We start from the raw sequence: 55790 nt of genomic DNA on the forward strand, positions 1-55790 counted from the left end.
CTTCAACATCAGTTACGTCGAGTACAAATACGATGTGCCTTACGATCGCGGTACCGCCTTTATCAACGGTAAACCGGTCGATATTCCTTACAACCGTCGCCTCGATGACAGTGCCAACCATGCGTGGGGCAAAAACAAACGTCTCAACGTCAGCTATGGCTACAACCTCGATGATACGTGGGACACCCACCTGAACTATGGCTGGATGCAGCGCCGTTACGACAGTAACGAAGTGCGCGCCACGGCGATTAATACCACCACCGGCATTGTGTCACGCCGTGCGGATGCCAACCGTGGCTTCAACCATCAGACCGAGTACGTTTCCTGGGATGTCAGCGGCTCACCGGTGATCGCCGGGATGCAGCATGACCTGCTGCTGGGCGTTGATTATGAGCAAAATGAAACCTATAAGGCACGTTCTTATCGCGGCACCGTTTCCCGAACTTTTAACATGTACGATCCGGTGTATGGCGAGGAGCCGGTGCTCAGCGACAGCACTTACAATGACGCGCTGAGTAATCTGCGTACCAACCTGTACAGTCGTTCGCTGTTTGCCAAAGACAACATCCATCTGACGGATAAGTGGATCGCGGTACTGGGTGGACGCTTCCAGCGTTATACGCAAACCTCCAGCAACGGTTTTATCAACCCGGAAACCACCCTGAACGATCGCGGCAACGCCTTCCTGCCGCAGCTGGGCGTGGTGTATAAAGTGTTGCCGGATGTCTCGCTGTACGGCAGCTACAGCAAGTCCTTCACCCCGTCCACGCAGACCGACGATAACGGTGATGTCGCCTCCACCGAGAAAGGCACCACCTGGGAAGTGGGTTCGAAATGGCAGGTCGCACCGAATCTGGCCGCCACGCTGGCGCTGTACCGTATTGATGAAAGCGATATGTCGATCTTTATCAACGGTGTGACGCGCAACATTCCCAAGGCCCGCTCGACCGGGGCGGAACTGGAAGTTAACGGTGAAATCGCGCCGGACTGGAATCTGATCGCCAACTACAGCTACGACAAGACGGAAATCGTCGAAGATAACGTTAACCCGGATAACGTCGGCAACCGTCTGGTCAACGCCCCCACCAATATGGGCAGCCTGTATCTGAGCCATACCCTGCGCTTCTCCTGGCTGCCGGGTGAGTTGCGTGTTGGTGGTGGCGGGCGCTATGTCGGCACCCGTGCGGGCGATCCGGAAAACAGCTTTGTCATGCCTGCCTATACCGTGGCCGATGCCTTTATCGCCTGGGATAGCCAGCTGGTGGGTAAACATACCCAGCTGAAGTTGAACGTGAAAAACCTGTTTAACCGGGAATATTACGAATCCAGCGCCGGTAACCTGCGCGTGATCGAGGGTGAGCCGCGCGTGATGTACCTGCAGGCATCAGTGGATTTCTAACCTGATTCGCTCCGCCTTAATGGGCGGAGCCACAAGAGAAGCTATGCATGAAACGATTTCTCGCGGCATTGTGCCTGCTGTTGCCGTTTGTGGTGCAGGCCAAAACCCTCACCGATAGCCTGCAACGTCAGGTGGAGGTGCCGGATAATCCGCAACGTATCGTGATTGGCGAGAGCCGGATGATTTATACGCTGGCACTGGTTGAAGACGGCAACCCGGCGAAGCGTGTGGTGGGCTGGCCCGCAGATCTGCGCAATCTCGACAAACAAACCTGGCAGCGCTATGTCAAAGCATTCCCGGCCATCGCCAATATCGAGCAGATCGGCAACTCCAACTTTTCCCAGCTCAATGTTGAGAAGATTATTGCCCTGCGCCCTGACCTGGTGATTTTGCCGGTCTATGCCCGCACCCCGCCTAACAACTCCCTGTTTATGCAGCAACTGGCTGCGTCAAAGATCCCGGTGCTGTTCCTCGATTTTCGCGTCGATCCGCTGGCGAATACCGTTGCCAGCCTGCGCACCCTCGGAGAAGCACTCAATGACCAGGCGAAAAGCGAGCGTTTTATTGCCTTCTATCAGCAGCATATGCAGCTTATCCGCGATCGGCTGGCGGGCTGGAAGGGATCGCGTCCTAAAGTCATGCTGCAACTGCATCTGGGGAAAAAGGCCGAATGCTGCACCACCGTGGCTCACGGTAATCTCGCCGATCTGATTGCCTTTGCCGGAGGTGACAATATTGCCGCCGGACGTTTCCCGGCGGTGTTTGGGCAACTCAACCCTGAGGCAGTGCTGGCCGCCAACCCGGATATTTATATCGCCACCGGCTCGGCAGGCCCGGAAGATAAAGCTTTCCTGCAACTGGGACCACAGGTAAACGCAGCCAGCGCGCAGGCCACCTTTATCAGGGCGCTGGCGCAGGATGGTACGGTATCGGTGCTTAACGCCGTGCGGCAGCAAAAGGCGTTCGCTTTCTGGCAGAACTTTTATATGAGCCCGTGGCATCTGCTGGTAGCGGAGTTCTTTGCCAAAACCTTCCATCCGGACTTATTCCACGATTTATCCCCGGATGAAACCCTGCGTGAAATGAATCAGCAGTTCCTGCCGATTCCCGAAACCGGCACCTACTGGACCCATAATTGAGCATCCGGCGGCTACCATTTTCGCTAGCCGCCTCTTTCATCTATCCCACTGATTAGCCGCAAAAAAACCCAGTCATCAAAATTTCCTATGGCGACAAATTAAGCAATGCGTTGACAACTTCACCTCACATATCCAATGATGCGTACACGGCGTTAACATTGTTGACAATCTACTATTTAGCCTTAACAAAATTGTCGATAATCAGCCTTTCATTTTTCAGCATCATGCGGGGAAACCATTGTGAATAACCAGGTTCGGGATAACTTTCGTCACTGTATGCGGCGGCTGACCGCCACGGTTTGCGTCATCACCTGTCAGCATGACGGCATGCGCTACGGCATTACCGCCACCGCGGTGACATCACTCTGTTTTGATCCGGTGTCGATCCTGGCGTGCATCAACAGCTCCTCCAGCCTGCTGCAACCGCTACTCGCCAGCGGCAAATATTGCATCAACCTGCTGAGCAACCAGCACACCGCCGTGTCACAACGTTTCAGTACCCCGCTTTCCGCCGACGAGCGCTTCTCGGCGGGAAAATGGTGCAGCAATGCGCAGGGCGTACCTTACCTGGCCGATGCACAGGCCACTCTGTTTTGCGAGCTGGATCAGACGCTGCCCTACGCCACCCATCACATCGTGATTGGTCAGGTGAGCGACTGCCAGTTCAGCGAGGCAATTGCACCCTTGCTGTATCAGAACGGTGCGTATGTCACCTCCGCTCCTTTAACCACCCCCGTTGCGGGCTAAGCAACGCGATTTTTTCTTACCGCAGGAGAACAGAATGCAGCTTGGATTATTCAGCCTGATGACTTTGCGCGATCATCCGCAGGGCGTAAAAGGCGTGATGAATGACACGCAAACCATGGTCAAAACCGCCGAAGAAGTGGGTTTTGATATTGCCTGGTTTGCCGAACACCACTTCGCAAACTATTCCAGCAGCCCCTCGCCGCTGATGATGGTCGCCAATGCGGCGGGCTGGACATCAAAAATCAAACTCGCCCCCGGCGTGCTGGTGCTGCCGCTGTACCATCCACTGCGGCTCGCGCAGGAGATTGCCGCTGTCGATGCTATGACCGATGGTCGCCTGGTGGTGGGGATGGGAACCGGTTATCAGCAATACGAGTTTGACCGTTACCATGTGGAGCTGGAGAAAAAGGTCGATATTTTCCTGGAGTACTGGGATGTGATGGAACAGGCGCTGGTGACCGGCGAAGTAGAATATCGCGGTGAACATCTGTCTATACCGCAGACTACCTTTGCTATCAAATCGTATCAGACGCCGCTGCCGCTACTTTTCGTGACAACGTCACACCCACGACTGCTGGATCGCCTGAAAAAATGGCAGGTGACACCGTTCCATGCCGCCAGTACCCTCGGCTCACCGGTGCTGTACAAAATGGTGGATGGCCTTAACCAAAGCTGGGAAACCCTCGGTGAAAATCCGGCCACCAAGCCACTGGCCATCATGCAATACGTGCATGTCACCGACAGCAAAGCCGAAGCGCTGGAAGCCGCCGAACGCGCCCGTTATGTTGGCCGCATGGCGAATCATCTGCGTAAACCGGTACTGCCGCTGGATGATAACGGCTATATCCGCAATGAACCTTTTGACGGGGAATATACGCTGGAACAATACGCCAGCAATATGGTGGTGGGTGATCCCTATATCGTGGCGGAAAAAATGATCGCCGATATTAAACGCCTCGACCCGATTAATTACACCTGTAATTTCCAGTTTGGTTGTATGCCACTCGAACGTGCACAACGTTCACTGTATCGTTTTACCAAAGAAGTGCTGCCATTAGTGGAAAAAGAAGTGGGACCGATTGCCAATATCGGCCTGAAATAAATTTACCTGCTCGTAGTTGCCTTACCTTGTCTGTAAAGAAGTAAACAGCTTTATATGGAGCGTTGTTACTATTTCAAACCATCGCGGGGAAGTCATTATGTTTAACAAGACGACAAAGTCAGTCCTTTTTATTGCCCTTTCTTCATTGTTTTATCTTCATGCTGCACAGGCGGAATCTACGCTGGATGCCGTCATTAAAGCTAAAAAATTACGCTGTGCAGTAGTATTAGATTCGCCACCGTCGGGTTTTCTGACGCCAGATAATAAACCCGACGGTTACGATGTGGCCTATTGTGACGATATGGCGAAATCCCTCGGGGTAACGCCTGAGATCGTGCAGACTCCAGCCTCGGACCGTATCCCGGCGTTGGTTTCCAAACGTGTCGATATTGTGGTGGGTTCCACTACCATCACTCCGGAACGCGCCATGACTGTGGCCTTCACCCAGCCGTATGTTAACTACACCATCACGGTGATGACGCGCAAAGATACCGGCATCAAAACTTACGATGATTTGAAGGGTAAAAAACTGGGTGCGGTGACGGGATCCACCTTTGAGCAGTTATTTAACAAGGAGTTACAGGGTCGCTGGAAAGATACCGGCATCACCTATACCGGCTACGGCAGCGATGCTGAGGTGTTTATGGCGCTGCAACAGGGGAAAATCGACGGCATCTTACAGGCGTCATCGGTCTACAACACGCTGGAAAAAAGCGGCCAGTTTCCCACCTTTACTGCTGCGGGTCTGGCACCGCTGTCGGATATGGATGGCCTGGCGGTACGCCGTGGTGACCCGGAATTTCTCAACTGGGCGCGCGTATTTGTCTGGCACCAGGTGGTCTCAGGCCGCTACGCCGAGCTGTATAAAAAATATATGGGCGATGGCCCGCTACCTTCTCTGACCATGGCCGGTGTTGATTTCTAAGCCCCGGTAAACATTGTCCGACTTTCCAGGGTACGCCCATGCAGGATTATCAGTTTTATTGGTCAATCGTTTTTAACGCATTGCCGCAATTATTATCAGGTGCCTGGGTGACATTACAGATCACGCTATTATCGGTGGTTATCGGTATGGTGTTTGCCATACCGATGTCTGTCATCCGCCAGAATGGCAGTGGCTGGCGCTATTATCTCACCAGCGGGTGGGTGGAGTTATCACGTAATACGCCAGTGCTGTTCCAGGTTTATATTATGTATTTCGGGCTTGGTGCGCTGGGGATTAATATCTCCAGTTATCTCGCGGTATTAATTGCCATTGCATTTAACAACGCCGGTTATATGGCGGAGATCTTTCGTGGCGGCTTAAACGCGATCCCGCGCCAGCAAATGTCCACCGCACGATCGCTGGGGATGACACCGCGCCAGGCTTTCCGCCATGTGATATTTCCCCAGGTATTTAAGGTGGTGTTTTTACCGTTCGTCACCCAATGCATCTGGGCGATGCTCAACACCTCGATGGGGATGCTGGTCGGACTGCGCGAGCTATCCGGTGCCACACAATATGCACAATCCATTAGCTTCCGCACTTTTGAGTTTTTCATTGTCACTGCCGGCATTTATTACGCCATCGCCAAATTCATTCAGTTTGGTGCGCAGCTGACCTTCCGTCTGATGTACCGGAGGTAACCATGCAATTCGTTCTCGGTTATCAGCCTTTGCAGTGGTCCGACAGCGGGTATCTGCTACTGGGTGCACTGAATACGCTGGCGATGGCAGGCACTGCCGGGCTACTTGGCACCCTGCTCGGCATCCCACTGGGATGGGCGCGCGCGTCTTCATTTAGCTTTCAGATTCTGAGCGCCCCGCTGGTGGATATCTTCCGTAGCGTACCGATGATCATCATCCTGATTGTGCTAAACAGCCTGTTTTCACTGCTGAATATGCCGCTGTCGCCGTATGTGCTGGGCAGCCTGGCGCTTGGCGTATGGATGGCGTGCGTCACCTCGGAAGTGGCACGTGCCAGCTTTCTGGCGGTGCCGCACACCTTTCGCCGGGGGGCACGCTCGCTGGGCATGAATGGCTGGCAGGAATTACGTCATATTTCGCTGCCGCTGGCGCTGCGTACCGGTCTCAGTGCCTGGGTCAATCTGCTGCTCAGCCTGATCAAAGACAGCGCGCTGGCGAGCGTGGTCGGTTACGTCGAATTTATGCGTGCCACGCAAACGCTGATGAACCGTACCCATGAAACCTGGTTGCTGCTGCTCGGCACCGGCTTGTTTTACTTCCTTATCTGTTACCCGGTTTCCCGTTATAGCCGTTATCTGGAAAAAAAGGTGGCCCTGTGATCGAAATTCGTAACGTGCAAAAAGCTTATGGCCCGGTCAGCGTGCTGAAAGGTATCGACCTCAGCATCGATAAAGGCGAACTGGTGTGCCTGATTGGAGCCAGCGGCTCAGGCAAATCCACTCTGCTGCAATGCATCAATGGGCTGGAGAGCATTCAGGGCGGTGAGATTGTGGTCGACGGTATCAGCGTGCATGCGGCAGGTACCAATATCAACCAGCTGCGCCGCCAGCTCGGCATTGTTTTCCAGCAGTACAACGCCTTTCCCCATCTTAACGCCCAGGAGAACGTGGCGCTGGCCCCGCAGGTGGTGGCAAAGCTGGGGAAACGTGAAGCCCTTACCCTGGCGCAAAAACATCTGGAACACGTCGGGCTGGGCGGTAAAGCGCTGATGATGCCTTCACAACTTTCCGGCGGCCAGCTCCAGCGACTGGCGATTGCCCGCGCGCTGGCGATGAACCCGTCCTACATGCTGTTCGATGAGGTGACGTCCGCGCTGGATCCGGAACTGGTGGGCGAAGTGCTGGCGACCATGCGGCTGCTGAAATCGGAAGGGATGACCATGGTGGTGGTGACGCACGACATCAATTTTGTGCGCGAATCTGCCGACCGCGTGGCCTTTCTGCACCAGGGCAGCGTGTGCGAAATCGGTAGCGCCGCTCAGGTTATCGACCACCCCAACCAGGAACAGACGCGTAAATTTATGCGCCGCGAACGGCGCAGTGAACAGGCGGCCTGAAGTGGCCAATCTCGAGGAGAAACCCAACATGATGACATTCGATTTGCAGGGCAAGACCGCGTTAGTCACCGGTGGTGCCAGCGGCATTGGTTTTGAAGTGGCACGCCTGATGGCGCGCAGCGGTGCGACGGTGGCGATTAACTTTCTGCCGAACGATATTCGTGGCGAACAGGCACTGACAACCCTCCAGGCTGAGGGGCTGGCGGTGATTGGCGCACCGGGCGATTTAGCGGACCCCATTCAGGCAGAAGCAATGGTTAAACAAGCGGTGCTGGCGCTCGGCCATCTCGATCTGCTGGTGAATAACGCCGGTACGCCCGGCGTGACCAAACCGATTCCGATACAGGACCTGGAGAGTGTGACCGAAGAACTGTGGCAGACGCTGCTGAACGTTAACCTGATGAGCGTTTTCCGCTGTGCCAAAGCGGCAGCGGCCAGCCTGAAAGCCAGCCACGGTGCCATCGTCAATACCGCCTCGATTGCCGGTTTTGGTTCGATCGCCAGCACCCTCGCCTACAGTGCGTCCAAGGCGGGCGTGATCAATCTGACCAAAAACCTTGCTCACGCGCTGGCTCCCGAAGTGCGCGTTAACGCCGTGGCCCCCGGTTCGGTGGAGAGTTCATGGGCGATTGAATGGTCGGAAGAACGTCGCCGCAACACGGTAGCCGCCACACCACTGCAACGCTGGTGCACCCCCGACGACGTCGCGGAACTGATTGTCTATCTCGGTTTTGCGGGCCGCATGATTACCGGACAAACGGTGATCATCGACGGCGGTATTTCCATCTGATTTTTAGCCAACCCCAGGGAACATCATGATCGACGAAATCATAAAAGTGAAATCAGGCAGCATTCTGGAAGACCAGGAAAGCTACTCTCGTGTACTGGTGCTGGGCGACTGGATTTTCATGTCGCTCACCGCCGGACGCGACTACAAAACCCGCGCCATGCCAGACACCGCTGTCGCCCAGGCTGAACAGGCTTTTCGTAACGTGGAGGGCGCGCTGGCCTCGGTGGGCGCCTCGCTGGCTGATGTGGTGCGTTCCCGTCTGTTTATTCCGCGTCAGGAAGATGTCAAAGCGGTGATGGCGTTTATCGGCGAGAAGTATCGTGGCATCGATCCCACCAGCTGCGTGACCTGTGCCCCTCTCGGCGGGCCAGAGTATCTGTTCGAAGTGGAAATCACCGCCTATCGCGGCGCAGGCGAGATGCCGCAGCAGCGGCTGGTGATTGCGTTATAGTGTCGTAGCGGCGCGATTTATCGCGCTGTTTACCGCAGTGCCCCAATCAAAGGCGCGCGATAAATCGCGCCGCTACGCCAGGTATATTTATTTCGCTTTTTTAATGCTTTTAGCTGGTTTCTGTTCTTTCTCCAGCAGCGCCATATAACGCGCCACCGCTTTAGCGAATTTGTCTTTCCAGATCGCCAGCGCTTTGTCGATGTCGTGAGCTTTGATTGCCTCCAGCAGAGCCACCACATAATTCTGCGCGTCAGCTTCCCGCTCGGTGTAGACAATGCCGGTCAGGTTGTTGAAGCGCTGCACCTCAACCGTGGTTTCGGCAAAATAACGCGCGCAACGCTCCAGCCCACTGGCAATCACGATGGTTTCCTGAAATTCCAGATCGTTTTGAATGGTGGCCTGCTGATTATCCTGACGCGCCAGTTTCAGTGCTGAAGTGGCCATTTTCTCCAGCGCTTTTATCTCGTCATGCGAGGGCAGCGCCGGATTGTCATGAAACGCCTTCAACGCCAGTTCACCGAGCGCGGAACGAATGGCATAGACTTCAAGAATGCTGGCAGGATCGAGTTTCGCCACTACGGCACCACGATTGGGACGCATCTCCACCAGCCCTTCCTGGCTCAGGCGTCGCAGTGCTTCGCGGATCGGATGGCGTGAGATATTAAGTTGATCGGTCAGGTTTTTTTCAATCAGTCGGTCACCCGGACGGAATAACCCTTTAATAATCGCGGCACGAATCTGATCGGCCGCATGTTCCGAGCTGGCAATGTTGTTCATTGGCACCAGCTGCGCCCGGCTTACGACATCTTTTTTGATCGGCATAGCGGTCAGACATCCCTGAGTTAAGAAAAAAACAGCATAGCGGGTGTCGTCGATGATTGTCGACAATCTTCCACCGTGAAGAAAAAGCCTGAGCACAGGCTCAGGCAGCTTAGAACAAGGGTGAGAACACCATAAATTAATGCCAGGCGATTTTCTTCATAAAATCCTGGGTACGCTGCTGCTTTGGTGCGCCGAAAATCTCTTCGGGGGGACCAAATTCGATGATTTTACCCTGATCCATCATCGCCACCTTATGCGACACCTCGCGCACAAAGCGCATCTCATGTGAGACCAGAATCATGGTGATGCCATCGCGTGATAACTGGCGTACCGTGTTGAGCACCTCACCCACCAGTTCCGGGTCCAGCGCTGAGGTCACTTCATCCAGCAACAGAATTTGCGGCTTCAGTGCCAGCGCGCGACTGATCGCCACACGCTGCTGCTGTCCACCCGACAGATTGGCCGGAAAAGCGTCGGCTTTATGGCGCATACCGACCTTGTCCAGCAGCGCCAGCGCTTCCTCACGCACCACTTTCTGATTGCGCTTCTGCACTTTAACCGGTGTCACCATCACGTTTTGCAGCACGCTCATGTTCTGGAACAGGTTGTACTGCTGAAACACAATGGCGACTTTTTCGCGGATCTCGCGCACGCTTTGCAACGAGTCATAATCCACTTCGTCATTCTGTACACGTACCGCGCCCCCTTCTGGTTTGGTCAGCCCCATAATCACCCGCAACAGCGTGCTTTTCCCGGAACCGGATCCGCCGATCAGGCTGACAATTTCGCCAGGCTTCACTGTCAGGTTGATACCATCCAGCACCCGATGCTCGCCGTAGGAACACTTCAATTCAACAATATCTAACTGCGACATAGCCTCACTCCTGCGCGCTATTACGGCGGCGTTAACGATGAAAGGGATTTTGTGATCGGTGACGGGGTGCGACTGACGACGCTGCCGGGCGCGGCCAAACGGCGCTCCAGCCACTGTCCCAGCAAACTCAGCGGGTAGGACATGGCGAAGTAGATCAGCAGAATCACGCCATAAATCAGAAACTCGGAATAGCCGCGACTGATCAGGATTTTGGCGGAGAACGTCAGTTCAATCACCCCCAGCTGCGACGCCAGCGCCGTGTCCTTAATAAAAGACACCATAAAACTGAAGGCAGGCGGAATCACCACCTTCCATGCCTGTGGCACGATCACGTAAAACACCATCTGGCGATAGCTGAAGTTCAGCGTCTGCGCCGCCTCAAGCTGCGTTTTCGGCACCGACTCGAAGCCAGTACGAAAGATCTCCGCCATATAAGCGCTGGAAATCAGGCACACCGAAATCAGCGCGATGGTATAGAACGACAGGCTGTAGCCGAAACCCTGAAACAGAAAAAATACCAGGAACAGCGTGACCAGAAACGGAATACGGCGCAGCAGTTCAACCGCCACAATCGCCAGCACACGCAGCGGCAGGAAAGCCACGTGACGCGTGTGGCGCAAACAGGCAATGAAAAAGCCCACCAGCAAACCCACCGAACAACCGATCGCCGACAGGCTCAGGGTATTCAGCGCTGCCTGAAGGATAAATTCCAGCGTGAACTGGCTGAACAAATTGGTTAATTGCTGCGATAAGGTAAGCATCAGATAAACCTCGCCCGGACACGGAAACACCAGTAGCCAATGGCATACAGAAAGGCACTGGCGATAAAGGTCAGCACCACATACATCCCGGCAGCGACCACAAACGACTCAATGCTGCGGAAGGTGCTGGAGCTGATCTCAATCACCGCTCCGGTCAGTTCGTTGACGCCGAACAGCCCGCCAATCGAGCTGCCCAGCAGGATCCAGATAAAGAAGTTGGACAGTAGCGGATAGATGGTTTTTGCCAGATGCGGCAGAGTGACAAAACGGAAGCTCTGGAAACGCGACATATTCAGTGTGGCAGCGGCTTCCAGTTCGGTTTGACTCACCGACACCAATCCGCTGCGCATGATATCGGTAAGGTAGGCACCGGCATTCAGCGACAACCCAATCAACACCGCCGTCATCGGCGACAGCACGATGCCAAAATCCGGCAATCCATAAAACAGCACGAAGATCTGAATCAGCGATGGCGTGTTGGTGAAGAACACCACATAAGCGCGCACCAGCCGACGCAGACCGGGGCGCGCGTGCTGCCCGGCTAATGCGCCGAGCAGCCCAATCACGCAGCCAATCCAGAAGGCGAGAAACGCAACCAGCAGCGTAATCAGCGCTCCCGACAGCAGATCAGGCCAGTGTTTTAACACCTCACCAAACTGAAAACTGTAATGCATAGCAATTCACTCCCGGGCAGCTGCGCCCTGACATCAGAAGTACGGTGACGGCACCACTTTCACCAGCATCGGTGCTTTAAACCACTTCTCCCATGTCTGGTTAACGAAGCCGCTGGTGTGCATGTCATACAGGGCGATGTTGAGTACATCGCGCAGCGCGGTGTTGTTCTGTGCCAGACCAATGCCGTCGTAAGCGGTATTCAGCGCTTCCGGTAACACCTTCCATTGCACATTGGGGTAGTTTTTGGTGAAAGGGACATAGAACTCAATGTTCTCCACCAGCGCATCGGCACGGCCCTGCGCCAGCGCGCGAATGGTATCGGCCATGGTATCGACATAGAGGATTTTCGCTTTTGGCAGGTTCTGTTTGAGGAAATCCGCCGTCCAGACACCGCGAATCAGCACCAGGGTGTATTTCTCGTCATTCAACTCTTTCCAGCTGTTGATAGCGAGTTTATTGGTGGTCAGCACTCCCATCGATTCGGTATGCAGCGGCACGGTATAGCTGATGGATTTGGCACGTTCGACGGTACGGGTTAACCCGCCCAGACAAATATCAATGCGGTCAGCAACCAGGAAAGGCACGCGCTGGGCAATTTCGGTCATCACGAATTCGGTTTTCACCCCTAATTCGCTGGCCAGTTTATTTGCCACATCGACATCAAAGCCTTCCAGCTGATTGGTGGCACCGATCGAAGATTGCGGCGGTGAATTAGGTAATACACCGACACGCAGCACCCCACTTTTAATAATTTCATCTAACGTTCTGGCGTTGGCAACATTCACGGCAAGTAATAATACGAGCAAACTGAACAACACTGTTTTCAATTTTTTAAACATAGTGCTTTCTCATCTTGAATGGCGTTATACGTATTTTCCCCTGAACTGCGGATTGATGATTGTCAACAATTTGACTTTTGTCAATCAGTTTCAACATGGTTAAAAAGACGGATAAAATCATTAAAAATCAACAGAAAAAGCAGACTCATGATATTTGCAGGGGTGCATAGCAGCCTGAGCCGCCGCTAACATATTGATCTCATAAAGGTATACAAATTACTTATATTTTTTTAACTTTGCGGCGAGTGAGCGTTATCCATTCAGGTGCAGCCTGCACCATTTACGCGCAATAAAGTCTATTTTTACCAGCCGGTAAAAATTAAAAAAAATATAAAAAGTCCGCGCGGAAAGCGGTTGAACAATATTATTTCGGGGGGCATGGTTTTATTAGCGCAAAGCGATCATCCTGGTGCAACCAGCCGCCAATCCACATCGTGCCAAACCGAAGATGACAAATTTGTCATCTTCCCTTTTCCTTTTTGTTCGGAGCCATTCGATAAACTGGCGCAAATGAGTTTATCGCTTTGAGGCACCATGGATCTTCGACATAAAGGAACGTTATTACTGATCGCCGGTTTGGTGATTGGCTGCGGCAGCTGGTATTTCTGGCCACGACAACAAGCCGATGCGGCGATGAAACCCGCGCACTCCGCGCCGTTAGTCAGCATGGTGACCGCCACGGTCAAGCCATTGCCCATCACCCTGACCACCCAGGGGCATATCATCGCGCTGAATCAGGTCGATATTCAGGCGCAGATTACCGGCACGGTGAAGACGGTGGCTTTCCATGAAGGGGATTTTGTTAAAGCCGGACAACTGCTATTCACCCTCGACAATGCCAGCCAGAGCGCGGCTTACGATCGTGCGGTGGCGGCGTTAGGCGAATCCAAAGCTTTGCTGGTCAAAGCGCAAAATGACCTGCAACGCGGTCGAGCGCTGAAAGCAAAAAACTACATTTCCATGTCTGACTGGGACACGCTGCAAAGTAACGTCCAGCAGTATCAGGCGCAGTACAAAGCGGCGCAGCAGGATGTGCAGACCGCCGACGTGACGCTCGGCTACACCCGTATCGTGGCACCGGTCAACGGAAAAACCGGCGCGCTCAATGTCCATCCGGGCAGTCTGGTGCAGCCCGGCAGCACCCTGCCACTGGTTTCACTGATGCAGTTCGATCCGATTGGCGTGTCCTTTACCTTGCCGGAAAAAGACCTGAAACCCGTGCTGACGGCTCAGGCAAAGGGGCCGGTGACCGTGTGGGTGGAGAATGCCAGCGGCACACCGACTGCCGGTAAGCTGGATTTCATCGATAACAGCGTCAGCACCGCCAGCGGCACCATCACCCTCAAAGCCCAGTTCAGCAACAGCAATACCCTGCTGTGGCCGGGCCTGTTCCAGAATGTAAAAGTGGATGCAGGTGTCACCCCGGACGCCGTGGTGCTGCCACCGCAGGCGGTGCAGAACGGACCGGATGGGCATTTTGTTTATGTTGTCGACAAGCATAATCAGGCGGCGGTTAAACCGGTGACGCTCCTGCGCATTCAGCAGTCGTTAGCGGTGGTTACCGGCATTTCCCAGGGGACCAAAGTCGTGAATGAAGGTGCAAACAATCTGCGCCCTGGCATCACTGTGCAGATCGCCAGCAACATTGATAAGGCGATGATGCAGCCATGAAATTCTCAGAACTCTGTTTGCAGCGGCCCATTGCCGTGCTGCTGTTGTGGATTGCCGTGATGGTGGCGGGTGTGGTGTGCTGGAATAATCTGCCAGTGGCCGCCCTGCCAACCTTCGATACTCCGACCATTAAAGTCAACGCGTCACTTTCCGGTGCCAGCCCGGAAACCATGGCTTCCTCGGTTGCCACGCCGCTGGAGAAAAATCTGGCGACCATTCCCGGTGTGGCGATGATGACCTCGACCAACCTGGAAGGCGCGACCACCATCGTGCTGGAATTCGATCCCTCGGTGAACATTGATTCGGCCTCGGTGGATGTGCAGGCGGCGTTATACCAGTCGTTAAAAAAACTGCCGTCGCAGATGACCACTCCGCCCACCTTTAAAAAGGTAAACCCGGCAGACGCACCGATTGCGCAGATCAGTCTCGACTCCCCGTCCATGACCCTGTCGGACCTTAACCGCTATTCGGACGATCTGATTTCACCCTCGCTGTCGATGATCAAAGGGGTGGCGGAAGTGACGGTGATCGGCCAGAAACGTTATGCGGTGCGGGTCGAAGTCGATCCGGCCAAACTCGCCGCGACGGACATGACGCTGGAAGAACTGCACACCGCCTTGAAGGCCGCCAATGACAATTCCCCGGTGGGTGAACTGGATGGCAAACGGCAGATGATGATGTTGCAGACCAGCGGCGATCTGCGCAATGCCAGCGATTTCAGCAATGTGGTGGTGGCAACGCGCAACGGTCAGCCGGTGCGCCTGTCTGATATCGCCAGCGTACAGGACAGCATCGAAAACACCCTTAGCCACAGTGCAGTCAACAATCACACCGCTATCGTGCTGAGTATCACCCGCCAGCCGGGTGCTAACCTGGTGGCGACGCTGGACAGCATCAAACAGCTGATGCCTAAGTTGCAGCAGCAGATGCCGTCATCGGTGCATATGCAGCTGCTTAATGACCGTTCTATCTCGATTCGTAACGCGATCCACGATGTAAATATCACCCTGCTGCTGACCATCGCACTGGTGATCATGGTGATTCTGCTGTTCCTGCGCCATGTGCGTGCCACGGTGATCCCGGCGCTCAGCGTGCCCATCTCGCTGCTGGGATCCTTTGCCCTGATGTACGCCTTTGGCCTGAGCCTCGACAATATCTCGCTAATGGGGCTGACGATTGCCGTCGGCCTGGTGGTCGATGACGCCATCGTGGTGCTGGAAAACATCATGCGCTATATCGAGGAAGGGATGGAGCCTAAGCAGGCGGCGCTGAAAGGGGTTAAAGAGGTCGGCTTTACGGTGGTCTCGATCTCGCTTTCCCTGGTGGCGGTGTTTATCCCGATCTTCTTTATGCCCGGCACCATGGGCCTGCTGTTTCACGAATTTGCCTGGGTGGTGTCCCTCGCCATTCTGGTTTCTGCTGCGGCGTCACTGACCATCATTCCGTTGTTAGTACCGATGCTGTTTCGCCACGATCCCCATCAGGATAAACCGGAACCGGCCTGGAGCCAGCTGTTTGAACGGATGTTTGAAAACCTGCGGCAGCGCTATGCCCAGGGCCTGAACTGGGCGGTGGATCACCGCACGGTTATGTTGTCGGTGGCAGCACTGACGGTGGCGCTGACTGCCTGGCTGTATGTCAGCGCCCCCAAAGGGTTCTTTCCCCAGGAGGATATCGGCCAGGTGACGGCCAATATCGATACGCCGCAGGATATGTCCTATGACGCACGCAAGAACGTGGCTTTCCAGCTCGGGAACACCCTGCTGAAAGACAGCGCGGTCGAGACCATTGTGACCAAAGTGGACCACGACACCACCCAGCTAAATCTGACCCTGAAGGATCAAAGCCAGCGCCCGGCGATGGCGCAGGTGTTGCAGCAGCTGCGCAGCGAAACCAGCTATCTGCCCGGCATTAAGGTGTACTTCAGCCCGGTGCAGAACTTCAAAGTGGGTGGCCGTTCGGCGAAAAGTACTTACCAGTACACCCTGCAATCTGTCAGTAGCAGCAGTGGCCTGAGCCTGAATGATTACACCAACCAGTTGATGGCGGAGATGAACAAAAGCGGCGTGTTTGTTGGCGTCAACAGCGATGCCCAGCTTAATGGCCTGCAGGCGCAGCTGACCATCGACCGCAACAAAGCCTCGCTACTTGGCGTGGATGTGGACCAGATCCGCAACAATCTGTACGACGCTTTCGGTACCTTGCAGGCTTCCACTATTTATGCCCCGGAAGACAGCTATGAAGTAATCATGGAAGTGCAGCAGCCGTTCCGCCAGGACGAGAGCGATTTGTCACAGATTTACGTCCGATCCTCCTCCAATGACCTGCTGCCGCTCTCCACCTTTACCCATATCAGTCGCGTACAGGGTGTCACGGCGGTGAATCATCAGGGACAGCTGCCTGCAATTACCATCTCCTTTGACCTGGCGCCGGGCAAGTCCCTGTCGGATGCCACCCAGGCCATCACTCAGGCGGAGAATAATATCAATCTGCCGTCCACCGTGTTTGGCAGCTATGCCGGACAGGCGGCGTTGTTCCAACAGTCACAGACCAGCCAGGTCTGGCTGATTGTGCTGGCTCTGGCGGTGATTTATGTGATTCTGGGTATGCTATATGAAAGCTGGATCCATCCGGTGACCATTTTGCTGGGGCTGCCCTCGGCGGCGGTAGGAGCACTGATGGCGCTACGCCTGATGCAGCTGGATCTGACCTTTATCGCCATGATTGGTATTCTGCTGTTGATTGGTATCGTGAAAAAGAACGCCATCATGATGATCGACTTCGCACTGTCAGCGCAGCGGGAACAGGGTATGAGTGCGCATGACGCCATTATTCAGGCCTGCTTACAGCGTTTTCGTCCGATAATGATGACAACCCTGTGCGCCATTATGGGTGCCCTGCCCATCGCCTGCGGCTGGGGTGCCGGTGCCGAGCTGCGTCAGCCAATGGGTGTGGCGGTAGTGGGTGGGCTGGTGTTCTCGCAGTTTATTACTTTATTCATTACGCCTGTGCTGTATCTGCTGTTTGACCGCACGGGTGCCCGTCTGGACGCGCTGACCCATGCGACGGAGGAACCATGAGACTGTTGTTAGTAGAAGATCAAAGTATGGCGGCGGATTACATCGCCAAAGGCTTAAGAGAGAACGATTTTGTGGTGGATGTGGCAGCTAACGGTATCGATGGCCTGCATCTGCTGCTGACCAACGATTATGACCTGGCGATCCTTGATGTGATGCTGCCAGGCATCAATGGCTGGAAGCTACTGGAAATGGCGCGTCAGGCGGGACGCGCCACCCCGGTGATGTTCCTCACCGCGCGTGATGATGTCGAGGATCGCGTCAAAGGGCTGGAGCTGGGTGCAGAAGATTATCTGATCAAACCTTTTTCCTTCAGCGAACTGCTGGCCCGTGCGCGGGTAATCCTGCGCCGCCAGACCAGCAACAATGTGGTGGTCAGTGACGAGTCGCAATTGCAGATTGGCGGGTTGGTGCTCGATTTTGTTAAACACAAAGTGACCCGCGATGGTAACCGTATCGAACTGACACAAAAAGAATTCCTGCTGCTAAGCCTGCTGATGCGGCGCAGCGGCGAAGTATTGTCGCGCACGGTGATAGCTGAGCAGGTGTGGGATATGAACTTCGACCCGGAAACTAACGTGATTGATGTGGCGATACGGCGTCTGCGCGGTAAGATTGATGATAACTATGATGTAAAACTGCTGCACACTATTCGCGGCGCAGGTTATGTGTTGGAAAAACAAGAGCATGCTGATACCCCGTAATGTCCCGATCACCGTTCGTCTGACGTTGTTCTTTTCCGTGGCGATGGCCATTGTGTTGTATAGCGTTTCCGGGTTGCTGTATCAAACCTTACGCGATCAGCTGAATACCAAAGATGTCAATGAACTGCGCAGCACCTTACAGATCCAGAAGGAAATTGCCGGCACCATCAGTGAACGCCAGGGGCCACAGGAGCAGTGGCAAAACGAGCTGTTTGAATTTATCGCCGAGCAGGATCGCCTGTCGCTGCGCATTATCAGTCCCGATGGCAAGATCTGGTCGCAATCGAAGAACATGCGCGTCCCTGAAGCCAATTACCCTGCTCCCACAACCCGCTTTAATTACTCCAGCTGGCGGCATCGTGATGGCGATCATCATGAAAAATATCTGATCACCGCCACCACCTTCACCCTGAAAGACAAAGAACTCTGGACCGTGCAGGCGGCGCTGAATGTTTCCCGCAACAATGAAATCATTGAGAACTACTGGGCGCGGATGCAAATCGCCGCGGCGCTGGCGATCCTGCTATTTGCTGCCTGTGGTTACGGCCTGGCGCGCCGCGGATTGCAGCCATTACGCGTGATCAGCCGTCAGATTGAGAACATCAATGTGGAGGAGCTGCATACCCGTCTTTCCACCGAGCGTTGGCCGTCAGAGCTGGTGGTGCTGGCAACATCATTCGATAGCATGATGACCCGGCTGGAGGCGTCTTTTGCCCAACTGACGCGCTTTTCCTCCGATCTGGCACATGAGCTGCGCGGCCCGATCAATAACCTGATTTCTGCCGCCAGCGTTACCCTCAATCAGCCGCGTAGTCCGGCGGAATATCAGGAAACGCTGGAGGCGATTGTGGAAGAAGGTGAACGGCTGTCGCGCACCATTTCCTCGATGCTGTTTCTGGCGCGCGCCGATAACAGCCGCGAACCGCTGAAGAAAGAGACGCTAAATAGCGAGACCGAATTCAGACGCCTGACGGGTTTTTACGAGATTCTGGCAGAAGAGAAAAATATTACCCTCACCCAACAAGGTGCTTTAACCTTTGCTGCCGATCCGCTGCATTTCCAGCGGGCGATGGCCAACCTGTTATCCAATGCGCTGCATTATACGCCGTCGGGTGGACACATTAGCCTCAACGCACGGCGGGAGAATGGCTGGCTGTATTTCAGCGTGACGGATAATGGTGAAGGGGTCGCATCTGAGCATATTCCGCATTTATTTGAGCGTTTCTATCGCGCGGATGAATCGAGAAGCAGCGCGGAAAATACCGGGCTGGGTTTGGCTATCGTCAAAACCATTGCGGAATTGCACGGCGGCAAAGTCAGTGTCGGAAGTGCTTTAAATAAGGGCAGTACCTTTACCCTGATATTGCCGGATACCCCGATCTGACAAAATTGTCATCTCCCCGTTTCGGCCGGGTCACCACCCGCGTGAGAAAATGATGCTGTAAACAAAACAGTAATCGTTAAACCACGAGGTGACCCTATGAAACAGAAACTCATTGTTATTTTACTTGGTGCATTATCTTTGCTGGCAGTTACGCAGGTAGAAGCCAATACCGGTGTTGAACGCACCGCCAATACCTGGCTATTGACGCCAGCCAGCTGGCATCCCAATCCCAGTAAAACCCATGAAAATTACCCGTTCGATTTGCAGGAAAGCAAAATCAATATGGGTGATGCGGAACCCTTCCACCATTATAATAACGACGATGCATTGCATCCGATGACCGATAAATCCGTGAGTTCACCGGTTTATCATCAGAAAAGTCAGTAATTAAATCCGTAGCGGCGTAATTTATTGCGCGATAAATCGCGCCGCTACAACTCATTAATGTTTTACGCGGGTATTTCGCAGGTAACCAAAAATAGCATCATTCAGTCGATACAGCTGCTTAAACAGCGGAATCAGGATGTATTCGGTTTTTTTCACGCCCCATGAACAGAACCAGGCCACCAGAACTGAGCCCAGCATATCGGCCGGGAAATGCACCCCCATATAAATCCGCCCCCAGGCAATAAACAGGCTTAACAGCAACAGACTGACTCCGGTATAAATCCGTTGCCCTAACAGGAAACTAAAGGCGACGGCACAGGCCAGCGTCATATGGTCACTCGGAAAGGAGGAATCTGCCACATGGCTAATAAAGGTGTGGCCAATCGGCACCATAAATGGCCGGGGATGCGGAAAGAAATCGCCAATGACCAGGTTAACGGATAACGCCAGCAGGGCTGATACCAGCGCCAGTAAAGCCACCTGTTGTTTTTCCGTTTTAAAACTGAACCAGTAAATAAGTAGCGCAAGAGGGAAAATAAAAACCAGCCAGGCGGCACAGGCATTGCCTATTGTCAGCATTAAGGATGATGCGTGTACCGGAGCATTAATCAGCAGAAAAAGGGTGTCGTTAATCTTTCCTGCCGTTTCAGAAGTCAGAAACATCGTGTTCTCCTTGTGGATATTAAGATAATGGCAAAGTAATACTGACTTTTAGCCCGGAAATAGCCTGAGTTGCGTCAGTAAGTTTTACTTCCCCTTTCATGCGCGCCACCATAGCGCTAACGATGGATAAACCCAGCCCAGAGCCCGTTACATCGCTGCCTTCTATACGATAAAATGCATCAAATACTCTTTCCCTTTTATCAATGGGAATACCGGGACCGGAATCCTCCACCTCAATAAAGACGAAAGTTTCATTATTATTAATACCAATATCAATCCGGCCTTCCGCGGGCGTATATAGAATCGCGTTATGGACGATATTGCGTAATACGGTATACAGCGCCGAGGGATGGGCCGCGATTTTTGCCTGACTCTCGCCTACCACCCCGATATCGATTGATTTCTGTTCCGCCAGCGGATGCAAATCGGATATCACCTGCTTCACCACGTCAAACACCGCGATATCGCCCGGTGCAGGAATTTTGCTGATCTCGCCGCCCTGCGCCCGGCTCAGACTGAGTAATTGTTCCACCAGCCAGGCTGCCCGCTTCATCCCTTCGCGCAAACTCGTCAGCCGCTGACGACTTTCGTCTGGCATGGCGGCGGACTCCAGCCGTTCGGCCTGGAGCATCAACGCCGTCAGCGGAGAACGCAGCTCATGGGCGGCATCTGCCACAAAACGACGCTGAAGCTCCACTGATTCAGCCGCACGTTTCAGCAGGCGGTTAATCGCGGTAATAAACGGGGTGATCTCCCGTGGTATTGTTTCGTTACTCAGAGCGATACAGAGATCATCATTTTGCCGGTCCACGTCCTCAGCCAGTTTGCGTATCGGCCTGAAAATTTTCCTGACCAGATCGGCTGCCAGGTACAGCAGCACCGGAAACAAAATGCAGAACGGCACCAGGGTGCGCAGGGCTGACCACAGCGCGACACTTTCGCGCACCGAAGCACGCTGCGCGACCGCCAGCCGGATGCCATCATGCACATCCTCAATCAGCACACGGTAGCTGTGGTGATCAATCGGCAGCGTATAGAACCCCGCAGGCAACTGACGCGGCCAGCCAAAACGATCCGGTGCCTGATCACCTGGCAGGATGAAGTGCACAAGGATGCGCGATGCTTCCTCATCCTGGAGCGGCGGGCTGATAAAACTGCTGCTGCGTGGTGTCAGCATGCCGTCTTTGGCGAGGCTGGCAATTTGCTGCAACGAGGAGTCCTGCAATTCATGCGCCTCATCCCAGGCGGAGAGAAAGCCCAGCACGCCGCTCAGCAGCGCGATTCCACCTATCGCCATGCACAGGACAAAAGACAGGCGAAATTGCACCGAGTCGCTCAGTCGTTTTTTGAGACTTTCCATCCCACGCCCCGGATATTCCTGATGGCATCACTGCCTAATTTCTTGCGCAACGCATGGATAAAATATTCCACCGCGTTGCTTTCCACTTCCTCGCCCCAGCCGTAGATTTTTCCTTCCAGCTCGTTACGAGAGAAGATTTGCCCCGGTTGCATCAGCAACGCCTGCAACAGGGCATATTCCCTGCCGGATAAGCTGTATCTTTGATTGCTGGCAACATGCAGCACTTCACGTGTCGCCGGATCGAGCACGAGGATGCCGTTACTTAATAGCGGGGTGGCATGACCCGCTTTACGCCGCATCACTGCCCTGGCGCGCGCCAGCAGTTCGCTCATTTCGAAGGGTTTTAAAATGTAATCGTCCGCGCCGGAATCCAGGCCCTGCAAACGGTCTTCCAGCGCATCACGCGCGGTGACAATCACCAGCGGCACCGGGTTACCACCCCCGCGCACCTCGCGCAGCACCTCGAAACCGTTACGGCAAGGCAGGCCGAGATCGAGCAGCACCAGATCGTAGTCATGCGTTTCCAGGCTGAGTAACGCCTGCGCACCGTCACGTACCCAGTCCGTAGCGTACGAGGCATCCTTAAGTGCCGCCTCGACCGCAGAGCCAATCATGCGGTCATCTTCGACCAACAATACTCTCATGGCAGATCCTGTGCTGCCGGGCGCAGAAACGCCGACACCACCGGCAACAGCGAGAATGCAACGATCAGTAGCGCCAGCCATTCACGATGGTCGCGTACCCAGGCCAAATCACCGAGAAAATATCCCAGGGTGACAAACCCGCCACACCAGGCAACCGCACCGGCCAGATTCCACAGCAGAAACTTCGTGCGTGGCATTGAAGATAAACCAGCCATAAAAGGCGCGAGGCTGCGAACAATCGGCACAAAGCGACTGATAAAAACCGTCGCGCTGCCATATTTCTCGAAGAATGTTTCTGCTTTTAAACGGTGTTGTTCTTTTACCCATTTGCGGTGAAGAATAAAACGCCCAATGGCACCTTTCCCGATATGGTAATTCAGCGTATTACCGAGGAAAGCGGCACCCATCAACACCAGTATAATCAGCAGTGGCGAAAGATGGGTTGCCGGTAAAAAAGCACCCAAGGTAAATAATAAGGAATCACCCGGCAGGAAAGGTAAAATAACCAACCCGGTTTCACAAAAGATAATGGCAGCAACAATGGCGATCACCATCATCGGGTCGGCATTCACCATATCGACAATATGATTGCCTGAGATAAAGTCCAACAGATGTTGTAGCATATTTTATTCCCGTAAATTCAGGCGTGCGGTGTATTGCGCGATGTCGGATAAGACATGCTGGACACGCTAATTAAAATCACCATGGCAATCAGGAAAATAATATTCACCGGTGTCGTGCCGTAGCCCAGCCCCCCTTCTTTAATCGGTTGCGAGAATAAATCCGCCAGTGACGCACCGAGCGGGCGTGTCAGGACATACACCGTCCAGAAACAGGCCACACTACTGAACACCGCCAGCCGCCACAGAAAGCAACAGATGGCAATCAATACCGCGAACACCAGCGTGGTGGACAAATATCCCAGTCCCAGTTTCTCTGCCAGAGCATCCCCGAGCGCCGTACCAAAAGCAAAGGTGATCATGATAGCTAACCAGTAATACAGCTCCCGGCCAGTGGTATTAATAGTGGCGAATTCCAGCGTGCCTTCGGTGCGATGCCAGAACATCAACACCATGACTAATGCCGAGCCAAACATGGCAACGGAATAAAGTAGTGGAACCTGAAGTTGATCAGTTAAATAGTCGGTAATCAGCGTGCCGGTAATGCTTACCAGTAACACAGTCAGCCAGTAAAGCCAGGGAATATAACGATCTGATTTCAACTGAAACAACAGCGTAACGACAAACAGACCTGCGACAATAATTGAGGTATGGGTCAGTCCAAATCCTAAACCAAAGTTAATCCAGTCAGCCCCGGTTTCCCCCACCGTTGTTGACATCATTTTTAGCACCCAAAACAACAAGGTAACCTGTGGAACTTTAGTTTTTAGTTCGTTTAATGTGTCAGTCATCATGGCACTCCCCATCAGCGTATTGTCGCTATGATGACGAGTGAAACTTAAAACACCCTTAAAGGAGGTTAATTATTGGGGAACAGCTGAAACGGCAGAGAGAGGAAAAAAGTCGCCCTCTGCCGTTGCATATCAGCGTAAAGCGGGTACCGAACCGCGCGATAAATCGCGCCGCTACGGATCCGTGCGGTCATTGACCTGCCGAATAAAGAGTGATTAACGCACCCGCCTGATGCATTTTCGCTGCTTTTTTGCACCAGCACTGTGCTTATGAAAAACACCGAGCCTGACACAAACACATAACTTCATGATTTTTCATCAATATTAAATCTGGCATTCAATTTGCTTAACAAAATCATCGCATAGTCAAACGTTTTCAGACGTCGATCGCTAAGTTATCAGCATACGACCAGGCAAAGATGCCCCATTGTCCTTAACCGGCAATGGGGCTTTTTTTTTCTCAAGGAGCAAGACAATGATTAAAGAGCACCTGTCCGTTGCGGCGATTCAATTTGAACCGCAGCAATTCCGCAAAGAAGAAAATATTCAACGTTTGTGTGCCCTGGTGGAAGAGGCGGCACGTAATGGCGCTCAATTGATTGTCATGCCCGAAATGGGCACCACGGGCTATTGCTGGATGGATCGGGAAGAAGTGGCTGATTTTGTCGAGACCGTACCCGGTACGACTACCGCACGCTTTACGCAACTGACTGCCCACTATGGCTGCTATCTGGTGCTCGGTATGCCGGAAGTGGATAGCGTTACCGACCTGTATTACAACACCGCAGTGCTGATCGGCCCTGAGGGTGTCATCGGTAAACACCGCAAGACCCATCCTTATATCTCAGAACCTAAATGGGCCGCCAATGGCGATCTCGGTCATCAGGTCTTCGCCACGCCGATCGGTAATATCGCCCTGCTGATCTGCATGGACATCCACTTTATCGAAACTGCAAGGCTGGCCTGTGTGCAACAGGCCGATGTGATTTGCCACATCAGCAACTGGCTGGCGGAACGTACCCCGGCACCTTACTGGATCAATCGCGCCTATGAAAATGGCTGCTACCTGATTGAAAGCAACCGCTGGGGTGCCGAACGTGGCGTTCAGTTCAGCGGCGGCAGTTGCATCATCGACCCGGATGGCAACGTTCAGGCATGGCGAGACAGTGGTGATGGCATTGTGTATGGCGAATTATTGCCGGAAGTGATGCTACGCTCGCAGTTAACCCGCCGTCGCCCGGAGTTGTATAAAAGTTTAATGACGCACACCTTTATGTGGAATCCGCTCGATTTCTTCCGGCTTTACGATAAATTCCCGCTGCCGACGGGCAAACGCTCGCGTATCGCCGTGGCGCAGTTTACCCCGGTAAGCAACGTAGCAAGCAATCTGACCACCATCACACACTGGGCCACTGCCGCCGCACAGGCTGGCGTGGAATTGTTAACCCTGCCGGAATACAGCCTGACCGGGCCTTATCTTTCCTCAGAGAGCGCCATTACTCAGCAGCATCCGGCCGTTCATAACCTGATGGCACTGACGGCTCGCCTGCGACTGTATCTGGTGCTGGGAATGGCAGAGAAAGATGACGAAAATAACTGCTACAACAGCGCATTGCTGATCGGCCCTGATGGCCTGGTCGGGCACTATCGGCAGACCCACCTCAGTGATGCCACCCGCCACTGGGCGCGCGCCGGTGATTGCTGGAAAACCTTTGACCTCCCCTGCGGCCGCGTGGGGCTGCTGTTGGGTGAAGACCTGCTGTATCCCGAAGCGGGACGGGTATTATCGATGCAGGGTTGCGATATTATCGCCTGTCCGGCCACGCTGGCGTTGCCGCCTTCGATGCCCCATCCGGGAACCGCAGTACCGCATAATTTTCCGATATCCACGGCGGCCTGCGATTACCACTGGCTGTTACCCCGTGTCAGAGCCGGTGAGAACAATGTTTATCTCAGTTATGCCAATGCCGATGCCAGTGGATTGAGCGGCAATTTTGGCCCGGACACCTTCGCCTGGCCACGACAGGAAACGCTGATTACTGATGCCGAAGGCCTGGCGTTACTCGATATCGATACCAGCAACCTTGCCTCCGGTTATCCCACCAATGTGGTACGCCGTAAAGATCTGGTGGCGATGCGTCAGCCACATTATTACCCCTTGTTGATCACGGTGGCAGAAGCGGATTAATGGAGAGGAGAACGCGCATGTCAGCAAAAGAAGCCCCTTTCGCACCGCGTGAGCGCAGGTGTAAGTCCACCATTCCGGTCGGCATTCTCTACTCGGTGTCCGGGCACTATGGCAGCATTGGCCGCGAGATGCTGAACGGCATTATGCTGGCGATTGAAGAGGTCAACGCCGATGATAGCCTGGACTTTTCCCTCGCACCGATCGTCTGCGATCCCGGCTGCCAGCTGGAGAATTACTATCGCTATTGCCGTGATTTGCTGCACAGCCACGGCGTGAAACATATTGTCGGTTGTTACACCTCGGCGTCGCGCAAACTGATCCTGCCGCTGGTGGAGGGGGCAAACGCCCTGCTGTGGCACACCGCTCGTTACGAGGGATTTGAAAGCAGCGACCATGTGATGTATCTCGGGGCGGCCCCCAATCAGCATGTCCTGCCGATGCTGGATTATGTCTTCGCACATTATCCGCGCGAGGTTTATCACGTCGGGTCTAACTATATTTGGTCCGAAGAGATCGACCGCATTACGCGCGAAACGGTGGAAGCCCGCGGTGGAAAAATGATCGCCAGCGAGTTTCTGCCGCTGGGGGAAACCGATGTGCTGCCAATTATTCAGGACATCCTGGCGCGTCGTCCGCCGGTGATTCTGATCACGCTGGTCGGCATCTCCGCCTATCGCTTCTTCCAGCTGTGGAAAACGATGATGCCGGAACATCCTTTCCTGCGTGAAGCGGCTCCCGCGCGCCTGAGCCTGACCCTGTGTGAGCGTGAAGTGGCGATGATCGGGGCTGAAGCGCTGGAAGGTTGCCTGGTATCAGCGGTCTATTTTCATAGCATCGCCAACGCGCAAAATGAACAGTTTGTCGCCCGATATCACCAGCGTTTCGGTGAACAGGCCACCACGACTGTCGATGCAGAGGCGGCATGGATGAGCGGCCATTTTCTGGCAAGAGGTATCCAGGCCAGTGGTAGCGATGATCCTGCGCTGGTAAAGGAAGCGATTTACGGCTATGAACTGATTGCGCCGAACGGGGTAACCCGGATTAATCGCGAAAACAACCATGCCAGCCTGACGCCACGCCTGGCGCGCATCGGGGCGGATGGTCAGTTTCACCTGCTGTGGCAGGCAGCTTCGCCTGTGACACCGGACCCGTGGTTAACCTGGTCCGATTTGTCCCGTCAGTAACCGGTCGCAAGGGGGTAAGCTGCATATGCAAAAGCAACTGATGGTGGTGAGAGGATTACGCATCGCACTCATTGGCTGTCATACCCGTGACGAAAATGCGTTGCTGCTCCAGTTCCAGCGGCTGGGGATCGCGGGCGACAGTTTTAGCTATTTCCACCCGACTATTTTTGATGCGCCATATGACGGCATGATTTTTGATTCGGATAATCGGGCGCTGATCCAGAGCATGGAACAAAACAGCTGGCCCACACTGGCAAAAATTGCGCTGCTGGGTATGGAAACCCCTTCACGGGTTAAATGGGTGATCGACCAGAACATCAATGGTTATTTACGCAAACCAGTTAAAGCTGAGGGAGTGCTATCGACCCTGATTCTGGCGCGCCATGATTTTCAGCGTCAGAAGCAATTACAGGACCAGTTGCAGCAATTTGAACACCGGCATCAACTGCGACGTTTTTTATTATCAGCGCAATTATTACTGATTAAAGAGTTTAATTTTAGTGAACAATCCGCCTATGCTTTATTACGTCAACTGGCAACCGAACAGCAAAAAACGGTGGAAGAGTTCTGCCTGATAGTACTTGCTAATCCGGAGGCCTGGATCAGGCATATAAAATTATTATCATTGTGATGGCATCGCTATTTCGCACCAGCAGAGTGATGGCGCTGCACTAAAAATGCGCAACAGAAATAATCTTTTATTATGTCCTGATGACTGATGTCAAGGATCATGTATAACATCATGTTTTAAAACATAAAAATGAACTGGATCAAAGATTATTTTTATGGCATATATATTGCTTAGTTAAAGACGTCATGTGATATTCCTGTCACGCTAAATTGGTTTGCTGCTTTTTTAATATTTTCGTTCGCCTGCTTCATAAATAATCTGACAATGGCAAAGATGCCCCTGTAGCTCGCAAGAGCTTAGGGGCTTTTTTTTTGCGAAAAATAATCCCGCGCCAGTGAAATGGTTCACGGATTGCGTTACCAACAGAAAATGAGGAAAGACAATGAGCACTATCACCGAGCCCACAACACCCCCGAATATTCCGACGCTGCGGATTAAGGCAATTCAGTCGTTATTAATTGAGAAGGGCTACATCCAGGCGGACGCCGTCGATGAAATCATTGATATTTTTGAACATCGTTTTGGCCCGAAAAACGGCGCCAAAGTGGTGGCGAAGGCCTGGACTGACCCGGACTATAAACAGCGCCTGCTGACCGATGCCACCGCCGCCATTGCCGAACTCGGTTTCACCGGCCTGGAAGGCGCGCATATGTATGTCGCTGAGAATACCGCGGACGTCCATAACATGGTGGTGTGTACGCTGTGCTCTTGCTATCCGTGGCCCACCCTTGGCCTGCCACCGACCTGGTACAAAGCCCCGCAATACCGCTCCCGCGCCGTGATCGAACCGCGCAGCGTGCTGGCGGAATTTGGTGTCACCCTGCCAGCCAGTGTCGAAATCCGTGTCTGGGATAGCAATGCCGAGATTCGCTATATGGTGCTGCCGCAGCGCCCCAGCGGCAGTGAACATTTAACTGAAGCGGAGCTGGCAGAGCTGGTCACCCGCAACGCCATGATTGGCAGCGATCTTTTACCTGCAGTGCAATCCTGAGGAGATCCTGATGAATTCGATTCATGACGTTGGCGGTATGCATAACCTGGGGCCGATCCAGATCGACCTCAACGAGCCGGTATTCAAAGCGGAATGGGAAAAACAGGTATTTTCCACCATCGGCCTCTATTTTGCCGGTGGACTCTGCCCGATTGATGAGTTTCGTCACGCCATTGAGGTGATGGATCCCAGTGAATACCTCAGCACCCCTTATTACGTGCACTGGTATCACGCCATGGAAACACTCGGTATCGAAAACGGCCTTTTCACGCGGGATGAGCTGGAAGCCAAAGTGAAACAACTCGCCGCTCAGGAGACTCAGGCATGAATATTTTAGAGAAAGAGCAGGTCTATGCGGCAGTAAAAACCAATCCGGTGTATGTGCGTGAAACCACCCTGCCGGTGCGTTTTGCACCCGGTGATAGCGTGCGGGCGAAAAATATCCACCCAATCGGCCACACCCGTTTACCGCGCTATGTCCGTGGACGTAGCGGGACCATCGTGCAATACCACGGTTCGTTCGTATTCCCGGACACCTATGCCCATGGCAAAGGCGAAAAACCGCAGCATCTGTACAGCGTCCGTTTTGAGGCGGAAGAGTTATGGGGAGACGCGGCAACCGAAGGTTCTGCGGTCTACCTCGACCTGTGGGATGACTACATCGAGCCAGTAGCCTGAGGAGCATAGCCATGACGTTAATGTCGATGACACTGGCCCCAGAGGCGGCCACTGAAGAACCTGAAATGGCGTTCGGCGAACCCTGGCAGGCGGAAGCCTTCGCCACCGCCCTGCAACTGTCGCAAAACGGGGTTTATTCATGGAGTGAGTGGGTTGAAGCCTTTGCCACTACCATCCGCGAGCAACCACAGCAGCCCGGGGAAAGTTTAGGCGAAGCCTATTATCGCCAGTGGCTGACCACGCTGGAAATGATGTTGCAACACAAAGCGCTGGTCAGTGAGCAGGATGTGGAGGATCGCCAGGCGCTGTGGCATCTGGCTTATCTGCATACTCCGCACGGGCAGCCGGTACAGCTCGATCGGGTGGCGCACATTATCGATCCCTGCTCAACGCTGAAAGGCGTGCAGGACGATCATGACCATCATCATCATCATCACCATGGGCACCTTCATGGCATCCCAACGCCGATCACTATCGTGCCGGGAAGTCGTTAATGTTCGGAGCCGCCACGTCTGGCGGCCTTCCCTGCCATGTTGATACCACAATTTACAGGTGATACCGATGAATACAGCTCTATCGTCAACGCGTCTGAAAGGTCTGTGCTGGGGCATTGTTGTGATCAATATTCTGGCCTGGTGCTGGGCATGGGTTGAGTTTCGCACGCAGCCCACGCTGATGGGTACCGCACTGTTAGCCTATATGTTTGGCCTGCGCCATGCCGTGGACGCCGACCATATCGCGGCTATCGATAACGCGACGCGCAAACTGTTGCAGGAAGGGCGCTCAGCCGAAAGCGCCGGTGCGTTCTTTTCGCTGGGTCACGCTGCCGTGGTCATTATCAGCTGCTTATTTGTGGCGTTAACCGCCAGCGCGCTGGATAAGGCGTTGGGTGATGCGAAGGAAATTGGCAGCCTGATCAGCACTCTGGCATCTGCCGGATTTATGCTGGTGTTGGCCTTCGCCAATCTGTCGATTTTGCTGTCAGTGTGGAAAACCTTCCGCCAGGCCAAAAACGGCGGCACCGTGGTCGCGGATGACCTGGACATGCTGCTGAACCGTCGTGGCTTGCTGGCACGCCTGTTCCGGCCGTTGTTCCGGTTGGTTTCCCGTAGCTGGCATCTGTTTCCTATCGGCTTTCTCTTCGGCATCGGCTTTGATACCGCCACGGAGATCGCCCTGTTTGGCCTCTCCTCGGCACAGGCGGTGGGCGGGATCTCCTTCGCCAGCATCATGGTGATGCCCGCACTGTTTACCGCCGGGATGCTGCTGGTGGATACGCTGGACGGAATTCTGATGGTCCGAGTGTATCGCTGGGCCTTTGTCCGTCCGATCCGCAAGCTGTATTACAACCTGACCATTACCATGATGTCGGTTGTGGTGGCCTTTTTTATCGGCGGGATCGAGGTGCTGAGTTTGCTATCAGACAAGATGGCGTTTACCGGCCTCTTCTGGCGCGATGTGCAGGTCCTGACCGATCATTTCAATACGCTTGGCTACGCCATTATTGCCCTGTTCCTGATTAGCTGGGGTGTCTCCGCCCTGATTTACCGCCTGAAACGCTATGACGAAGTCGATGTTAACTTCGAATAGCCGCGACGCAGGCCTGCTGTCACGCAACGGGTAATTCACATCTTCGCCGTTATCTAAAGGATATTCGGATATGAGTTCACTCTCGTCGGGTCTTGATCCCAGGACCCCAGGCTCCCCTCGGCCTGTGAAAAGAGGTTTGACCGCCCCCAACGGGGCCGTGCTGGCCGTGGTGTTGTATGTGCTGATGTATCTGTTGTACGGCTGGTCCGAACCCGATGCCTTTAGCGCTTACGCGATTGGCAATCTGGTGAATAACGCGGCTCCGCTGGCGCTGGCAGCCGCCGGACAAACGCTGGTGGTGCTGGCAAAAGGCTTCGATTTATCGCTGGTTGGGGTGATTTCGATTGCCAACGTTCTGACCGCCGTCTTCCCGTTTGAGGGACCGCTCGGTGCCTGCTTCAGCCTGGCCATGTGTCTCGCCGCCGGGGCGTTGATTGGGCTGGTGAACGGTTATCTGGTGGCGTGGCACGGCGTGCAGAGCATTGCGGCCACCCTTGGCACCATGATTGTGGCGCAGGGTATCGCCCTGCTGCTGCTGCCGGTACCGGGCGGCAGCGTGTCGGCGTTTATCAGCGACACGCTGACCGATTCCCTGTGGCAGGTTTTGCCGATCTCGGGCTTGTTTCTGCTGATATTCGCCCTGATCTGGCTGGTGATCAAACGTACTGATACCGGTACCGCTATCTATGCCATCGGCGCAGATGAAACTGCCGCAGGTCTCTCTGGTGTCGCGGTGCGCTGGACGCGTTGCAAAGCCTTCATTCTGGCGGGTTGTTTCTATGGCGCGGCCGGTTTCATGCTCAGCGCGCAAACCGCGACCGGCGATCCCAATGCCGGGCAACCGTTCCTGCTGCTGTCCTTTGCGGCGGTAGCGCTGGGTGGCACCAGCCTGAGCGGGGGTCGTGGCGGTGCGTTTGGCTCGATGGTGGGCGCGGCGGTACTGCTACTGATGCAGAAAATGTTGTTCGCGCTCGGCGTCTCCTCGTTCTATATCGGGTTTTTCCAGGGCGTGCTGCTGATCCTGTCGATTGTCTCCAGCCATTTACTTAACCGACGTGCGACGAAAAAAGGAGCACCGGTATGAACAAAGCAACCATAGCCCGCGCGGAGATCAACCGCGACGATCGCCGCAGCGGTAGCCGTCTGAATGCCGATTTCATTGCGCCAGTGCTGTTATTACTGCTGACCGTGGTGATGATTCTTGCCTCACGCCTGATAAGCCCGGCCCTCGGTTCCTGGTCGCAGGTGATGATGATTATCACCCTCGCCTCATTTTTACTGGTGGTGGCTTTTGGTCAGGGACTGGTGATTCTGTCCGGGGGGATGGATCTCTCCGTCGCCTCGTTATTCATGTATGGCGGTGTGATGGCCGCAGGGATGATTGGCGAGAATGGCAGCAATACGTTGTGGATGCTGCCGTTAATTCTGCTCTCTGCCGCCGCGATTGGCGCTATCAGCGGCCTGGGCATTACGCTGCTGCGCATTCCGCCGTTCATTATGACGATGGGGTCCGGCATCATCGTGGCTTCACTGGCGCTGGGGGCAAGCGGTGGCAGTACCCTCGGTGCTTCGCCCCCGCTGCTTTCGGCCGTGGTAAAAGGCAGCCTGTTCGGTATCCCCGGTATTTTGCTGTTCTTTATCGTGTTCAGCCTGCTGGCGCTGTTGCTCCAGTCACGCACCCTGTTTGGCCGCCAGCTGTATGCACTGGGTGGCAACGGACGTGCCGCCGCCATTAGCGGTATTCCGGTGGGCAAGGTAACGGTACTGGCGTATGCCCTGAGCGGCTTATGTGCGGCACTGGGCGGTGCACTGCTGACCGGCTATTCCGATGGTGCCACGTTGCGTATGGGTGATCCCTATTTACTGCCCTCAATTGCCGCCGTAGTGGTAGGTGGATCCTCCATCCTCGGCGGCAAAGGAACCTTTATCGGTACGCTGGCAGGCTCGCTGTTTTTAACCACCGTCGATTCGGTGATTGCTGCGACCGGATTAGACCAGGGCTGGCGCTTAATTGTTTCCGGCTTAATTATTCTGCTGGCGCTGTTATTCCAGTCCGGCTCCATTAATTCTATTTTAATTTTATCAAAGAAAATCGGTGCCTTTTCTAAATAAATGTAATACCTGAACGCTAACATTCTATTTTCTGGAGTCATTATGTCCTTTCAAACACGTGTAAAAAAATACGCGGCGTTAGCCTGCGCCTGCATGCTGATGGCCGGAACGGTTTCCGCTGTTCACGCCGATGAACCGCCGAAGAAATACAAAATATTCCTCAGCTTAAGTTATAGCGGAAATAACTGGATGAGCGAAACCGCAAACATTATAAAATCACTCGCAAAAACGCCACCTTATGACAAGATGGTGGACCTGACCGAGGTGATTTCCGGCACCGATCCGCAGGCGCAAATCTCCGCTTATGAAAGTATGATTGCGGCAAAAGCGGATGGCATTATTAGTTTTCCTATTTCTCCCACCGCATTAAACCGGGTTATTCGCCGCGGTTGCAGCCAGGGGGTGAAATTCTTTATGTTTGACTCCACCGTCACCGAGAAATGTGCCTATAACGTCAGTTATATTTCGGCGGGTGCGGGTGAAAACATGGCTCAGGAACTGGTCAATGAATTAGGCGGTAAAGGGAAAATATTTATGAACCGTGGTGTGCCTGGCACCTCGGTGGATAAACGTCATTACGATGGTGCGATGCATATTTTTAAACAATATCCAGGCATCCAGATTGTCTCCGAATATTATGGTTACTGGGACGATCGTATTAGCCAGCGCGAAACCGCGAAAGCGCTTGCCGCCCATCCTGATGTCAATGGTATCTGGTCAGAATTGGGTGAAGCCGGGGTGCTGAACGCCGTTGCGGACCGCAAAGGCAAGATGATCCCGATTATGGGCGAAAATATGAACGGGTTTCGCTTAGGCTTCCTGAATGCGGATTATCGCAAACGTGGGCTGAGTGGCGTATCAGCCGGTTCGCCGCCTGCCACCGCTGGTTATGCTTTCAAACTGATGATGGAAGTCCTCACCGGTAAGCGCAATCTGCCGCCGACCAACATCGAATATCCATTGCCGTGGGTTACCGCCGATCAGGTCAAAATGTGTCAGGACGGAAAAATCACTGAGGGTTGTAATGTGTTCCCGGCCAATATGGTGCCGGAAGGATTCTCCGCCGAAATCTATAACCCGGTGTATTTGCCTGAGGTCTCACTCGATTCAGCTCTGAAGGGTATCCCTACGCCAGGCACCACTATCCAGCCTCTGCCTGCCGCTATTGTGAAGGCTGCCGATGAACCAGGGATCAACTGTGATCGCTGCCAGGCCGCACCGGATGAATACAAGCTCACCAAAGTGAAGCCAACCGTCACCCCATAATTTTGCCTGACGTCGCCTGATGGTCTGCTGCCATCGGGCGACAGGAGACGCACCATGCAACATGCCATGCCGCAAGGCATTCACCTTTCATCTGTCGCCAAATCCTATGGTCCGACCGTCGCGCTGGAGGAAGTCAGCATGACGCTGCAGCCGGGTCAGGTGCAGGCTATTCTCGGTGAAAACGGTGCCGGAAAATCCACGCTGGTGAAAATCCTCTCCGGCGTAGTTGCCCCCAATAGCGGAGCCATGACAATGGACGGCGAGACTTACGCGCCGCATTCCCTCCAGCACGCCCGCAGACTCGGGGTCAGCACCGCATTTCAGGAACTGAGCCTGTTGCCTAATCTCAGCGTGGCGCAGAATTTTTTTCTGCCCCATGCACCGAAGAATGCATTTGGCCTGCCCGCGCGCAAACGCATGCAGCAGGAAACCGAAATCATTCTTAATCAACATGATGTCTTCGATATCTCGCCGCAGGCCAATGTCGAAAGCCTGTCATTAGCAGCGCGTCAGCGGCTGGAGATCGTGCGTGCGATGCACCTCAATCCCCGCCTGTTGATCCTCGATGAACCGACCGGGGCGCTGGCTGATGTGGAGTGGTTATTCCGTCTGGTGCGCCGCCTGACGCAACAGGGCAGTTCCGTGCTGTATATCTCGCATCGTCTGGCTGAAATTCGTGCCATCGCCAGCCATGCCACGGTGCTACGCAGCGGAAAAAGTATCGAAACCGTCGATTTATCCGCCGTCAGCAATGATGATATTTTCGCCCTGATGGTGGGCCGCCGATCCAGCCAGCGCTCGACCACCCGCCGTCAACCCGCCATCGCAGCGCACCTCCCCCGCCTGGTGACCAATGACTTGAGTAGCAATGCCTTTGCGGATGTCTCGCTGGAACTCCATCAGGGCGAAATACTGGGCGTGGCAGCCCTTGAAGGACAGGGGCAGCGGGAATTGTTTCGTACCCTTGCAGGCCTGATGAAACCCGGCAGCGGACAAATACAACTGGATGGGCATGTGGTCAATTTACGCCACTCCCGTGAGGCGCTGAATTTGCATAGCGGGATAGCCTTTGTGCCGGAAGACCGTAAAAGCGAAGGGATTTTTCCCACCCTGTCCACCGCTGCCAATGTGACGCCTTCGGTGCTGTCGCGGTTTACCCGGCTGGGCCTGATTAAACGCGATGCCGAAGACGAGGCAATTGGTTGCGTCGCCCCGCGCGTGGAGCTCAGCACCCGCTACCTGAATTTTAAAATTGGCACCCTGTCCGGCGGCAATCAGCAAAAAGCACTGATTGCGCGGGCGCTGCTGTCCGGGGCGAAAACCTTGCTGTTATTCGACCCAACGCGCGGTGTTGATGTCGGAACTAAAGAAGTTATCTATCAGGCGATTCGTCAGTTTGTGGCGGATGGCGGTTCGGTGCTGGTTTACTCCACCGATCTACCTGAATTACAGGCGCTGGTCGATCGCTGTCTGGTGATGTACCACGGGCGCGTTGTCGCAACGCTGGAACAACAGGATATGGATGAGAACCGGATGGTGGGTTTAATGACTGGGAATAATCTGGGGGTGGATTAAAAACGAAAGCCGGGTGCGGGCTGCTGTCAGGCTCGTGCCCGATTCACTGACAGGGAACCAGAACATGAAGATGACTCATGTTCCATTGAAATTTAATCACTTTTCCTCATACAACTCTTCTGGCATAAAAGATGCATTGTTAACTTCAAAACAATATAAAGGCAACTGATTGAGAACGCCCGCCATCAAATTGGGCAACACTCAAAAGACAAGAAAAAATCAGGCTTTATATTGGATACCAGGACACCAGATCACCATGAATAAGCATTTTTCATTTACGGTTAAAAGCCTTCGTTTCGACGAAAATTATAACCCCTCCCAAAACACTCGCATCACCACCAACTTTGCTAATCTGGCCAGAGGGGATAAACGTCAGGAAAACCTGCGCAACGCCCTGGTGATGATTGACAATCGTTTCAATTCTCTGGCGCATTGGGATAACCCTAATGGCGATCGTTATGCTGTCGAGCTGGACATCATTTCTGCCGAGTTGAATATTAACCTCGAAGGCCATGGCAACGCCTTCCCGGTGATTGAAATCCTGAAAACCAATATCGTTGATAAAAAAACTAATCAACGTATTGCAGGCATTGTAGGGAATAACTTCTCCTCCTATGTGCGCGATTATGACTTTAGCGTCGTATTGCCTGAACACAATAAAAACCAATCCGGATTCGCCACGCCGGAAAACTTTGGCGATCTGCATGGCAACATCTTTAAGCAGTTCGTTAATTCAGACGCTTACAAAGAGAACTTTAATAAGCCACCGGTTATCTGCCTGAGTGTTTCCAGTAAAAACACCTATCATCAGACGGGAAATCAACATCCGGTATTGGGCATCGAATACCAGCAAGATGAACTCTCCCTGACCGATCATTATTTCGCAAAAATGGGCTTGCAGGCACGTTATTTTATGCCACCGAATAGTGCTGCGCCTTTAGCATTCTATTTTTCTGGCGATTTGCTCAGTGATTACTCGAATCTTGAACTGATCAGTACCATCAGCACGATGGAGACTTTTCAAAAGATTTACCGCCCTGAAATTTACAACGCGAATTCGGCTGCAGGGCAATGCTATCAGCCAAACCTGAAGCACCCGGATTATTCGTTAACCCGCATTGTTTATGATCGAGAAGAACGTAGCCAGTTGGCTATTGAGCAGGGAAAGTTTACTGAAGAGAACTTCATCAAACCATATCAAACTGTGCTTGAGCAATGGTCTGCTACTGCCGTTCTTTGATTAACCTAAAATAAAAGGTCACCTGTGATGAAAAAGTTATTACCCACTTCAACTGCCGGCAGCTTACCCAAACCGTCCTGGCTGGCACAGCCAGAGACACTGTGGTCACCCTGGAAATTAGAGGGTGAGGAATTAATTGACGGTAAACAAGATGCTCTGCGTTTGTGCCTGGAGGATCAACTCAAAGCCGGTATTGATATTGTCAGTGATGGCGAGCAAACACGTCAGCATTTTGTCACGACCTTCATCGAACACCTCAGCGGCGTTGATTTTGAAAAACGTGAAATCGTTAAAATTCGTAATCGCTATGATGCGAGCGTACCCAGCGTCGTGGGTGAAGTGGCGCGCCAGAAACCGGTATTTGTGGAAGATGCCAAATTTTTACGTCAGCAAACCACTCAGCCGATTAAATGGGCGCTGCCAGGTCCGATGACGATGATTGATACCCTCTATGATGGGCATTATAAAAGTCGCGAAAAACTCGCCTGGGAATTCGCCAAAATTCTTAATCAGGAAGCCAGAGAATTAGAAGCTGCTGGTGTCGATATTATCCAGTTTGATGAGCCTGCATTTAATGTTTTCTTTGATGAGGTGAATGACTGGGGGATTGCTGCCCTGGAAAAAGCCATTGAAGGGCTTAAATGTGAAACGGCTGTGCATATTTGCTATGGCTATGGCATCAAAGCCAATACCGACTGGAAAAAGACGCTGGGGACCGAGTGGCGTCAATATGAGGAAGTTTTCCCCAAACTGCAAAAATCAGATATCGATATCATTTCACTGGAATGTCACAACTCTCGCGTGCCAATGGATCTCATTGAGCTTATTCGCGGTAAAAAAGTGATGGTTGGCGCCATTGATGTGGCAACCAATACCATTGAAACAGCGGAAGAAGTGGCGAATACCATACGCAATGCATTGAAGTTTGTTGACGCCGATAAACTCTATCCCTCTACCAACTGTGGCATGACGCCTTTATCTCGCCGGGTAGCCAGAGGCAAGCTGAATGCGTTAAGTGCTGGCGCAGAAATCGTGCGCAGAGAACTGCTGGGCTAACATAGCCGGGCAGATGAAGAAAACTCAGTCCGGGGTGAGCGATATGATGCAACCGGACTGGGTCACAATGTTACGTCAGCGGGTCTGACTGAGAATGATACGGTCGAATAGGCGGTCACCCAGCCAGACGCGCATACGGATCAACATCTTTGCAAATTTACCGGCCGCATAGCGTGTGCGTGGGTTGCTGCTGTTAACCGCTCGCGAGACCACCTCCGCGATAAGGTTCGGATCACTGCCTTTACCCTGTCCGTAAGTGTTTTTGATCGACATAGCCACCCTCTTCACCAACTGACCATAGGGTCCGCTGGCCGAACGTTTGACGATACTGTCACTGGCACCCTCACCGAAGCCCGTCTCTATCACTCCCGGTTCGACGATCACGACCTTGATACCAAATCCGGCGACTTCCAGACGCAGGCAGTCTGACCATCCTTCCAGTGCGTGTTTGGTTGCGTGGTACCAGGCACCCAGGATGCTGTACATCTTTCCACCCATCGAGGTGATGTTGACAATGCGCCCGCTGCGTCTGACGCGCATCGCCGGGAGCAGCAGCTGCGTGAGCCGTGCTGCACCGAACAAATTCACCTCAAACTGGTAGCGAGCCTCATCAATACCGATCTCTTCTACCGGCCCGTACAGGCCAAATCCGGCATTGTTGACCAGCACATCGACACCACCAGTCTGCGCCAGAATCGTGTTTACGCCGGATACAATCTCTTCATCTTTGGAAATATCCATCCGCAGTGGCTGTGCTCCGAGCAGAGCCAGATCAGCCATTTTCCCGACACTGCGGGCAGCCACGTAGACCTGATAGCCCTCCTCGATCAAACGACGAGCAATGGCCTTGCCCATGCCTGACGATGCGCCGGTAACCAGCGCGGTTTTGTTTTCCTGAGTAAACATAGGCACCTCGTTAAGTGAACTGCCCCCAGTTTGCCTCAACACAGACCGGATCTATCTTGCACTACGCGCCAGAGCGCTTGCTAAACGCGCCCGGATTTCCCCAGTTTGATCATCTGGTCAGAAGCCAGCACAACAACACCCGTTGTGGTGGGCACCTGCTGTGCCAGCGCCCGGGCAACAGCCAGCGCCTCGATGGGCTTATAAGCACCGGGCAGAATGGGAGATAGCAGCCTGGCGATCGGTATGAAAATAAGTTCTCCCGGACGTACTGGCTGCCCCAGCCCATCACGGGAGTCAAGCAGCAAAGAGGGCCGCGCAATCACCAAGGTGGTAAACGGCATGGCTCTGAGCGCCTGTTCCAGTTCACCTTTCACGCGGGTGTAAAACATGGATGATCGCGCATTGGCGCCACCCGCACTGACCAGCCCTACCCGGCTTACGCCTGCTGAAAGCGCCGCCCGGGCAACCGCCATGTTGGCATCGAAATCCACCGCCCGGAACGCCTCCCGGCTCCCCGCGACTTTAATCGTTGTTCCCAGAGCAAGGTAGGCTTCATCGGCACGGGGCAGTTGCGGCAAAGAAGCAAAATCGACCAGGTGGACGGTTAACTTTGGGTGGCTGATTGCCGGCGGTTTCCGACTCAGCGCATGAACGCATGCAATATCCGGATCGTTTAGCAAAATTTGCAGCAGCTTGCCCCCCACCAGGCCGGTAGCACCCGCAAGTAGCACAACGCGTTTTTTTTCTGACATCATCATCGTGTTCTCTTTTAATTGAGACGCAGGGATCCCCTGACAGTTTCCGGAGTCTGGCCAGTCCAGGCCATAAATGCCCGATAGAATGAATTAGGGTCTTCAAAGCCAAGCAGGAACGCAATCTCGTAGCCAGATAGACTGGTATTGCACAGATAATGGCGGGCCAGGTTTTCCCGACAGCCGTTGATCAGGGTGCGGAAATTGTCCCCCTCCTCCTCAAGCCTGCGCTGAAGGGTGCGTTTGCTCATACCCAGACGTTCTGCTGTTTTCTCAATAGTCGCTTCGTTAGCCGGCAGCAGTTCCAGAAGTACCGCACGCACCCGTTCGGCGGTTGAAGCCGTTGCATCCAGCTGACTCAGACGACGTCGCAGCTCAGGCTCAAATATCTGCCACATGCCTTCATTCACCGTCAAAAATGGTCGAAGTGCATCCGTGGCGGAAAAACTGATGGCTGGCTTTTCACCATACTGCACAGCGATACCGAAGAAACCTGCAAAGTGGCGGGCCGCAATTCCGGAGGGAAGCTGAGGGAGCATCACTTTCAACGCCTGAATAGGTTCACGGGTTGCCAGCCGCAGCAGTCGCAGGAAGAAGGCAAGCTCTGCCACTTGCAGAGACAGGGGTATACCTGTCACGACTGACAACCAGCGCGGTGATACGGTCAGGACACCGGTTCGATCCACCGCGGTCTCCAGCACCATCGGCGCAATCAGCTGCTTATATCGTGCCAGTCGTTGCATCGCCTGCATCATATTGCTGCTGCAAAGCGCGGCGAAAAGCGGAGGATCGAAAACTTCGGTGGTGACCATTTCTACCAGCCGTAAGGGAAAAGCAACATCATTCGCTTCCGTCTCCAGTGCGCGCCAGAAACGAAAATATTCGTCAGTATCGAGTCCGCGCTTTGTTCCTGAAAAAAGATCGTCGGGCAAACCAGCCTTACGCAATACATGTTCAGGCTGCATGCCTGCGTCTTTCAGCAGCGTTCTCCAGCCAATATCGAGTGAGAAAGTGCGGTTACGTGCCATGGTCAGATTTCCAGGAATGAATGATCTTCGGATATGAAGCGGGTTTCAGGTAACAGCATAACGTTTCAATCCGGGCAGTAACATTCATAACACGCCACTGGTGTGGTAAAGCGCGCCAGGCACTGAAATCTTTTGATTGCATGTGAGTGTCATTTGATTTAGATTTTTCTAAATTTAGATAATGCTAAAGTAAAAAATGAAAGAGACTCAGCTGTTCCAATTACAGGAAAGTGCCCAGCTTGCAACCACGCTGCTTAAGTCGATGAGTAACAGCAATCGGCTATTGATCCTCTGCATTCTCATTGATAAACCCGGCACTTCGTCAGGGGATTTGGGGCAATTGACCGGCTTAACGCCTTCTGCAACCTCTCAGCACCTGGCGAAAATGAAAGAAGATGGTTTGATTGAGTCTGAGCGGGTGGCGCAAAGAGTGAACTATTTCATCAAAAACGATGCGGTGAAAAAAGTCATCTCCACGTTAAAAGAGATTTACTGTCCGGAGGATTTCAAATGACGCCAGAATCGGTATCACCGCTCGAAGCCAAAAAACTGATTGATCAAGGGGCTGTGCTGATTGATATTCGGGACCGCGCTGAATACCTGCGTGAACACATACCGCACGCGCACTCGCTTCCGCTTACCGAGATGACGGCAGGTAAAACGGTGGAGGGTGCAGAGCAACAGCCCGTCATTTTTCATTGTCAGGCAGGAATACGCACGGCCCAAAATGCCAGCGCGCTCATGAAAGCGGCAAGCCCTGCGCAGGCTTTACTGATGACAGGCGGCATTAACGCGTGGAAGAGCGCCCACCTCCCGACTATCGAAGACAAAAAACAACCGTTGCCTGTCATGAGGCAAGTTCAGATTGTTGCAGGCACACTGATTCTTATCGGCGTGGTATTGGGATATACCGCTGATAGCAGACTGTTTTTACTTTCCGGCTTTGTCGGTGCAGGTTTACTGTTTGCTGGAGTGAGTGGCTTCTGTGGCATGGCGAGTTTACTGTTAAAAATGCCCTGGAACAGAACGGAGAAATAGCCATGAATTTTATTCCCTTTGATAAATCCAAGAGGGGAGGATCCATCATGTCCGTATCTGGCACGAAGCTGCCCATCAAGAAGTTAGGCAGGGTAGCTATGAGCGACTAACGGAAGCGCCTGCTCTAAAGCGAATGTCTGCGCCTTCATTCATCAACAACATCACCCAAATTTTTTGTTCTGACTGTCCGGTCGCCCTTTACAGGCGACCTTTTTGCGTAGCAATCTGCCCTTAATTACTGATTCAGAATCTGTCCAACATCGATACGATTCCCATCTGGATCAGCGAAGACAAACGCCCGTATGCCATAATCTTTATCTTGTATGCCTTTGATAATTCTGGCACCAACATTCTGACATTGGCTATAAAGTACATTTGCATCATCGACAAGAAGGTGCGCGACAGGAAAGGAAGGGGCTTTGTACTGTGGTTGAAGAGTTAAATGTAATTCAGCGTCTTCACGTCTTAGTATCACGAAGCCTACAGGGTCTCCATTTTCAAAAACATTTTTGAAATTGAGCCCATTTATGTAAAACGCTTTGGAAATATTGATATTTTTGACTGGCAATACGGCTGCTATACGACCAAATTTAATTGGATGCTGCATGATCAACCCCGTGGTTGTTAATCAATAGCATAGCGCTGGGCGGTGCCGTAGCTAAGCGACTGGGCGGTGCCAGGTGATTGATAAGGATATGATATTTTTTCCACATGTGGAATTGAAACCTATGTCGAGCAGTAAATGGTTCTTAACGCTAATGCTCCGCGCCGTTGTGTTATTGATGTCCGTTCCTGGCACTTAGCAGCGCTTCTTCCATGAGTTGCCCCAGCACCACCTGCGCTCCATGAATGGCTTCATTTCCCAGCCCCTGCTCCAGCGTAATACCAAGATTCCCCGGTGAGGGCAAAATACTCCCGGCAACGCGCAAGTTACCGGGCATTCCGATACGTGTTCGCACGGTGATACCCAGCCCTGCCTGCAACGCCGCCCAAATGCCACTCAAGCTTTGGCTGACAAATACCACTTGCCAGGCGATGTTCGCCCGGTCCAGACATTCGATGGCACGGGAACGCATCAGGCACGGGCTTTCAAGCATCACCAGCGGTAATGGCATGCCCTGCGCCAGCAGCGTACTGATATCCAGTTTTGGGTGCGTTATCCACTCCAGCGAGCACTGACCGATCAATTTGCCTCCACGCTGCGCATTCTCCGGTTGCCATAACAGCGCCATATCCAGCGCGTTATCATTGATCGCATTCAGCAATCCCCGGTTGCGATCGACGCGGGCAATAATACGCATCCCCGGATGGTGGCGTTTGAACTCACCAAGGATGCCCGGCATAAGCGACTCGCCAAAATCTTCCTGCATACCAATACGTATTTCACCCTGCATCAGCTTGCCATTCAGGGCTAGCAGCGCTTCATCATTTAGCGCTAACAACCGACGGGCATACCCCATAATTATCTCGCCATTATGGGTCAACGCCAGATGGCGGCCATTCCTGACCACCAGATCGGCACCGCACTGCTGTTCCAGTTTTTTAAGCTGTGCGCTTACAGCCGAAGTTGAACGGCAGAGGCGATGTGCCGCCTGCGCAAAGCTGCCGCACTCGATGCCGGTCACGAAACTGCGCAGTGCATCCAGGTCGAGCGTCAAAGGAAGTTTAGTCATCATCATCCTGAAATTCGGGATAGTAAGTCTTAATTAATTCAATTTTCAGGATCAAAATATCGCGCCAGAATGACTTCACTGTCAATACGGAGTAACAACTATGACGAAGTCCCTTGATCGCGAAACCCTGGCCCGTGTTGCGCCGAAGTTGGCCGAACTGAGTCAGGATTTACTTTTCAATGATATCTGGCAACGTGAACCTCTTTCCCCGCGTGAACGTAGCTTAATTACGCTTGCAGCCCTGACGGCTCTTGGCCGTATCCAGCAGTTGCCATGGCATATCCGCTTCGCGCAACAAAATGGCCTGAACCGTGAAGAGCTTGTTGAAACTTTCACGCACCTGGCATTTTACGCGGGCTGGCCTGCGGCGGTTTCCGCCCTCGAATGCCTGGAAGAGGATAAACACTGATGCCTTTCACCCGTATCACTCTGCGTCCGGGTTTTAGCGACGAGCAAATTGTGCAAATTTCCGACATTCTGCAACAAAGCCTTGAGAAAGAATTTGCCGTCCCTCCCCACGATCGCTTTCAGGTTTTCGAAACGCCAGCTGCCGGTCTGCGTGTGTTTGACCATCACTATAAAAGCACCGGTCGCAGCGACAATTTTATTCAGTTCCATATCACCGCAGGCAGGCCCCGCTCTTTCGAGCAGAAGAAGAATCTCTGTCGCACATTATGCGATCAACTCAACACGGCGCTGGATATTAGCCCGGATGACGTGATGGTGATTATTCAATTTAATACCGCCGATGAATGGAGTTTCAGTAATGGGCGATTACTCTCTGAGGAGGGATTATGATTGTGATGCAATATCGTTTTACCTTGCCCGCTAATTATGACATGACCATCATTGAGAAACGCATTGAGGAGAATGGGGCAAAGTTAAACGGCTTTTCAGGTTTGTTGTTTAAAGCCTGGCTCGTTGCCAAATGCGGTGAAGGATATAGCAATGAAAACCGCTATGCCCCGCTCTATGTCTGGAAGAATGCCAACGCGATGACCATGTTTTTACAGAGTCCTGCCTTTAAAAAGCTGACGCAGGATTTTGGCTGGCCACAGATTGAGACCTGGCTGGCGCTACATCTCCCCTGTATGGATGAGATAAGAAGCGCCAGCTGGCTATCAATAACCAAACAGAATATTCCCGCACACAGCGATCTTTCTTTATTGCCTCTTGACGGACATCTTAGCGCCTGGGATATCAGCCGCTGGCAGCTATTGCAGGTCGATTTTGGCGATGCACCGCACATGGCCAGGGAAAATTACCGCATTGGTTACATGGCAAGCGAGGCGTGGTGATGGTCGCCGGATGAAACAACCCAATGAGGGGCAAACGATGACGATAATAATGATATAGCGACATATTAAGGCCGAAATCACGCGGATTAATAACGCAGGATCCCGGCACAGGGGCGGGAAGAATTATTTCAGCTTGAGCATTTTTACCGTGGCTTCCACGTCAATCTCATCTTCCGAAAAAATTAACGTTGTTCCCTGGAAAGTGGTGATCGCCAGTTTTTTCTGTGAGCGCAATTCAGCGGGTTCAGCAGCTGCTTTCGGTCTGATACTTTTCATCAGAATCCCCACAGACAACAACGCATTTTCCTTATCGATGCGGGTATCGGCAGGCACTTCTTCGCTGTAAACCAGGTAAGACTTGATCGACGTGAGCTTAATGCGCTCACCGGCAATAAAAATATATTTGCTTTCCGGTACGACTTTCACCGCATAGGCTGACAAGCCCTTGTTATTGGTGGTGGGTTCAAAAGTCACCGCTGCATTTTTCTTAATCAAATCAGGGTTGGCGACCTTAATCACATGAAAGTAACGGTTGTCACCGTTTTCATCTTTGATAAATCCAAAACCTTTATCCTGAAACCAGGTTGTGATCGTGCCTTTCATCGCCATTACCGCCTACTTAATTGTTTATCTACTCAGTTTTTGCAGCGCGCAGTGTAAAGCACAATGCCTGCACAAACCATGTCTTTGGGGTAAGTCTGGACGATAAATTTCTACTGTGCGAGTGAGAGGGCTGCAGCTTCAGACTCGGGGCTGACTCAACAGCACTATCCCTGATCAGCGGGTCAGAGCGCTTCAGCGCCCCGCATCCAGACAGGAAAACCGGGCAGCTGTCTGAAATTTATGTAATAAAAAACCCGCACCAGGCGGGTTCATTTTACTATCAGTAGAGCTTAGCTGCTCAGACTATTGCCTTCATCGCTGTTGTAAGCATCACTGATAATTAGCGCGGCTTACAGCGCGGTGACGTTTCCGGCCGCAGGGCCTTTAGCGCCACTTTCGATGGTGAAGGAAACTTTCTGACCTTCATCAAGTGTTTTGTAGCTGTCACTCTGGATAGCAGAGAAATGTACAAATACATCTTTGCTGCCATCGTCAGGAGTGATAAAGCCAAAACCTTTATCTGAGTTAAACCATTTTACTAAACCAGTCATTTTATTAGACATAGATACTTCCTTAATTTTATGAGCCACGATAAGCGGCAGTAATGGCCTGCAATGAGAGAGTTACTTATTTGGCACTTAGGAGGAGGCTCATGAAGAAGGGTATCTTTGGATAACACTTGAACTGAGGACTGCTTTACTAAAACTGCTTTCATAAGGTCTGTATTCCAAACCGATGGCGTCATTAAGACATAGCGAAATGAATATAGCAATGTTTATTTTTTTGTTTTAACCACTTAAACACCCAGATGGCTGTATGTTCGGCAGTTTCAGGCCGGATGCAACATTACACTTTATGCGCTGACACGTTGTGATGAGGAATGTTTGAGGTATTGCCCGGCTGGTCGTTTACTTTCTGATATTGAAGCACAACGTCGCTATTTCTCTGCGTTATCTGGCCGGTGACATTATCCGGCTCGATTGTCAGCAATGGTTGCCCGGTCGTTATCGCATCACCCGCTTTAGCAAAAACGGATTTTACCGTACCGGCAGAGAGTGTATAAACCACCCGCTGTGGCATGTTTTCATTTTGCTCGAGGCTCTCATCCACCTGCGCCAGCTGCCGCCGCAGTACATTAATTTTAACGGAAGTCGTCAGCGGTAACTGGAGCTGTTGATCATTCAATACGTTTAACTGCTGCCGAGTGCCATACTGCTGTTGCAGTAAAGATCGGTACTGACTCTCATAGCCCCATACAATCGACTGTTCCTGGGCAAACTGCAGTGTAGAAACGTATCCCTTTGCCAGCAAAGGTCGCCATTTGTTCACCAGATTCTGCGCCATGCTGATTTGCAATGACTCAATTTTGCTTTGTTCTGAAAGTTGTTCCAGTTGCCCGTTAAGCATTTCTTGCTGGAAGCGGTTGTCGCTGGCCTGCTGAAGGGCAAGCTGTTGAGTATGTTGAATGTCCTGCAACAGGCTACTCTGTTCTAGTTTTAATTGCTCGCTGACCAGTCGGGTCCCTTCCAGTGCCTGTCTGTTTTCGTTTGAGAACAGCACGAGAGGTGTTTTTAATGTGACATGCTCACCCAGGGTGACAGGGATCTGCTCGACAGTGCCGTCTGCTGAAGCGCTGACAGTAATTTGCTGGATCTGAGGCAGCGGTTTTGCCGTTGCTTTAAATAAATCAGGCTGATGGCTGTCGATAAAATAAATGAAGCTTACGGTGCCTATAACCACAGAGAACAGATTTCGTCGAAAAAAAACCACGGCGGGCGACACGGTTGCAGAACACTCATCACCGGAAGATTCGAGAGCATGTTTGCGAAAAAATGGTTTTTCCATTTTTTACCTTAGCTGAGTGCGTATATTTATTTTGAGACAACACGAGTTAAAATCACATTTCCCGGCACAGAGTTAAAACAGAAGTTCATTTCCAGTTGTTATTTTTTGCAAGGCAATTTCTATCTGTTGCGCCTGCCCAGGCGCAACGTCCGCTTAGGGCCATTAGCCAGAAGCGGACATGACAGTTTCAACAGAGGGAATTATTCATTGCCCCATTGATTGAGAAACTCAGCGATGTCATCAATACGCAGCGGATCGATACCCGCTTCGCTGGCCATCTCTCGCTGGGCATCTTCACTGATTTCTTCGTTATTGCTTAAACGGGTGATCAGCAGCTGAAAATAGCGCGCCAGCGCATCATGTTCGGACTCGCTTACCGGCTTGGCTGTTTCCGTCGCATACTCTTCTACGATGTCATAAAATTTCAGCGGTACTTCGTGGTTCATAAGTCATCCCCAGGGATTAAGGTCTGTGTCCGTTGCTACCTGCAACGTCTGGCCTGAATAATAACATCCTTATGCCCTTTGCACGTTCTCCCGTTAAATCGCCGCAAGATACCCACCATCAACGTACAGAATCTGCCCGGTAATGTAGCGAGCGGCATCGGAACTGAGGAACACCACGCTACCGGCGAGGTCATCCAGTTCCCCGAAGCGCCCGAGGGGGATTTTTTGCTGCATGGCGTTACGCCATTGTTCATCCTGATAAAACACCTGCGTCATATCGGTTTCGAAATAGCCGGGTCCGATGCCGTTCACGCGAATGTTATGCCCTGCCCACTCGGTACTGAGGGTGCGGGTCAATCCCACCAGTCCGGATTTGGAGCTGCCATAGGCAGCCGCGCCCGGTACGCCCACACAGCTGGTTAACGAGCAAAGATTGATAATCACCCCACCGGTACCGGATGCAGCCATCCCTTTTGCCGCCGCCTGAGCGCAGAAAAACGCCCCTTTCAGGTTGGTGCCGACAATGGTATCCCACAGCGCTTCATCGGCTTCAAGCGATGGACAAACCTGCTCGGTACCGGCGTTGTTGACCAGGATATCGATGTTGCCGATAGAGGCAATCGCCTGCGCAATCTGCGGCGTTTGGGTGACATCCAGCAATAAACCGGTGACGTTGTCACTTTCCTCGTGCAATAAACTCACCGCCTGAGTCAGGGTGCTCTGCTGGCGTCCGGTAATGATCACACTGGCCCCGGCTTGCAGCAGAGCTCTGGCAAGCGCAAAACCGATACCGCGCGTTGCTCCGGTCACCAGCGCGCGTTTTCCCGCAAGAGAAAAGGTGGATAACACATTCATAGCTTGATCACCGTTTTGAGATAGTCAGATTTTCCCGCGAGCAGTGAAAGATAGGTATCAGGGACCTCATCAAGTGAAATCGGCGGGGCGACCAGCTTGCGCAGATCCTCAGCCAGGGTCGCCATAACCTGCAATGCTTCATGCTGTTCATCGCGAAAAACACTACAGCCGGTCAGTGAGATTTCACGTTCAACCAGCGCGTTGAGATCCACGCCATCGGTATGATGAAAGATACCCACCAGCGCAATGCGTCCCCCGGAGCGGATGCCACCAATCAGCGCATTAAGCGCCGCAGGATGGCCAGAGGCTTCAACCGCCAGCGCATATGCGTCCGGCGGATCGAGTGTCACCACAGAGGAAATCAACTGATAGCGCTGCGGATTTGGCTCCAGCAGCTGTACCCGACATTTTCTCAACCGACTGAGCAGCAGTGCCGTCAGTCCCCCGATGGTGCCACCCCCGGCGACGCATACGCGGTCCCCTTCCGCCGGATTCAGTTGGTTAACCACCCGCAGAGCGACGCCGAGGGGTTCGCACAGCACGGCGATATCGTCCGGCACATCATCCGGCACCGCCAGCAGGCTTTGTAATGGCAGGATAGCTTCCTCAGCGAAACCACCATCGAACACTTCACCGACAAAACCTAACGACTCACAAAGGTTATTTTCCCCTGCCAGGCAGAATGCGCACTCGCCACACCAGACGCGGGAGTCCGCTACTACGCGCATCCCCACCCGGAAGGGGTCTGCCTCACCGTTGATTTCGCTGATCACGCCAAACAGTTCATGACCCGGTGTCACCGGTAAGCTGGCAAACCATTTACCGGTTTTGAAGTTATGCAAATCAGAGCCACAAATCCCGGCGGAATGCACCTTAACCCTGGCCCAACCGGAGGGTAAATCAGGCAGTGTCGCCTGCTCTACCGTCACCGCTTCGATACCGTGCAGACGCACTGCTTTCATCTCAGTTCTCCGTCAGAAGGCCATCCAGCCATTGGCTGAAGTCGTCATCGCCACCACAGCCCAGCATCATGGCAATGGAGAAACCGATGACTGAGCTGGTGGGATTATGATGACTCGCGGAACCGGCACGCAGGTTCATCACCAGCGTCGGACAGCAGAACAATGCCAGACGCATAATCTGTTGCCAGTTGGCAGGCAGCCAGCCTTGCTTCTTCAGCTCAGCCAGCAAAGGTTGCCAGTAGAGTTCCCCTTTGCTTTGCAGGAAAGCGGCACGAAGCGGTGACAGCTCCCAGTTATGATTCACCTCCAGCGTATCGCCATCACGTCGCACGCTGACCTGGTAACGCTGTGCCGCATCAGCCGGTTCATACAGCCAGCAGGGATGGGCAAAAATGTTGTGGAACGTCGCTTTGATCTCCGCCAGCAATGCCGGAATGCTGCTCCCGGCGAAAGCGGGATCGAAACTAACCAGCTTCGGCTGCGGATGATGGGTTTCGTACCAAACATTGGCGTTATGCGCATCACCGTGTGCCACCACCACGCCGTGCCGGGCCAGCGCCGCAGGGGCCAGCACGCGGCCCGCCGCTAAGAACAGATCGCGCAGGCTTTGTTGATACGCCACCCCATTGACCCGCCAGTGCAGCCGACTCAGAGTCGGCCAATCCAGCTGCATCTCCCCAAGGGTGAAAGTTTGATCGACATAAAAGCTGGCGACGCGCCCCCCCAGACCGACGTCGTGGCCGGGCGAGACCAGCCGATTCCAGAACAGCTGATGGATGGATTCGGCCTCCACTTCAGCGCTGGTGCCCATGCGCAGCGTCGGCAGCGTATGGGTGATAATCGCCTGATCGGCACGACGCTGCGCCGCAACAATCGGCTCGATCTGCTGCCACGCCGCGGCGGTCTCAATCTCGCGACAGACATCCGCCAGCCGCTGATCATCACGCAGCGGATACAACAGGATTTGTCGTCCGGGTTCACCGCAGGCGTAAGCGGGCACATCGACCTCAAAGCCATGATCACGTAACAGCTCGGCGCGGTAGTATTCCTGGATGGTCTGTTCTTCCCCTTCCTCATGGTGATATTTGAAAAACAACGTGCGGCCATCCACCAGCGAGACACGGCCGTTCAGCGAGTTCAGGCTGTACTGGTCCCGGTTGATCTCAAGCGCGGCGGTGTTCACCCCGGTCACCTCGGCGATCAACTGACTGAGTTTTTCACGCGCCTGCTCCCACTGGCCTTGCTGCGTCAGGCGGCGGGCTTCCGCCGCTAACGGTGGGCGGGCTTCATCCATTTTTGCTCCCCTTCAGCAACGCCTGACGGATGTCGGAAACGGCCAGCGCATGTCCGGGGAAGCCTTCGTACTCAGCAAAGCGTTTGGCTTTCGGTGCCAGTTCCTGATAACCCCGGCTGGTAACATAGGCGATGGAAACACGCTTCATATAATCAAACACCGATAGTGGGCCGTTGGTTTTAGCCGCGCTGTTGGTCGGCAGCACGGCATTCGGACCGAGAACAAAGTTGCCCAACACAATCGGCGAATGCTCACCCAGTAAGATTTCACCGGCGTTACGGATCTTCATCATCACATCCATCGGTTCATGTGCCAGCACCTCAAGATGCTCCGGGGCATACTGGTTCACAAACTCGATAGCCGTGGCAAAATCTTTGGTCAGCACCACGCCACCGTGGGTGCCACACAGCACCTTCTGCGAGAAATCGGCCCGTTGCGCGCCAATTTTGTCCCAGTAACCCGGTAACGCGGCAATGGCTTCTTCCGCCACACGACGGCTGGAGGTCACCAGATAGGCCGAGGAATCCGGGCCATGTTCCGACTCAATCAGCAGGTCGAGCGCCGCCAGCGCTCCATTCACCGAGTCATCCGCCAGAATCAGGCTTTCGCTCGGCCCTGCCGGGATGCCCGGATCGATCAAGCCCGATAACTGACGTTTCGCCGCTACCACCCATGGGCTGCCAGGGCCGACGATTTTCAGGCATTTCGGCACCGATGCCGTGCCGTAAGCCACCGCCGCCACCCCCTGCGCGCCGCCACATTTGTAGACATCTTTGATGCCTACCAGGCGTGCGGCAATCAAGGTTGCGTCATCGACTTTGCCGTCCGGTCCTGGTGGGGTGATCACTATCGGCAGCGGGACACCCGCCACCACCGCCGGAACCGTGGTCATGATCAGCACGCTGGGGAATGACCCTTTACCGCGCGGGACGTAGCAGGCCACCGCATCAATCGGCACATGGCGATCGCCGGCAAATGCCCCCGGACGCATCTCCTTCCACCACATTTCTTCCGGCTTTTGCGCTTCATGGAAGGCACGCACGTTTTCCACAGAGAAACGAATCGATTCAATCACATCCGCATCAACCCGGGCGAAAGCCTCTTCAAATTCCTGTTCCTCTGCTTTGATGGAAAAGGTCTCTGGCTGCACCCCGTCAAACTCGCGGGCAAAGCGAATCAGCGCCTGGTCGCCTTCGGTTCTCACCGCCTCAATGATCGGTTTTACTTTCTCGATGAAAAACGACAGGTCAGACTCGGTGCGCTTAAACAGATGATCGGGTAAGACATCAGCATCGGTCAGGTCATGAAATGTAACAGGCATATTGATTCCTTTTTTCAATGAGCTAATGCGTGTTGTTGAATGCGATTCAGCACTTCATGCTGGAGTTCAAGAAATTCCGGGGTGCGGTTAACCCCTTCGAGGCGCGGACGTGGCAGCCCCACCGGGAAGGTGGAGTCGATATAGCCCTGGCCCATCACCACGATACGATCGGAGAGCCACACCGCCTCTTCAATGTCGTGGGTGACAAACATCACCGTCAGGCGGTGCTTTTCCCAGATTTCGATCAGCAACTGCTGCATCTGATGACGCGTCATGGCATCCAGCGCGCCAAAGGGTTCATCCATCAGCAGGATTTTGGGACGGTAAGACAAGGCACGGGCAATGGCGACGCGCTGTTTCATCCCACCGGAAAGTTCACCAGGCCAGCGGTCGGCCGCGTTGCCCAGTTTCACCAATTCGAGATGCTGCTGCGCGATGTCGCGACATTCTTTGGCCGGGGTGCCTGCGGCTTTTAACGCAAATTCGATGTTGCCGCGCGCGGTCAGCCACGGCAGCAGCGTGTAGGACTGAAACACCACGCCGCGATCGAGTCCCGGTCCTTCAATGGGTGCGCCATCCACCAGCACATCACCGCTGTCGAACTCTTCCAGACCGGCAGCGATAGAGAGCAAAGTACTTTTGCCGCAGCCCGAAGCGCCGACAATCGATACAAATTCGTTGTCGTTGAGCGTCAGGTCGATGCCATGCAGCACCCGGCGGCGGGTTTTGCCCATCGGAAAACTTTTTTCCAGTTTATTCAGCGTCAGCGTCGCCATCAGGAACCTCTCCGGTTGTAACGGAACAGCACACGCTCAGCCGCGCGCATGATTTGATCGGTGATAAGCCCGAGGAAACCGAGCAGCAGGATGTAGCCGATGATGGTGTCAGTCTGGAAATAACGCTGGGAAACCACAATGCGATAACCCAGACCCGAGGTAGACGCCACCAGTTCGGCCAGCACCAGCCAGGTCCACGCCCAGCCGAGACTGATACGCAACGCATCCCAGATCGACGGTAACGCGGAAGGGATCACAATGCGCAGCAGGATACGGCGATCGGACAGGCCAAGGGTTCTGCCCAGCCCGACAAAATCCGTCGGCACACGTTTGATGGCATCGATCATCATCAGTACCTGCTGGAAAAAGGTACCAATCCAGATGACGAGGAACTTCTGAATATCGTCGGTACCGGTCCACAAAATGGTCAGCGGCACAAACGCCACCACCGGCATATAGCGGATAAAATCAACCAGCGGTTCGACAATCGCCTTGAACAACCCATAACAACCGGCCAGCACCCCAATCACTATCGCCATCACCGAGGAAATAGCGAAGGCGATAACCATGCGATACAGGCTGCTGGCGATGTCGCTTTGTAACGTGCCGTTCTGCGCCAGAGTCACCATCTGATGCCAGACGCGCTCGATCCCCGGCAGGAATATCGGTTTTATCGTGCCAGTCGAGGTCGCCAGCCACCATGCCAGCAACAGCACTGCAAACACGGCGACAGAGATAATGAGAAATTGAGCTCGGGTTGGCTCTTTGCCGATGGTTAATAAATTCGAGCGCCGCCGTTTCTTTTTGGCCTGACGATTGACGCGCTGAACGTCGATAGAACTCATAATTCCTCCGTGTGGCAGGTCTTCTCCGCTGGCAGCACCGGCGGAGAAGTTTTAACCGCGCTTATTGCGCGTCGGCAAAGCTGGCATCGATGGTCTGCGCAGGCGTCACCGGCTGCGTAACGATACCTGCCGCAGTGGCGGCCTGAAGAATGTGCGGGAAGGTTTTGCTGGTGAAGTCATGTGACAACAGCGCTTTGTTGTCGCTCAGGGTGAAATACTTCACACCATCAAACGCGGTGCCGAGGTCTTCCGGTGTCGCGCCGACCGCTTTGGAAATGATGGCGCGCCCTTCGCTCTGATTGGCGTTGTAGTAATCCAGCGCCTGGCCCCAGGTTTTAATCAGCGCTTTGATGGCATCCGGATGATCTTTGATAAAGTCATCGCGTACCACCAGCACATCGCTGATCAGACCGGGATCGGAAGAGCCGCTGTAAATCATTTTCAGGCTGGGATCGCCTTTTTTTGCCACCGTGAGGTAGGGTTCATAGGTGACGGCCACCGGTACCCGTCCGGCGATAATGGCGCTCCCGGCTGATGCAGCTGGCATCGGCACCGGTTTTATATCGCTGAAGGACAAACCCGCTGAAGCCACGGCGCTGCGCAACAGAATGTCGCTGGTAGTGCCCTCTTCGTAGGCCACCTGCTTACCTTTGAGGTCTTTAATGCTGGTTATGCCGGAGCTTGCCAGAATCGCATCGGCGGTGTTGCTCTGGTCGAGCAGCAGCACAATTTTCACCGGCAGACCTGCCGAGATCATCCCCATCGCGGTATGAGTCGCGATGTTGGCGACGTCAATCTGCCCACTCGCCAGCGCGGCATTGATGTCTTTATCCTCAGCGAAATTGATGACCTCGACTTTCTTTAACCCTTCTTTCTCAAACAGGTTTTTGGCAGAGGCGATATGCCACTGACCATAACCCAGCCAGGGTTCGATCCCCATTTTCACCTGTTCCGTTTCAGCGGCGTAAACAGAGTGAACCGTAACTGACAGCATCCCTGCGCAAAAAACGGTGCTAAACGATCTTTTCAATGCATAGCGAGAAAGCATAACTATTTCCTTCAGTTGTCGTTATGGTTAGAAACCGGAGGTCATCCGGGCATGTATATACAAGAGAAATGCAAGAGCGATGCCAGGCGTTCAGTACCTGATATTCATTTAGTGCCCGAAGTGCTGCCCCAGCGTGGGGCGTGGTGCTGGTGCGTTGCACCAAAATATCGATAAGGAAAATATAGCTGCGCAATGTATTGCGCGATAAATCGCGCAGCTACAAATTTGTCGAAGCCGGTTTATCTGCGGCCTTTAGTAACCGAAGCTGACCAGTTGAAATCACTGACTTCGCTCGCGGCCAGCGATTCAGGCTTTTTCTTGCGCACCGGTTTTTTCTTCGCTTTCTCCGCCAGCGCTTTCTCTTTGGCCTGCTTCACCGACATGATTTGCTGCCTGGCCTCGGTGGTGAATTCTTTCTCTTTCTTCGCGTCCGGCTCTCTTCCGGTGCGCTGGCGATACTTCTGCATCAATGCATTGAATGCTTCATCAACCGCAAGCCGTTCATCTGCGTTGAATTGATCAATGGATATCATTTTTTTGTCATTCATAACTTCTCGTCCAATGGTGGAGGCACAGCTTCGAGTGTATCGCATTCCCGATGAACGGCCTGCGATAAGATCAGCATTCTCATGGTGGGTTTTCCGGTTCAATCCAGGTGGAGGTAAAG

Annotated in this window: 63 protein-coding genes (2 of these 63 cut by a window edge); 35 read left to right on the forward strand and 28 right to left on the reverse strand. The window is 53.4% G+C overall.

Going from position 1 to position 55790, the window contains the following annotated elements:
* The 10 genes from RCF31_RS27855 to RCF31_RS27900 form a co-directional block, all read left to right on the forward strand.
* On the forward strand, nt 1–1399 hold the 3' portion of the coding sequence (locus tag RCF31_RS27855; protein ID WP_416414623.1) for a TonB-dependent siderophore receptor. The gene continues 743 nt to the left of window position 1, outside the view; 1399 of the gene's 2142 nt are visible here — the last part of the coding sequence; its start codon lies off the left edge, out of view; its stop codon occupies nt 1397–1399.
* A gap of 47 nt (nt 1400–1446) precedes the next feature.
* Nucleotides 1447–2538, forward strand: a complete 1092-nt coding sequence (locus tag RCF31_RS27860; RefSeq protein WP_416414625.1) for an ABC transporter substrate-binding protein — start codon at nt 1447–1449, stop codon at nt 2536–2538.
* A gap of 240 nt (nt 2539–2778) precedes the next feature.
* Entirely contained in the window at nt 2779–3285 is a 507-nt protein-coding gene (locus RCF31_RS27865; RefSeq protein WP_416414627.1) for a flavin reductase family protein, read from the forward strand.
* Between the two features lie 34 nt (nt 3286–3319).
* Nucleotides 3320–4387, forward strand: a complete 1068-nt coding sequence (locus RCF31_RS27870; RefSeq protein ID WP_416414628.1) for an LLM class flavin-dependent oxidoreductase — start codon at nt 3320–3322, stop codon at nt 4385–4387.
* A 97-nt stretch (nt 4388–4484) separates the two neighbouring features.
* Entirely contained in the window at nt 4485–5312 is an 828-nt protein-coding gene (locus tag RCF31_RS27875) for a transporter substrate-binding domain-containing protein (RefSeq protein ID WP_416414630.1), read from the forward strand.
* 107 nt (nt 5313–5419) lie between these two features.
* Nucleotides 5420–6013, forward strand: coding sequence for an amino acid ABC transporter permease (locus RCF31_RS27880; protein WP_416414631.1), 594 nt, complete (start codon nt 5420–5422; stop codon nt 6011–6013).
* A 2-nt stretch (nt 6014–6015) separates the two neighbouring features.
* The gene (locus RCF31_RS27885) at nt 6016–6672 is read left to right on the forward strand and encodes an amino acid ABC transporter permease (protein WP_299453870.1); all 657 of its coding nucleotides are present in this window, start codon (nt 6016–6018) and stop codon (nt 6670–6672) included.
* A complete protein-coding gene (locus RCF31_RS27890; RefSeq protein ID WP_416414633.1) occupies nt 6669–7409 on the forward strand; it encodes an amino acid ABC transporter ATP-binding protein in 741 nt (246 codons plus the stop codon). Before RCF31_RS27885 ends, RCF31_RS27890 begins: the two co-directional genes overlap by 4 nt.
* 28 nt (nt 7410–7437) lie before the next feature.
* Nucleotides 7438–8199: an SDR family NAD(P)-dependent oxidoreductase gene (locus RCF31_RS27895; protein ID WP_416414634.1), complete on the forward strand. Its 762-nt coding sequence runs from the start codon at nt 7438–7440 to the stop codon at nt 8197–8199.
* A gap of 25 nt (nt 8200–8224) precedes the next feature.
* Nucleotides 8225–8650 carry a Rid family hydrolase gene (locus tag RCF31_RS27900; RefSeq protein WP_332667700.1) on the forward strand — a complete coding sequence of 142 codons (426 nt, stop codon included), beginning with the start codon at nt 8225–8227 and terminating at the stop codon, nt 8648–8650.
* A gap of 87 nt (nt 8651–8737) precedes the next feature.
* Here RCF31_RS27900 and RCF31_RS27905 read toward each other — a convergent pair whose 3' ends face one another.
* The 5 genes from RCF31_RS27905 to RCF31_RS27925 all read right to left on the reverse strand — a co-directional run bounded on the left by RCF31_RS27905 (nt 8738) and on the right by RCF31_RS27925 (nt 12621).
* Nucleotides 8738–9472 carry a GntR family transcriptional regulator gene (locus RCF31_RS27905; protein WP_416414636.1) on the reverse strand — a complete coding sequence of 245 codons (735 nt, stop codon included), beginning with the start codon at nt 9470–9472 and terminating at the stop codon, nt 8738–8740.
* A 136-nt stretch (nt 9473–9608) separates the two neighbouring features.
* Nucleotides 9609–10346 (reverse strand): amino acid ABC transporter ATP-binding protein, encoded by a 738-nt coding sequence (locus tag RCF31_RS27910; RefSeq protein ID WP_416414637.1) that lies wholly within the window; start codon nt 10344–10346, stop codon nt 9609–9611.
* A 20-nt stretch (nt 10347–10366) separates the two neighbouring features.
* Nucleotides 10367–11107: an amino acid ABC transporter permease gene (locus RCF31_RS27915; protein WP_416414638.1), complete on the reverse strand. Its 741-nt coding sequence runs from the start codon at nt 11105–11107 to the stop codon at nt 10367–10369.
* Nucleotides 11107–11781 carry an amino acid ABC transporter permease gene (locus RCF31_RS27920; protein ID WP_332667708.1) on the reverse strand — a complete coding sequence of 225 codons (675 nt, stop codon included), beginning with the start codon at nt 11779–11781 and terminating at the stop codon, nt 11107–11109. The genes RCF31_RS27915 and RCF31_RS27920 overlap by 1 nt, the downstream gene beginning before the upstream one ends.
* A gap of 33 nt (nt 11782–11814) precedes the next feature.
* Entirely contained in the window at nt 11815–12621 is an 807-nt protein-coding gene (locus tag RCF31_RS27925) for a transporter substrate-binding domain-containing protein (protein WP_299453855.1), read from the reverse strand.
* A 354-nt stretch (nt 12622–12975) separates the two neighbouring features.
* On the opposite strand from RCF31_RS27925, the gene RCF31_RS27930 reads away from it, so the two are divergent.
* From RCF31_RS27930 to RCF31_RS27955, 6 genes are all read left to right on the forward strand, one after another.
* Complete coding sequence (locus RCF31_RS27930; RefSeq protein WP_416414639.1) at nt 12976–13149, forward strand: hypothetical protein; 174 nt, start codon at nt 12976–12978, stop codon at nt 13147–13149.
* Nucleotides 13150–13155: 6 nt separating this feature from the next.
* Nucleotides 13156–14292, forward strand: a complete 1137-nt coding sequence (locus RCF31_RS27935; RefSeq protein WP_416414640.1) for an efflux RND transporter periplasmic adaptor subunit — start codon at nt 13156–13158, stop codon at nt 14290–14292.
* Nucleotides 14289–17372 carry an efflux RND transporter permease subunit gene (locus RCF31_RS27940; protein ID WP_299453849.1) on the forward strand — a complete coding sequence of 1028 codons (3084 nt, stop codon included), beginning with the start codon at nt 14289–14291 and terminating at the stop codon, nt 17370–17372. The genes RCF31_RS27935 and RCF31_RS27940 overlap by 4 nt, the downstream gene beginning before the upstream one ends.
* The gene (locus RCF31_RS27945; protein WP_416414641.1) at nt 17369–18073 is read left to right on the forward strand and encodes a heavy metal response regulator transcription factor; all 705 of its coding nucleotides are present in this window, start codon (nt 17369–17371) and stop codon (nt 18071–18073) included. Before RCF31_RS27940 ends, RCF31_RS27945 begins: the two co-directional genes overlap by 4 nt.
* Nucleotides 18057–19457 carry a heavy metal sensor histidine kinase gene (locus RCF31_RS27950; RefSeq protein WP_416414642.1) on the forward strand — a complete coding sequence of 467 codons (1401 nt, stop codon included), beginning with the start codon at nt 18057–18059 and terminating at the stop codon, nt 19455–19457. The genes RCF31_RS27945 and RCF31_RS27950 overlap by 17 nt, the downstream gene beginning before the upstream one ends.
* Nucleotides 19458–19553: 96 nt before the next feature.
* Entirely contained in the window at nt 19554–19844 is a 291-nt protein-coding gene (locus tag RCF31_RS27955) for a hypothetical protein (protein WP_332667721.1), read from the forward strand.
* A gap of 54 nt (nt 19845–19898) precedes the next feature.
* Here RCF31_RS27955 and RCF31_RS27960 read toward each other — a convergent pair whose 3' ends face one another.
* From RCF31_RS27960 to RCF31_RS27980, 5 genes are read right to left on the reverse strand one after another with little or no spacing between them, the layout of a single operon-like run.
* Nucleotides 19899–20507 carry an undecaprenyl-diphosphatase gene (locus RCF31_RS27960; protein WP_416414643.1) on the reverse strand — a complete coding sequence of 203 codons (609 nt, stop codon included), beginning with the start codon at nt 20505–20507 and terminating at the stop codon, nt 19899–19901.
* 19 nt (nt 20508–20526) lie between these two features.
* Nucleotides 20527–21867: a sensor histidine kinase gene (locus RCF31_RS27965; RefSeq protein ID WP_416414644.1), complete on the reverse strand. Its 1341-nt coding sequence runs from the start codon at nt 21865–21867 to the stop codon at nt 20527–20529.
* Nucleotides 21843–22511, reverse strand: coding sequence for a response regulator transcription factor (locus RCF31_RS27970; RefSeq protein ID WP_416414645.1), 669 nt, complete (start codon nt 22509–22511; stop codon nt 21843–21845). Before RCF31_RS27970 ends, RCF31_RS27965 begins: the two co-directional genes overlap by 25 nt.
* Complete coding sequence (locus RCF31_RS27975) at nt 22508–23134, reverse strand: DedA family protein (RefSeq protein WP_416414646.1); 627 nt, start codon at nt 23132–23134, stop codon at nt 22508–22510. The genes RCF31_RS27970 and RCF31_RS27975 overlap by 4 nt, the downstream gene beginning before the upstream one ends.
* 17 nt (nt 23135–23151) lie before the next feature.
* The gene (locus RCF31_RS27980) at nt 23152–23922 is read right to left on the reverse strand and encodes a hypothetical protein (protein WP_416414647.1); all 771 of its coding nucleotides are present in this window, start codon (nt 23920–23922) and stop codon (nt 23152–23154) included.
* 475 nt (nt 23923–24397) lie between these two features.
* Here RCF31_RS27980 and RCF31_RS27985 point away from each other — a divergent pair, with 475 nt between their 5' ends.
* The 14 genes from RCF31_RS27985 to RCF31_RS28050 all read left to right on the forward strand — a co-directional run bounded on the left by RCF31_RS27985 (nt 24398) and on the right by RCF31_RS28050 (nt 38433).
* Nucleotides 24398–26110, forward strand: coding sequence for a nitrilase-related carbon-nitrogen hydrolase (locus tag RCF31_RS27985; RefSeq protein ID WP_416414648.1), 1713 nt, complete (start codon nt 24398–24400; stop codon nt 26108–26110).
* Nucleotides 26111–26127: 17 nt separating this feature from the next.
* On the forward strand, nt 26128–27294 hold the full coding sequence (locus RCF31_RS27990; protein ID WP_416414649.1) for a transporter substrate-binding domain-containing protein: 1167 nt from the start codon (nt 26128–26130) through the stop codon (nt 27292–27294).
* A gap of 25 nt (nt 27295–27319) precedes the next feature.
* On the forward strand, nt 27320–27925 hold the full coding sequence (locus tag RCF31_RS27995; protein ID WP_416414650.1) for an ANTAR domain-containing response regulator: 606 nt from the start codon (nt 27320–27322) through the stop codon (nt 27923–27925).
* A 382-nt stretch (nt 27926–28307) separates the two neighbouring features.
* The gene (nthA, locus tag RCF31_RS28000; RefSeq protein ID WP_416414651.1) at nt 28308–28916 is read left to right on the forward strand and encodes a nitrile hydratase subunit alpha; all 609 of its coding nucleotides are present in this window, start codon (nt 28308–28310) and stop codon (nt 28914–28916) included.
* A gap of 10 nt (nt 28917–28926) precedes the next feature.
* A complete protein-coding gene (locus tag RCF31_RS28005) occupies nt 28927–29244 on the forward strand; it encodes a hypothetical protein (protein ID WP_416414652.1) in 318 nt (105 codons plus the stop codon).
* On the forward strand, nt 29241–29594 hold the full coding sequence (locus RCF31_RS28010) for an SH3-like domain-containing protein (RefSeq protein ID WP_416414653.1): 354 nt from the start codon (nt 29241–29243) through the stop codon (nt 29592–29594). Before RCF31_RS28005 ends, RCF31_RS28010 begins: the two co-directional genes overlap by 4 nt.
* A gap of 11 nt (nt 29595–29605) precedes the next feature.
* A complete protein-coding gene (locus RCF31_RS28015) occupies nt 29606–30088 on the forward strand; it encodes a nitrile hydratase accessory protein (RefSeq protein ID WP_416414654.1) in 483 nt (160 codons plus the stop codon).
* A gap of 67 nt (nt 30089–30155) precedes the next feature.
* On the forward strand, nt 30156–31184 hold the full coding sequence (locus RCF31_RS28020; RefSeq protein ID WP_416414655.1) for a HoxN/HupN/NixA family nickel/cobalt transporter: 1029 nt from the start codon (nt 30156–30158) through the stop codon (nt 31182–31184).
* A 124-nt stretch (nt 31185–31308) separates the two neighbouring features.
* Nucleotides 31309–32268 carry an ABC transporter permease gene (locus RCF31_RS28025; protein ID WP_416414656.1) on the forward strand — a complete coding sequence of 320 codons (960 nt, stop codon included), beginning with the start codon at nt 31309–31311 and terminating at the stop codon, nt 32266–32268.
* Nucleotides 32265–33296 carry an ABC transporter permease gene (locus tag RCF31_RS28030; protein WP_416414657.1) on the forward strand — a complete coding sequence of 344 codons (1032 nt, stop codon included), beginning with the start codon at nt 32265–32267 and terminating at the stop codon, nt 33294–33296. Before RCF31_RS28025 ends, RCF31_RS28030 begins: the two co-directional genes overlap by 4 nt.
* 42 nt (nt 33297–33338) lie before the next feature.
* Nucleotides 33339–34562 carry a sugar ABC transporter substrate-binding protein gene (locus tag RCF31_RS28035; RefSeq protein WP_416414658.1) on the forward strand — a complete coding sequence of 408 codons (1224 nt, stop codon included), beginning with the start codon at nt 33339–33341 and terminating at the stop codon, nt 34560–34562.
* Nucleotides 34563–34616: 54 nt separating this feature from the next.
* Nucleotides 34617–36137, forward strand: a complete 1521-nt coding sequence (locus tag RCF31_RS28040) for a sugar ABC transporter ATP-binding protein (RefSeq protein WP_416414659.1) — start codon at nt 34617–34619, stop codon at nt 36135–36137.
* A gap of 256 nt (nt 36138–36393) precedes the next feature.
* Complete coding sequence (locus RCF31_RS28045) at nt 36394–37377, forward strand: DUF1852 domain-containing protein (protein WP_313685761.1); 984 nt, start codon at nt 36394–36396, stop codon at nt 37375–37377.
* 27 nt (nt 37378–37404) lie between these two features.
* The gene (locus tag RCF31_RS28050) at nt 37405–38433 is read left to right on the forward strand and encodes a methionine synthase (protein WP_416414660.1); all 1029 of its coding nucleotides are present in this window, start codon (nt 37405–37407) and stop codon (nt 38431–38433) included.
* Between the two features lie 75 nt (nt 38434–38508).
* Here RCF31_RS28050 and RCF31_RS28055 read toward each other — a convergent pair whose 3' ends face one another.
* The 3 genes from RCF31_RS28055 to RCF31_RS28065 all read right to left on the reverse strand — a co-directional run bounded on the left by RCF31_RS28055 (nt 38509) and on the right by RCF31_RS28065 (nt 41119).
* Nucleotides 38509–39339, reverse strand: a complete 831-nt coding sequence (locus tag RCF31_RS28055; protein ID WP_416414661.1) for an oxidoreductase — start codon at nt 39337–39339, stop codon at nt 38509–38511.
* A gap of 80 nt (nt 39340–39419) precedes the next feature.
* A complete protein-coding gene (locus RCF31_RS28060) occupies nt 39420–40097 on the reverse strand; it encodes an NAD(P)H-binding protein (RefSeq protein WP_416414662.1) in 678 nt (225 codons plus the stop codon).
* Nucleotides 40098–40108: 11 nt separating this feature from the next.
* The gene (locus tag RCF31_RS28065) at nt 40109–41119 is read right to left on the reverse strand and encodes a helix-turn-helix domain-containing protein (protein ID WP_416414663.1); all 1011 of its coding nucleotides are present in this window, start codon (nt 41117–41119) and stop codon (nt 40109–40111) included.
* Between the two features lie 196 nt (nt 41120–41315).
* Between RCF31_RS28065 and RCF31_RS28070 the strand changes: the two genes are divergently transcribed.
* Entirely contained in the window at nt 41316–41633 is a 318-nt protein-coding gene (locus RCF31_RS28070; RefSeq protein ID WP_299453397.1) for an ArsR/SmtB family transcription factor, read from the forward strand.
* Entirely contained in the window at nt 41630–42157 is a 528-nt protein-coding gene (locus RCF31_RS28075) for a rhodanese family protein (protein WP_416414664.1), read from the forward strand. Before RCF31_RS28070 ends, RCF31_RS28075 begins: the two co-directional genes overlap by 4 nt.
* A 235-nt stretch (nt 42158–42392) precedes the next feature.
* Here RCF31_RS28075 and RCF31_RS28080 read toward each other — a convergent pair whose 3' ends face one another.
* Both RCF31_RS28080 and RCF31_RS28085 read right to left on the reverse strand, forming a co-directional pair.
* Nucleotides 42393–42764 carry a VOC family protein gene (locus RCF31_RS28080; protein WP_416414665.1) on the reverse strand — a complete coding sequence of 124 codons (372 nt, stop codon included), beginning with the start codon at nt 42762–42764 and terminating at the stop codon, nt 42393–42395.
* A gap of 169 nt (nt 42765–42933) precedes the next feature.
* Nucleotides 42934–43830: a LysR substrate-binding domain-containing protein gene (locus RCF31_RS28085; RefSeq protein WP_416414666.1), complete on the reverse strand. Its 897-nt coding sequence runs from the start codon at nt 43828–43830 to the stop codon at nt 42934–42936.
* 100 nt (nt 43831–43930) lie between these two features.
* Here RCF31_RS28085 and RCF31_RS28090 point away from each other — a divergent pair, with 100 nt between their 5' ends.
* The 3 genes from RCF31_RS28090 to RCF31_RS28100 are packed head-to-tail and all read left to right on the forward strand — an operon-like array spanning nt 43931 to nt 45128.
* Entirely contained in the window at nt 43931–44239 is a 309-nt protein-coding gene (locus RCF31_RS28090) for a carboxymuconolactone decarboxylase family protein (RefSeq protein WP_416414667.1), read from the forward strand.
* Nucleotides 44239–44628, forward strand: a complete 390-nt coding sequence (locus RCF31_RS28095; protein ID WP_299453379.1) for a tautomerase family protein — start codon at nt 44239–44241, stop codon at nt 44626–44628. Before RCF31_RS28090 ends, RCF31_RS28095 begins: the two co-directional genes overlap by 1 nt.
* Nucleotides 44625–45128: a DUF4865 family protein gene (locus RCF31_RS28100; protein ID WP_416414668.1), complete on the forward strand. Its 504-nt coding sequence runs from the start codon at nt 44625–44627 to the stop codon at nt 45126–45128. Before RCF31_RS28095 ends, RCF31_RS28100 begins: the two co-directional genes overlap by 4 nt.
* 123 nt (nt 45129–45251) lie before the next feature.
* Here the strand turns inward: RCF31_RS28100 and RCF31_RS28105 are convergent, their stop codons facing one another.
* From RCF31_RS28105 to sgrR, 13 genes are all read right to left on the reverse strand, one after another.
* Nucleotides 45252–45737, reverse strand: coding sequence for a cold-shock protein (locus RCF31_RS28105; protein ID WP_416414669.1), 486 nt, complete (start codon nt 45735–45737; stop codon nt 45252–45254).
* 344 nt (nt 45738–46081) lie between these two features.
* Nucleotides 46082–46294 carry an RNA chaperone/antiterminator CspA gene (cspA, locus tag RCF31_RS28110; RefSeq protein WP_016495754.1) on the reverse strand — a complete coding sequence of 71 codons (213 nt, stop codon included), beginning with the start codon at nt 46292–46294 and terminating at the stop codon, nt 46082–46084.
* A gap of 283 nt (nt 46295–46577) precedes the next feature.
* Entirely contained in the window at nt 46578–47576 is a 999-nt protein-coding gene (locus RCF31_RS28115) for a hypothetical protein (RefSeq protein WP_416414670.1), read from the reverse strand.
* A 200-nt stretch (nt 47577–47776) separates the two neighbouring features.
* A complete protein-coding gene (locus tag RCF31_RS28120) occupies nt 47777–48022 on the reverse strand; it encodes a YmjA family protein (protein ID WP_416414671.1) in 246 nt (81 codons plus the stop codon).
* Between the two features lie 93 nt (nt 48023–48115).
* Nucleotides 48116–48877, reverse strand: a complete 762-nt coding sequence (locus RCF31_RS28125; protein WP_416414672.1) for an SDR family NAD(P)-dependent oxidoreductase — start codon at nt 48875–48877, stop codon at nt 48116–48118.
* A complete protein-coding gene (locus tag RCF31_RS28130; protein WP_416414673.1) occupies nt 48874–49839 on the reverse strand; it encodes a zinc-dependent alcohol dehydrogenase in 966 nt (321 codons plus the stop codon). The genes RCF31_RS28125 and RCF31_RS28130 overlap by 4 nt, the downstream gene beginning before the upstream one ends.
* Before the next feature lies 1 nt (nt 49840).
* Entirely contained in the window at nt 49841–51133 is a 1293-nt protein-coding gene (locus tag RCF31_RS28135; protein ID WP_416414674.1) for a hypothetical protein, read from the reverse strand.
* Nucleotides 51126–52454 (reverse strand): histidinol dehydrogenase, encoded by a 1329-nt coding sequence (gene hisD / locus RCF31_RS28140; protein ID WP_416414675.1) that lies wholly within the window; start codon nt 52452–52454, stop codon nt 51126–51128. Before hisD ends, RCF31_RS28135 begins: the two co-directional genes overlap by 8 nt.
* 14 nt (nt 52455–52468) lie before the next feature.
* On the reverse strand, nt 52469–53230 hold the full coding sequence (locus RCF31_RS28145) for an ABC transporter ATP-binding protein (RefSeq protein ID WP_084879523.1): 762 nt from the start codon (nt 53228–53230) through the stop codon (nt 52469–52471).
* Nucleotides 53230–54075 (reverse strand): ABC transporter permease, encoded by an 846-nt coding sequence (locus RCF31_RS28150; RefSeq protein WP_084879522.1) that lies wholly within the window; start codon nt 54073–54075, stop codon nt 53230–53232. The genes RCF31_RS28145 and RCF31_RS28150 overlap by 1 nt, the downstream gene beginning before the upstream one ends.
* A gap of 61 nt (nt 54076–54136) precedes the next feature.
* Nucleotides 54137–55123, reverse strand: coding sequence for an ABC transporter substrate-binding protein (locus RCF31_RS28155; protein ID WP_299453354.1), 987 nt, complete (start codon nt 55121–55123; stop codon nt 54137–54139).
* 239 nt (nt 55124–55362) lie between these two features.
* The gene (locus RCF31_RS28160; protein ID WP_416414676.1) at nt 55363–55671 is read right to left on the reverse strand and encodes a hypothetical protein; all 309 of its coding nucleotides are present in this window, start codon (nt 55669–55671) and stop codon (nt 55363–55365) included.
* A 79-nt stretch (nt 55672–55750) separates the two neighbouring features.
* Nucleotides 55751–55790 carry the final stretch of an HTH-type transcriptional regulator SgrR gene (gene sgrR / locus RCF31_RS28165; protein WP_416414677.1) on the reverse strand. Its footprint extends 1697 nt past the window's final position, so only the last 40 of its 1737 coding nucleotides appear in the window; its start codon lies off the right edge, out of view; it ends in the stop codon at nt 55751–55753.

Source organism: Pantoea sp. App145 (assembly GCF_047947045.1).
GTDB lineage: Bacteria > Pseudomonadota > Gammaproteobacteria > Enterobacterales > Enterobacteriaceae > Pantoea.

Excerpts from the sequence above, each read along its gene's own strand:
- cspA (WP_016495754.1), bottom strand. The coding sequence starts at position 46,294 with ATGTCTAATAAAATGACTGGTTTAGTAAAATGGTTTAACTCAGATAAA.
- RCF31_RS27910 (WP_416414637.1), bottom strand. The coding sequence starts at position 10,346 with ATGTCGCAGTTAGATATTGTTGAATTGAAGTGTTCCTACGGCGAGCAT.
- RCF31_RS28155 (WP_299453354.1), bottom strand. The coding sequence starts at position 55,123 with ATGCTTTCTCGCTATGCATTGAAAAGATCGTTTAGCACCGTTTTTTGC.
- RCF31_RS28035 (WP_416414658.1), top strand. The coding sequence starts at position 33,339 with ATGTCCTTTCAAACACGTGTAAAAAAATACGCGGCGTTAGCCTGCGCC.
- RCF31_RS28050 (WP_416414660.1), top strand. The coding sequence starts at position 37,405 with ATGAAAAAGTTATTACCCACTTCAACTGCCGGCAGCTTACCCAAACCG.
- RCF31_RS28115 (WP_416414670.1), bottom strand. The coding sequence starts at position 47,576 with ATGGAAAAACCATTTTTTCGCAAACATGCTCTCGAATCTTCCGGTGAT.
- RCF31_RS28100 (WP_416414668.1), top strand. The coding sequence starts at position 44,625 with ATGATTGTGATGCAATATCGTTTTACCTTGCCCGCTAATTATGACATG.
- RCF31_RS27955 (WP_332667721.1), top strand. The coding sequence starts at position 19,554 with ATGAAACAGAAACTCATTGTTATTTTACTTGGTGCATTATCTTTGCTG.
- RCF31_RS27935 (WP_416414640.1), top strand. The coding sequence starts at position 13,156 with ATGGATCTTCGACATAAAGGAACGTTATTACTGATCGCCGGTTTGGTG.
- RCF31_RS28075 (WP_416414664.1), top strand. The coding sequence starts at position 41,630 with ATGACGCCAGAATCGGTATCACCGCTCGAAGCCAAAAAACTGATTGAT.
- RCF31_RS27870 (WP_416414628.1), top strand. The coding sequence starts at position 3,320 with ATGCAGCTTGGATTATTCAGCCTGATGACTTTGCGCGATCATCCGCAG.
- RCF31_RS28045 (WP_313685761.1), top strand. The coding sequence starts at position 36,394 with ATGAATAAGCATTTTTCATTTACGGTTAAAAGCCTTCGTTTCGACGAA.
- hisD (WP_416414675.1), bottom strand. The coding sequence starts at position 52,454 with ATGCCTGTTACATTTCATGACCTGACCGATGCTGATGTCTTACCCGAT.
- RCF31_RS28125 (WP_416414672.1), bottom strand. The coding sequence starts at position 48,877 with ATGAATGTGTTATCCACCTTTTCTCTTGCGGGAAAACGCGCGCTGGTG.
- RCF31_RS28105 (WP_416414669.1), bottom strand. The coding sequence starts at position 45,737 with ATGGCGATGAAAGGCACGATCACAACCTGGTTTCAGGATAAAGGTTTT.
- RCF31_RS28070 (WP_299453397.1), top strand. The coding sequence starts at position 41,316 with ATGAAAGAGACTCAGCTGTTCCAATTACAGGAAAGTGCCCAGCTTGCA.
- nthA (WP_416414651.1), top strand. The coding sequence starts at position 28,308 with ATGAGCACTATCACCGAGCCCACAACACCCCCGAATATTCCGACGCTG.
- RCF31_RS28005 (WP_416414652.1), top strand. The coding sequence starts at position 28,927 with ATGAATTCGATTCATGACGTTGGCGGTATGCATAACCTGGGGCCGATC.
- RCF31_RS28060 (WP_416414662.1), bottom strand. The coding sequence starts at position 40,097 with ATGATGATGTCAGAAAAAAAACGCGTTGTGCTACTTGCGGGTGCTACC.
- RCF31_RS28095 (WP_299453379.1), top strand. The coding sequence starts at position 44,239 with ATGCCTTTCACCCGTATCACTCTGCGTCCGGGTTTTAGCGACGAGCAA.
- RCF31_RS28120 (WP_416414671.1), bottom strand. The coding sequence starts at position 48,022 with ATGAACCACGAAGTACCGCTGAAATTTTATGACATCGTAGAAGAGTAT.
- RCF31_RS27970 (WP_416414645.1), bottom strand. The coding sequence starts at position 22,511 with ATGAGAGTATTGTTGGTCGAAGATGACCGCATGATTGGCTCTGCGGTC.
- RCF31_RS27990 (WP_416414649.1), top strand. The coding sequence starts at position 26,128 with ATGTCAGCAAAAGAAGCCCCTTTCGCACCGCGTGAGCGCAGGTGTAAG.
- RCF31_RS27985 (WP_416414648.1), top strand. The coding sequence starts at position 24,398 with ATGATTAAAGAGCACCTGTCCGTTGCGGCGATTCAATTTGAACCGCAG.
- RCF31_RS27860 (WP_416414625.1), top strand. The coding sequence starts at position 1,447 with ATGAAACGATTTCTCGCGGCATTGTGCCTGCTGTTGCCGTTTGTGGTG.
- RCF31_RS28020 (WP_416414655.1), top strand. The coding sequence starts at position 30,156 with ATGAATACAGCTCTATCGTCAACGCGTCTGAAAGGTCTGTGCTGGGGC.
- RCF31_RS27965 (WP_416414644.1), bottom strand. The coding sequence starts at position 21,867 with ATGGAAAGTCTCAAAAAACGACTGAGCGACTCGGTGCAATTTCGCCTG.
- RCF31_RS28030 (WP_416414657.1), top strand. The coding sequence starts at position 32,265 with ATGAACAAAGCAACCATAGCCCGCGCGGAGATCAACCGCGACGATCGC.
- RCF31_RS27975 (WP_416414646.1), bottom strand. The coding sequence starts at position 23,134 with ATGCTACAACATCTGTTGGACTTTATCTCAGGCAATCATATTGTCGAT.
- RCF31_RS27920 (WP_332667708.1), bottom strand. The coding sequence starts at position 11,781 with ATGCATTACAGTTTTCAGTTTGGTGAGGTGTTAAAACACTGGCCTGAT.
- RCF31_RS27995 (WP_416414650.1), top strand. The coding sequence starts at position 27,320 with ATGCAAAAGCAACTGATGGTGGTGAGAGGATTACGCATCGCACTCATT.
- RCF31_RS27895 (WP_416414634.1), top strand. The coding sequence starts at position 7,438 with ATGATGACATTCGATTTGCAGGGCAAGACCGCGTTAGTCACCGGTGGT.
- RCF31_RS27925 (WP_299453855.1), bottom strand. The coding sequence starts at position 12,621 with ATGTTTAAAAAATTGAAAACAGTGTTGTTCAGTTTGCTCGTATTATTA.
- RCF31_RS28015 (WP_416414654.1), top strand. The coding sequence starts at position 29,606 with ATGACGTTAATGTCGATGACACTGGCCCCAGAGGCGGCCACTGAAGAA.
- RCF31_RS28065 (WP_416414663.1), bottom strand. The coding sequence starts at position 41,119 with ATGGCACGTAACCGCACTTTCTCACTCGATATTGGCTGGAGAACGCTG.
- RCF31_RS28085 (WP_416414666.1), bottom strand. The coding sequence starts at position 43,830 with ATGACTAAACTTCCTTTGACGCTCGACCTGGATGCACTGCGCAGTTTC.
- RCF31_RS27945 (WP_416414641.1), top strand. The coding sequence starts at position 17,369 with ATGAGACTGTTGTTAGTAGAAGATCAAAGTATGGCGGCGGATTACATC.
- RCF31_RS27915 (WP_416414638.1), bottom strand. The coding sequence starts at position 11,107 with ATGCTTACCTTATCGCAGCAATTAACCAATTTGTTCAGCCAGTTCACG.
- RCF31_RS28150 (WP_084879522.1), bottom strand. The coding sequence starts at position 54,075 with ATGAGTTCTATCGACGTTCAGCGCGTCAATCGTCAGGCCAAAAAGAAA.
- RCF31_RS27905 (WP_416414636.1), bottom strand. The coding sequence starts at position 9,472 with ATGCCGATCAAAAAAGATGTCGTAAGCCGGGCGCAGCTGGTGCCAATG.
- RCF31_RS28160 (WP_416414676.1), bottom strand. The coding sequence starts at position 55,671 with ATGAATGACAAAAAAATGATATCCATTGATCAATTCAACGCAGATGAA.
- RCF31_RS28080 (WP_416414665.1), bottom strand. The coding sequence starts at position 42,764 with ATGCAGCATCCAATTAAATTTGGTCGTATAGCAGCCGTATTGCCAGTC.
- RCF31_RS27875 (WP_416414630.1), top strand. The coding sequence starts at position 4,485 with ATGTTTAACAAGACGACAAAGTCAGTCCTTTTTATTGCCCTTTCTTCA.
- RCF31_RS27960 (WP_416414643.1), bottom strand. The coding sequence starts at position 20,507 with ATGTTTCTGACTTCTGAAACGGCAGGAAAGATTAACGACACCCTTTTT.
- RCF31_RS27900 (WP_332667700.1), top strand. The coding sequence starts at position 8,225 with ATGATCGACGAAATCATAAAAGTGAAATCAGGCAGCATTCTGGAAGAC.
- RCF31_RS28010 (WP_416414653.1), top strand. The coding sequence starts at position 29,241 with ATGAATATTTTAGAGAAAGAGCAGGTCTATGCGGCAGTAAAAACCAAT.
- RCF31_RS28135 (WP_416414674.1), bottom strand. The coding sequence starts at position 51,133 with ATGGATGAAGCCCGCCCACCGTTAGCGGCGGAAGCCCGCCGCCTGACG.
- RCF31_RS27940 (WP_299453849.1), top strand. The coding sequence starts at position 14,289 with ATGAAATTCTCAGAACTCTGTTTGCAGCGGCCCATTGCCGTGCTGCTG.
- RCF31_RS27950 (WP_416414642.1), top strand. The coding sequence starts at position 18,057 with ATGCTGATACCCCGTAATGTCCCGATCACCGTTCGTCTGACGTTGTTC.
- RCF31_RS28145 (WP_084879523.1), bottom strand. The coding sequence starts at position 53,230 with ATGGCGACGCTGACGCTGAATAAACTGGAAAAAAGTTTTCCGATGGGC.
- RCF31_RS27885 (WP_299453870.1), top strand. The coding sequence starts at position 6,016 with ATGCAATTCGTTCTCGGTTATCAGCCTTTGCAGTGGTCCGACAGCGGG.
- RCF31_RS28130 (WP_416414673.1), bottom strand. The coding sequence starts at position 49,839 with ATGAAAGCAGTGCGTCTGCACGGTATCGAAGCGGTGACGGTAGAGCAG.
- RCF31_RS28055 (WP_416414661.1), bottom strand. The coding sequence starts at position 39,339 with ATGTTTACTCAGGAAAACAAAACCGCGCTGGTTACCGGCGCATCGTCA.
- RCF31_RS27980 (WP_416414647.1), bottom strand. The coding sequence starts at position 23,922 with ATGACTGACACATTAAACGAACTAAAAACTAAAGTTCCACAGGTTACC.
- RCF31_RS28090 (WP_416414667.1), top strand. The coding sequence starts at position 43,931 with ATGACGAAGTCCCTTGATCGCGAAACCCTGGCCCGTGTTGCGCCGAAG.
- RCF31_RS28040 (WP_416414659.1), top strand. The coding sequence starts at position 34,617 with ATGCAACATGCCATGCCGCAAGGCATTCACCTTTCATCTGTCGCCAAA.